The organism is Pseudomonas sp. JR33AA, from assembly GCF_021378985.1.
Lineage (GTDB): Bacteria > Pseudomonadota > Gammaproteobacteria > Pseudomonadales > Pseudomonadaceae > Aquipseudomonas > Aquipseudomonas alloputida.
Window position 1 is genome coordinate 458,358 of the sequence record NZ_JAJSAW010000001.1, and the last position, 56,321, is coordinate 514,678.

The 56,321-nt window shown below is 62.4% G+C and carries 53 protein-coding genes (2 of these 53 cut by a window edge); 13 read left to right on the top strand and 40 right to left on the bottom strand.

Features of this window, described 5'->3' with window-relative positions; all coding sequences use genetic code 11:
• A protein-coding gene (locus LVS58_RS02000) for a haloacid dehalogenase-like hydrolase (RefSeq protein WP_233689675.1) crosses the window boundary here: on the bottom strand, positions 1-176 show its 5' portion. 880 nt of this gene lie to the left of the window's left edge; only the first 176 of its 1,056 coding nucleotides appear in the window; its start codon is at positions 174-176; its stop codon lies off the left edge, out of view.
• Positions 177-422: 246 nt separating this feature from the next.
• Between LVS58_RS02000 and LVS58_RS02005 the strand changes: the two genes are divergently transcribed.
• Positions 423-1,814 (top strand): L-cystine transporter, encoded by a 1,392-nt coding sequence (locus tag LVS58_RS02005; protein ID WP_233689676.1) that lies wholly within the window; start codon positions 423-425, stop codon positions 1,812-1,814.
• Between the two features lie 220 nt (positions 1,815-2,034).
• Here LVS58_RS02005 and LVS58_RS02010 read toward each other — a convergent pair whose 3' ends face one another.
• Positions 2,035-2,550, bottom strand: coding sequence for a dihydrofolate reductase (locus tag LVS58_RS02010; protein ID WP_233689677.1), 516 nt, complete (start codon positions 2,548-2,550; stop codon positions 2,035-2,037).
• Positions 2,551-2,604: 54 nt separating this feature from the next.
• On the opposite strand from LVS58_RS02010, the gene LVS58_RS02015 reads away from it, so the two are divergent.
• Positions 2,605-3,996 carry a DUF2868 domain-containing protein gene (locus tag LVS58_RS02015; RefSeq protein WP_233689678.1) on the top strand — a complete coding sequence of 464 codons (1,392 nt, stop codon included), beginning with the start codon at positions 2,605-2,607 and terminating at the stop codon, positions 3,994-3,996.
• Positions 3,989-5,353, top strand: coding sequence for a GTPase/DUF3482 domain-containing protein (locus LVS58_RS02020; RefSeq protein WP_233689679.1), 1,365 nt, complete (start codon positions 3,989-3,991; stop codon positions 5,351-5,353). Before LVS58_RS02015 ends, LVS58_RS02020 begins: the two co-directional genes overlap by 8 nt.
• 135 nt (positions 5,354-5,488) lie before the next feature.
• Here LVS58_RS02020 and LVS58_RS02025 read toward each other — a convergent pair whose 3' ends face one another.
• The 5 genes from LVS58_RS02025 to LVS58_RS02045 all read right to left on the bottom strand — a co-directional run bounded on the left by LVS58_RS02025 (position 5,489) and on the right by LVS58_RS02045 (position 12,680).
• Positions 5,489-6,514: a putative 2-aminoethylphosphonate ABC transporter substrate-binding protein gene (locus LVS58_RS02025; protein WP_233689680.1), complete on the bottom strand. Its 1,026-nt coding sequence runs from the start codon at positions 6,512-6,514 to the stop codon at positions 5,489-5,491.
• An 18-nt stretch (positions 6,515-6,532) separates the two neighbouring features.
• Positions 6,533-8,257, bottom strand: coding sequence for a putative 2-aminoethylphosphonate ABC transporter permease subunit (locus LVS58_RS02030; RefSeq protein WP_233689681.1), 1,725 nt, complete (start codon positions 8,255-8,257; stop codon positions 6,533-6,535).
• A 1-nt stretch (position 8,258) separates the two neighbouring features.
• Positions 8,259-9,317, bottom strand: a complete 1,059-nt coding sequence (locus LVS58_RS02035; protein WP_233689682.1) for a putative 2-aminoethylphosphonate ABC transporter ATP-binding protein — start codon at positions 9,315-9,317, stop codon at positions 8,259-8,261.
• A 231-nt stretch (positions 9,318-9,548) separates the two neighbouring features.
• Positions 9,549-10,418, bottom strand: a complete 870-nt coding sequence (locus tag LVS58_RS02040; protein ID WP_233689683.1) for a LysR family transcriptional regulator — start codon at positions 10,416-10,418, stop codon at positions 9,549-9,551.
• A gap of 9 nt (positions 10,419-10,427) precedes the next feature.
• A complete protein-coding gene (locus tag LVS58_RS02045; RefSeq protein WP_233689684.1) occupies positions 10,428-12,680 on the bottom strand; it encodes a heavy metal translocating P-type ATPase in 2,253 nt (750 codons plus the stop codon).
• A gap of 83 nt (positions 12,681-12,763) precedes the next feature.
• On the opposite strand from LVS58_RS02045, the gene cadR reads away from it, so the two are divergent.
• The gene (gene cadR / locus LVS58_RS02050) at positions 12,764-13,207 is read left to right on the top strand and encodes a cadmium resistance transcriptional regulator CadR (RefSeq protein WP_233689685.1); all 444 of its coding nucleotides are present in this window, start codon (positions 12,764-12,766) and stop codon (positions 13,205-13,207) included.
• Positions 13,208-13,326: 119 nt separating this feature from the next.
• On the opposite strand, the gene LVS58_RS02055 is transcribed toward cadR, so the two are convergent.
• The 3 genes from LVS58_RS02055 to LVS58_RS02065 are packed head-to-tail and all read right to left on the bottom strand — an operon-like array spanning position 13,327 to position 15,955.
• The gene (locus LVS58_RS02055) at positions 13,327-14,298 is read right to left on the bottom strand and encodes a thymidylate synthase (protein WP_003249029.1); all 972 of its coding nucleotides are present in this window, start codon (positions 14,296-14,298) and stop codon (positions 13,327-13,329) included.
• 51 nt (positions 14,299-14,349) lie between these two features.
• Positions 14,350-15,156: a prolipoprotein diacylglyceryl transferase gene (lgt, locus tag LVS58_RS02060; RefSeq protein WP_201201272.1), complete on the bottom strand. Its 807-nt coding sequence runs from the start codon at positions 15,154-15,156 to the stop codon at positions 14,350-14,352.
• A gap of 16 nt (positions 15,157-15,172) precedes the next feature.
• Positions 15,173-15,955 (bottom strand): sulfite exporter TauE/SafE family protein, encoded by a 783-nt coding sequence (locus LVS58_RS02065; protein ID WP_233689686.1) that lies wholly within the window; start codon positions 15,953-15,955, stop codon positions 15,173-15,175.
• A gap of 130 nt (positions 15,956-16,085) precedes the next feature.
• Between LVS58_RS02065 and LVS58_RS02070 the strand changes: the two genes are divergently transcribed.
• Positions 16,086-16,832: an NRDE family protein gene (locus LVS58_RS02070; RefSeq protein ID WP_233689687.1), complete on the top strand. Its 747-nt coding sequence runs from the start codon at positions 16,086-16,088 to the stop codon at positions 16,830-16,832.
• Between the two features lie 122 nt (positions 16,833-16,954).
• Here LVS58_RS02070 and ptsP read toward each other — a convergent pair whose 3' ends face one another.
• Entirely contained in the window at positions 16,955-19,234 is a 2,280-nt protein-coding gene (gene ptsP, locus LVS58_RS02075; RefSeq protein ID WP_233689688.1) for a phosphoenolpyruvate--protein phosphotransferase, read from the bottom strand.
• 22 nt (positions 19,235-19,256) lie between these two features.
• Positions 19,257-19,736 carry an RNA pyrophosphohydrolase gene (locus LVS58_RS02080; RefSeq protein ID WP_003249017.1) on the bottom strand — a complete coding sequence of 160 codons (480 nt, stop codon included), beginning with the start codon at positions 19,734-19,736 and terminating at the stop codon, positions 19,257-19,259.
• A 141-nt stretch (positions 19,737-19,877) separates the two neighbouring features.
• On the opposite strand from LVS58_RS02080, the gene LVS58_RS02085 reads away from it, so the two are divergent.
• On the top strand, positions 19,878-20,534 hold the full coding sequence (locus LVS58_RS02085; protein WP_233689689.1) for an HAD family hydrolase: 657 nt from the start codon (positions 19,878-19,880) through the stop codon (positions 20,532-20,534).
• Between the two features lie 82 nt (positions 20,535-20,616).
• Here the strand turns inward: LVS58_RS02085 and LVS58_RS02090 are convergent, their stop codons facing one another.
• Together LVS58_RS02090 and ilvA are read right to left on the bottom strand one after the other, a co-directional pair.
• Positions 20,617-21,042: a DUF2269 domain-containing protein gene (locus LVS58_RS02090; protein ID WP_233689690.1), complete on the bottom strand. Its 426-nt coding sequence runs from the start codon at positions 21,040-21,042 to the stop codon at positions 20,617-20,619.
• 44 nt (positions 21,043-21,086) lie between these two features.
• The gene (ilvA, locus tag LVS58_RS02095) at positions 21,087-22,601 is read right to left on the bottom strand and encodes a threonine ammonia-lyase, biosynthetic (RefSeq protein WP_003249006.1); all 1,515 of its coding nucleotides are present in this window, start codon (positions 22,599-22,601) and stop codon (positions 21,087-21,089) included.
• 133 nt (positions 22,602-22,734) lie between these two features.
• On the opposite strand from ilvA, the gene rpiA reads away from it, so the two are divergent.
• A complete protein-coding gene (gene rpiA, locus LVS58_RS02100; RefSeq protein ID WP_003249004.1) occupies positions 22,735-23,409 on the top strand; it encodes a ribose-5-phosphate isomerase RpiA in 675 nt (224 codons plus the stop codon).
• Between the two features lie 104 nt (positions 23,410-23,513).
• On the opposite strand, the gene LVS58_RS02105 is transcribed toward rpiA, so the two are convergent.
• From LVS58_RS02105 to LVS58_RS02120, 4 genes are all read right to left on the bottom strand, one after another.
• Complete coding sequence (locus LVS58_RS02105; RefSeq protein ID WP_233689691.1) at positions 23,514-24,416, bottom strand: SdiA-regulated domain-containing protein; 903 nt, start codon at positions 24,414-24,416, stop codon at positions 23,514-23,516.
• Positions 24,417-24,506: 90 nt separating this feature from the next.
• The gene (locus LVS58_RS02110) at positions 24,507-25,427 is read right to left on the bottom strand and encodes an SdiA-regulated domain-containing protein (RefSeq protein WP_233689692.1); all 921 of its coding nucleotides are present in this window, start codon (positions 25,425-25,427) and stop codon (positions 24,507-24,509) included.
• A gap of 201 nt (positions 25,428-25,628) precedes the next feature.
• Positions 25,629-26,294, bottom strand: a complete 666-nt coding sequence (locus LVS58_RS02115) for a fumarylacetoacetate hydrolase family protein (protein WP_010955685.1) — start codon at positions 26,292-26,294, stop codon at positions 25,629-25,631.
• Positions 26,295-26,320: 26 nt separating this feature from the next.
• Positions 26,321-27,718, bottom strand: a complete 1,398-nt coding sequence (locus tag LVS58_RS02120; RefSeq protein WP_233689693.1) for an FAD-binding oxidoreductase — start codon at positions 27,716-27,718, stop codon at positions 26,321-26,323.
• A gap of 171 nt (positions 27,719-27,889) precedes the next feature.
• Between LVS58_RS02120 and serA the strand changes: the two genes are divergently transcribed.
• Positions 27,890-29,119 carry a phosphoglycerate dehydrogenase gene (gene serA / locus LVS58_RS02125; RefSeq protein WP_003248995.1) on the top strand — a complete coding sequence of 410 codons (1,230 nt, stop codon included), beginning with the start codon at positions 27,890-27,892 and terminating at the stop codon, positions 29,117-29,119.
• 47 nt (positions 29,120-29,166) lie between these two features.
• On the opposite strand, the gene LVS58_RS02130 is transcribed toward serA, so the two are convergent.
• Positions 29,167-29,643: a DUF4399 domain-containing protein gene (locus LVS58_RS02130; protein ID WP_233689694.1), complete on the bottom strand. Its 477-nt coding sequence runs from the start codon at positions 29,641-29,643 to the stop codon at positions 29,167-29,169.
• Positions 29,644-29,866: 223 nt separating this feature from the next.
• Between LVS58_RS02130 and LVS58_RS02135 the strand changes: the two genes are divergently transcribed.
• Positions 29,867-30,355: a transporter substrate-binding domain-containing protein gene (locus LVS58_RS02135; RefSeq protein WP_233689695.1), complete on the top strand. Its 489-nt coding sequence runs from the start codon at positions 29,867-29,869 to the stop codon at positions 30,353-30,355.
• Between the two features lie 433 nt (positions 30,356-30,788).
• Here LVS58_RS02135 and LVS58_RS02140 read toward each other — a convergent pair whose 3' ends face one another.
• Positions 30,789-31,292 carry a DUF523 domain-containing protein gene (locus LVS58_RS02140; RefSeq protein WP_233689696.1) on the bottom strand — a complete coding sequence of 168 codons (504 nt, stop codon included), beginning with the start codon at positions 31,290-31,292 and terminating at the stop codon, positions 30,789-30,791.
• Positions 31,279-31,911: a 2OG-Fe(II) oxygenase gene (locus LVS58_RS02145; RefSeq protein ID WP_233689863.1), complete on the bottom strand. Its 633-nt coding sequence runs from the start codon at positions 31,909-31,911 to the stop codon at positions 31,279-31,281. The genes LVS58_RS02140 and LVS58_RS02145 overlap by 14 nt, the downstream gene beginning before the upstream one ends.
• Positions 31,912-32,024: 113 nt before the next feature.
• Between LVS58_RS02145 and LVS58_RS02150 the strand changes: the two genes are divergently transcribed.
• A complete protein-coding gene (locus LVS58_RS02150; protein WP_019752712.1) occupies positions 32,025-32,777 on the top strand; it encodes a DUF2059 domain-containing protein in 753 nt (250 codons plus the stop codon).
• Here the strand turns inward: LVS58_RS02150 and LVS58_RS02155 are convergent, their stop codons facing one another.
• Complete coding sequence (locus LVS58_RS02155; protein ID WP_233689697.1) at positions 32,778-33,704, bottom strand: alpha/beta hydrolase; 927 nt, start codon at positions 33,702-33,704, stop codon at positions 32,778-32,780. It abuts the gene before it with no gap.
• Between the two features lie 119 nt (positions 33,705-33,823).
• Between LVS58_RS02155 and LVS58_RS02160 the strand changes: the two genes are divergently transcribed.
• Complete coding sequence (locus LVS58_RS02160; protein ID WP_233689698.1) at positions 33,824-34,393, top strand: DUF6436 domain-containing protein; 570 nt, start codon at positions 33,824-33,826, stop codon at positions 34,391-34,393.
• On the opposite strand, the gene LVS58_RS02165 is transcribed toward LVS58_RS02160, so the two are convergent.
• Positions 34,372-34,938: a sugar O-acetyltransferase gene (locus LVS58_RS02165; protein ID WP_233689699.1), complete on the bottom strand. Its 567-nt coding sequence runs from the start codon at positions 34,936-34,938 to the stop codon at positions 34,372-34,374. The genes LVS58_RS02160 and LVS58_RS02165 overlap by 22 nt on opposite strands.
• Before the next feature lie 86 nt (positions 34,939-35,024).
• Here LVS58_RS02165 and LVS58_RS02170 point away from each other — a divergent pair, with 86 nt between their 5' ends.
• Positions 35,025-37,388: a penicillin acylase family protein gene (locus tag LVS58_RS02170; protein WP_233689700.1), complete on the top strand. Its 2,364-nt coding sequence runs from the start codon at positions 35,025-35,027 to the stop codon at positions 37,386-37,388.
• Positions 37,389-37,508: 120 nt separating this feature from the next.
• Here the strand turns inward: LVS58_RS02170 and LVS58_RS02175 are convergent, their stop codons facing one another.
• The 11 genes from LVS58_RS02175 to LVS58_RS02225 form a co-directional block, all read right to left on the bottom strand.
• Positions 37,509-38,294 (bottom strand): MetQ/NlpA family ABC transporter substrate-binding protein, encoded by a 786-nt coding sequence (locus tag LVS58_RS02175; protein WP_010955695.1) that lies wholly within the window; start codon positions 38,292-38,294, stop codon positions 37,509-37,511.
• Between the two features lie 174 nt (positions 38,295-38,468).
• Positions 38,469-39,299, bottom strand: a complete 831-nt coding sequence (locus LVS58_RS02180) for a sigma 54-interacting transcriptional regulator (RefSeq protein WP_233689701.1) — start codon at positions 39,297-39,299, stop codon at positions 38,469-38,471.
• 64 nt (positions 39,300-39,363) lie between these two features.
• The gene (locus LVS58_RS02185; RefSeq protein WP_233689702.1) at positions 39,364-39,945 is read right to left on the bottom strand and encodes an alpha/beta hydrolase; all 582 of its coding nucleotides are present in this window, start codon (positions 39,943-39,945) and stop codon (positions 39,364-39,366) included.
• Between the two features lie 209 nt (positions 39,946-40,154).
• Positions 40,155-41,144 (bottom strand): sulfate/molybdate ABC transporter ATP-binding protein, encoded by a 990-nt coding sequence (locus tag LVS58_RS02190; RefSeq protein ID WP_233689703.1) that lies wholly within the window; start codon positions 41,142-41,144, stop codon positions 40,155-40,157.
• A gap of 3 nt (positions 41,145-41,147) precedes the next feature.
• A complete protein-coding gene (cysW, locus tag LVS58_RS02195) occupies positions 41,148-42,020 on the bottom strand; it encodes a sulfate ABC transporter permease subunit CysW (protein ID WP_233689704.1) in 873 nt (290 codons plus the stop codon).
• A gap of 11 nt (positions 42,021-42,031) precedes the next feature.
• Positions 42,032-42,850, bottom strand: a complete 819-nt coding sequence (gene cysT / locus LVS58_RS02200) for a sulfate ABC transporter permease subunit CysT (RefSeq protein ID WP_233689705.1) — start codon at positions 42,848-42,850, stop codon at positions 42,032-42,034.
• Positions 42,851-43,036: 186 nt separating this feature from the next.
• Positions 43,037-44,044 carry a sulfate ABC transporter substrate-binding protein gene (locus LVS58_RS02205; protein ID WP_233689706.1) on the bottom strand — a complete coding sequence of 336 codons (1,008 nt, stop codon included), beginning with the start codon at positions 44,042-44,044 and terminating at the stop codon, positions 43,037-43,039.
• Positions 44,045-44,095: 51 nt separating this feature from the next.
• Positions 44,096-44,278: a sulfur starvation response protein OscA gene (oscA, locus tag LVS58_RS02210; RefSeq protein ID WP_003248957.1), complete on the bottom strand. Its 183-nt coding sequence runs from the start codon at positions 44,276-44,278 to the stop codon at positions 44,096-44,098.
• A 229-nt stretch (positions 44,279-44,507) separates the two neighbouring features.
• Positions 44,508-47,561: an efflux RND transporter permease subunit gene (locus LVS58_RS02215; RefSeq protein WP_233689707.1), complete on the bottom strand. Its 3,054-nt coding sequence runs from the start codon at positions 47,559-47,561 to the stop codon at positions 44,508-44,510.
• Positions 47,558-48,625, bottom strand: a complete 1,068-nt coding sequence (locus tag LVS58_RS02220; RefSeq protein WP_233689708.1) for an efflux RND transporter periplasmic adaptor subunit — start codon at positions 48,623-48,625, stop codon at positions 47,558-47,560. The genes LVS58_RS02215 and LVS58_RS02220 overlap by 4 nt, the downstream gene beginning before the upstream one ends.
• A complete protein-coding gene (locus LVS58_RS02225) occupies positions 48,622-49,710 on the bottom strand; it encodes an efflux RND transporter periplasmic adaptor subunit (protein ID WP_233689709.1) in 1,089 nt (362 codons plus the stop codon). The genes LVS58_RS02220 and LVS58_RS02225 overlap by 4 nt, the downstream gene beginning before the upstream one ends.
• Positions 49,711-49,963: 253 nt before the next feature.
• Here LVS58_RS02225 and LVS58_RS02230 point away from each other — a divergent pair, with 253 nt between their 5' ends.
• A complete protein-coding gene (locus tag LVS58_RS02230) occupies positions 49,964-50,335 on the top strand; it encodes an REP-associated tyrosine transposase (protein WP_233689710.1) in 372 nt (123 codons plus the stop codon).
• A 102-nt stretch (positions 50,336-50,437) separates the two neighbouring features.
• On the opposite strand, the gene LVS58_RS02235 is transcribed toward LVS58_RS02230, so the two are convergent.
• The 6 genes from LVS58_RS02235 to LVS58_RS02260 form a co-directional block, all read right to left on the bottom strand.
• Entirely contained in the window at positions 50,438-51,331 is an 894-nt protein-coding gene (locus tag LVS58_RS02235) for an ABC transporter permease subunit (RefSeq protein WP_233689711.1), read from the bottom strand.
• Positions 51,328-52,248, bottom strand: coding sequence for an ABC transporter permease subunit (locus tag LVS58_RS02240; protein ID WP_233689712.1), 921 nt, complete (start codon positions 52,246-52,248; stop codon positions 51,328-51,330). Before LVS58_RS02240 ends, LVS58_RS02235 begins: the two co-directional genes overlap by 4 nt.
• Positions 52,245-53,387: a polyamine ABC transporter ATP-binding protein gene (gene potA, locus LVS58_RS02245; protein ID WP_010955706.1), complete on the bottom strand. Its 1,143-nt coding sequence runs from the start codon at positions 53,385-53,387 to the stop codon at positions 52,245-52,247. The genes LVS58_RS02240 and potA overlap by 4 nt, the downstream gene beginning before the upstream one ends.
• Before the next feature lie 70 nt (positions 53,388-53,457).
• Positions 53,458-54,552, bottom strand: a complete 1,095-nt coding sequence (locus LVS58_RS02250; RefSeq protein ID WP_233689713.1) for a polyamine ABC transporter substrate-binding protein — start codon at positions 54,550-54,552, stop codon at positions 53,458-53,460.
• Positions 54,553-54,708: 156 nt separating this feature from the next.
• Positions 54,709-55,806 carry a polyamine ABC transporter substrate-binding protein gene (locus LVS58_RS02255; RefSeq protein ID WP_233689714.1) on the bottom strand — a complete coding sequence of 366 codons (1,098 nt, stop codon included), beginning with the start codon at positions 55,804-55,806 and terminating at the stop codon, positions 54,709-54,711.
• Positions 55,807-55,974: 168 nt separating this feature from the next.
• A protein-coding gene (locus tag LVS58_RS02260; RefSeq protein WP_233689715.1) for an aspartate aminotransferase family protein crosses the window boundary here: on the bottom strand, positions 55,975-56,321 show its 3' portion. It continues 1,015 nt past the right edge of the window; the window shows 347 of its 1,362 coding nt (coding positions 1,016-1,362); the start codon falls outside the window, past its right edge; it ends in the stop codon at positions 55,975-55,977.

Here is a 56,321-nt window from a genome sequence, read left to right on the forward strand (position 1 = left end):
TAACTGGTGTTGTCCATGTCGAACACCGCGTAGTTACCTTTATTGGCGTTCGCGGCGATCATGCTATCGAGCTGTTTGGCCGCTTCAGCAGGCCAGTGTTTGAGCTCCGTGGCGAAGGTTTCGATACTGAACAGCAGGGACAGGCCAATGGCGGCGGCTTTCACAGCGACTTTCATGTACGAATCTCCTGAAATGACCCAGAAACGCTAGTGCAACAATCCCCACTGCAAGCCCCCGATAACGACCTCCAGGCAGCCGCAAACGCCTTGTTCATTGCAATCTGCGACATCCCGTTATTCCATAAACGACTATGCAAATTCCATTTGGGTATAAATTCGTTTGTTTTCAGGCTGTTAGCATTTCCGTTCGCAATCGCTCAAAGAGGCGATGCCACTTCTGCTTTTTTTTCTGCTGGAGCTTCAATGAATCTGCCGCTGTCACTCAACCTGCTGGCGCTCCTGGCCCTTTTGCTGGGCCTGGCACAAACCCGCCGCACCGACTGGAGCCTGGCCAAGAAGGTACTGCTCGGCCTGGTGCTGGGCGTGGTCTTTGGCCTTGTGCTGCACACGATCTATGGCGCTGGCCACCCCGTGCTCAAGGCAACCATTGCCTGGCTCGATCTGGTCGGCAACGGCTATGTCGGCCTGTTGCAGATGATCGTCATGCCGCTGATCTTCGCCTCGATACTCAGTGCCGTGGCACGTTTGCACAATGCCTCTTCGCTGGGCCGCATCAGCGTGCTGAGCATCGGCACCCTGCTGCTGACCACGGCCATTGCCGCCCTGATCGGCATTGTGTTGACCAACCTGTTCGCCCTCAGCGCCGAAGGCCTGGTGGCCGGTGCCCAGGAAAGCGCACGCATGCAGGTTATCCACAGTGACTACGCGGGCAAGGTCGCCGACCTCAACATCCCGCAACTGCTGCTGTCGTTCATCCCCAGCAACCCGGTAGGCGACCTGGCGCGGGCCAAGCCGACCTCGATCATCAGCGTGGTGATCTTCGCCGTGTTCCTCGGCCTGGCCGCGCTGCAGTTGATCAAGGACGATGCCGAGAGGGGCGAGCGCGCCCTGTCGGCCATCGACACCCTGCAGGCCTGGGTGATGCGCCTGGTGCGGGTGGTGATGAAGCTGACCCCCTACGGCGTGCTGGCGTTGATGACCAAGGTAATTGCCAGTTCCAACATGGAGGACATCCTCAAGCTGGGCAGCTTCGTGGTGGTGTCGTACCTGGGCCTGGGGTTGATGTTCGTGGTGCATGGCATCATCCTCGCCGTCACTGGCGTGAGCCCGCTGCGCTTCTTCCGCAAGGTGTGGCCGGTGCTGACCTTCGCCTTCACCAGCCGCTCCAGCGCCGCCAGCATTCCGCTGAACATCGAAGCACAAACCCGCCGTCTGGGGGTGCCGCAATCGATCGCCAGCTTCAGCGCATCGTTCGGCACCACCATTGGCCAGAACGGCTGCGCCGGGCTCTATCCTGCCATGCTGGCGGTGATGGTCGCGCCAGCGGTAGGCATCGACACCTTCGACCCGCTGTGGATCGCCACCCTGGTGGCCATCGTCACGCTGAGCTCTGCAGGGGTTGCCGGCGTGGGCGGCGGTGCCACCTTTGCCGCGCTGATCGTGCTACCCGCCATGGGCCTGCCGGTGGAACTGGTGGCGTTGCTGATTTCGGTGGAGCCGCTGATCGACATGGGCCGTACGGCATTGAACGTGAACGGTTCGATGACGGCGGGCGTTGTCACCAGCCAGCTGTTGAAAGAGACAGACAAGGAAGTGCTGGCTGGTGATGAACATGCCGAGCTGAGCCACACCTGACAGATCGCCGGGGCGCGTTGCGCCCCCCGTAGGAGCGGGTTCACCCGCGAAAGGGCCAGGCCTGCTGGCCAATTCTCACCCGCCGTTCACCGTTGCCGCCACTATCGTATTCGCGGGTAAACCCGCTCCTACAGGGTGGTGGATACTCATCGGGGGTTGGACACAGGCCGTTGTAGGAGCGGGTTCACCCGCGAAGGGCTGCAAAGCAGCCCCAACAATCTCACCCCTTATCCCAAACCTCAAAGTGATACACCGGCTTACCTTCCTCAGCCTGTGCCTCGCTGGAAGTCAGCCTCCACTGCCCTTCATCAAACGCCGGGAACCACGCATCCCCCTCTGGCGCCAACTCAACCCGCGTCAGGTACATGCGGCTGACCAGCCCCTTCTCCAGCGCCTGCCCATACAGCTGCGCCCCGCCAATCAGCATCAGCTCTCCAACGCCCTGCTGGCGCGCCCACTGCTCGGCCCGCACCAACGCTTCTTCAAGCGAGGCAAACACCTCGGCACCTGCCAGTTCAAGCCCCGGTTGGCGGCTGACCACGATGTTCAACCGCCCAGGCAGCGGCCGCCCCAGCGAGTCCCAGGTCTTGCGCCCCATGATGATCGGCTTGCCCAGGGTGGTGGCCTTGAAGTACTTGAAGTCCCCCGGCAAATGCCAGGGCATGGAATTGTCGATGCCGATCACGCGGTTCTCGGCATAAGCCGCGATCAGGCTGAGGGGGAGTGATGTATTCATGCCAGCGAGGATAGCACCGGGCGTGTGGGTTATGCTTCTGCCTTGACCTGTGCAATGGAAGACCTTGTGACTGCACCCACGCCACTGGACAAGCGCTGGCTCACCGAAGCGGTACGCCTGCGCGAAGAACATGCCGGCCCGCTGGAAGACCAGGAAGCCAACCGCCACGCCCGCCAGCTAGGTGGCGACTTGGCCACGCGCATCGAAACGCGTGCGCTGTTCCTGGCCGAGCGCGATGACATGACCGGCGCCCTGCGCCATTGGAAGCAGGGCGCGCGCCTGGCGCTGCTGGCCTTGTTGCTGATGGCCGTGCTCAGCGGCGCGGGCCTGGGGCTGGCCGCCCTCGGTGACGGGCAGCGCCCGGTGAATGTGTTCTGGGCGCTGGGCAGCCTGCTCGGGCTGAACCTGTTGATGCTGCTGGGCTGGGCCATGGGTTTTGCCCTGAGCAACGAGCAGGGCGCAGGGCTGGGCCGCTTGTGGCTGTGGCTAAGCGAACGCTTTGCCCGCGATGCCAAGGCCGCGCACCTGGCGCCAGCGCTGCTGGTGCTGCTGCAACGTCAACGCCTCAATCGGTGGCTGCTCGGCCTGTTGGTGCATGGCCTGTGGCTGTTGGCGATGCTTACCGCACTGGGCATGCTGCTGGCCTTGCTGGCGACCCGGCGCTATGGCTTTGTCTGGGAAACCACCCTGCTCGCCGCCGAGCCGTTCATTCACCTGACCCAAGCGCTGGGCGCCCTCCCCTCGTTGCTAGGCTTCGCCGTGCCCGACGAAGCCATGATCCGCGCCAGCGGCGCCAGCCTGCCGGCCCTGGACATGGCACGCCAGGCCTGGGCCAGCTGGCTGCTCGGCGTGGTGCTGGTATACGGCCTGCTGCCCCGCCTGCTGCTGGCCGGGTTATGCCTGTGGCGCTGGCGCCAGGGCCGTGAACGCCTGACGCTGGACCTGGGCCTGCCCGGCTACGCGCAACTGCGCGAGGCACTGATGCCGCGCAGCGAGCGCATTGGCGTGCAGGACGCCGCCCCGCAAGCCTTGCCACAGTTTGCCGCCGGGCAGCTGGAAAGCGGCAGCAGCGGCGCCCTGCTGGTGGGCCTGGAGCTGGACGACCAGCGCCCCTGGCCACCCGCCCTGCCGAAAAGCGTGACCGATGCCGGCGTGCTCGACAGCCGCGAATCACGCAACCGGCTGTTGGAACAGCTCAGCCGCTTCCCGCCGGCACGCCTGGCCATCGCCTGCGACCCACGCCGCTCGCCCGACCGCGGCAGTTTGGCGCTGCTCGCCGAACTGGCGCGCAATGCCGGCGCAACCCGTATCTGGCTGCTGCAGGCTGCACCAGGCCAGCCCCTCGATGCCGAGCGCCTGGGCGATTGGCACGAAGCCCTTGACCGCCTTGGCCTGCAACATGCCGACACCTCACCGCTGACCTGGCTGGAGCATGGCCATGACTGAGCCACTGAAACTGGCCGTGGTCGGCCATACCAATGTTGGTAAAACCTCGCTACTGCGCACCCTGACCCGCGACGTCGGCTTTGGCGAAGTGTCCCACCGCCCCAGCACTACCCGCCATGTGGAAGGTGCGCGACTGTCTGTGGACGGTGAACCCTTGCTGGAGCTGTACGACACGCCCGGCCTGGAAGATGCTATCGCCCTGCTCGACTACCTTGAACGTCTGGAACGCCCTGGCGAGCGCCTGGACGGCCCAGCCCGGCTGGAGCGTTTTCTGCAAGGCAGCGAAGCGCGCCAGCGTTTCGAGCAGGAGGCCAAGGTATTACGCCAGTTGCTGGCCAGTAATGCCGGCCTGTATGTGATCGATGCGCGCGAGCCGGTGCTGGCCAAGTACCGCGACGAATTGGAAGTATTGGCCAACTGCGGCAAGCCGTTGCTGCCGGTGCTCAACTTCGTCGCCAGCAGCCAGCACCGCGAGCCTGAATGGCGTGAAGCCCTTGCCCGGCTTGGGCTTCACGCATTGGTGCGGTTCGACAGCGTGGCCCCGCCAGAGGATGGCGAGCGCCGCTTGTACGAAAGCCTGGCGCTGCTGCTGGAAAACGCCCGCCCGGCGCTGCAACGGCTGATCGACGACCAGCAGGCGCAGCGCTTGGCACGCCGGCACAGCGGCAAGCGCCTGATTGCCGAACTGCTGCTCGATTGCGCTGCATGCCGACGCAGTGTCGAGGCCGAACCGGCGGCAGAAGCCCGGGCCATCGCGGCGCTGCGCCAGGACATTCGCCAACGTGAACAACGCTGCGTCGAAGCCTTGCTCAAGCTGTATGCCTTCCGCCGCGAGGATGCCCATGCCAGCGACCTGCCGTTGCTGGACGGCCGCTGGGGCGATGACCTGTTCAATCCGGAAACGTTGAAACTGCTGGGCGTGCGCTTGGGCAGCGGTGTGGCGGCGGGGGCGGCAGCGGGTGCCGGGGTCGATCTGCTGGTTGGTGGCCTTACCCTCGGCGCAGCGGCACTGGCCGGGGCGATTGCCGGTGGCGCGCTGCAGACAGCGCGCAACTATGGGTCACGGTTGATGGGCAAGCTCAAGGGCAAGCGCGAGCTGACCGTGGACGACACGGTATTGCGGTTGCTGGCCTTGCGTCAGCAGCAGTTGATGGTGGCGCTGGATAACCGCGGGCATGCGGCGCAGGACAGCATCAGGCTGGGTGAGCTGGATGAAAAGGCCTGGCGCGAGGGCAAGTTGCCGGAGGCGCTGGTCAAGGCGCGGGCGCACCCGCAGTGGTCCACCCTGAATCCCGAGGCGAAGCTGAATCAGGCTGAGCGGCAGGAACAGCTGGAGGCGCTGGTTTCACAGATTTGAGCCAGCAGGGCCGGCCCTTTCGCGGGTAAACCCGCTCCTACGACGGGCTGTGTACAGCCACAGATGTATGTCCACCACCAATCGGTGTAGGAGCGGGTTTACCCGCGAAGAGGCCAGCCCTGCAACAGTGAAGCGTTACTGCTGGGCCACCTTCTCCGACTTTCCGTCATAGCGCTTGCGCCATTCGGCCAGAATCTGATCACGGTTTTTCGAAGCCCAGGCAAAGTCGTTCTTGATCAACCGCTGCTCATAATCCGCCGGCAGCTCGGTCTGCGGCTTGGCGATGCCCGGCGCGGCCAGTACGGCGAAGTTTTCCTTGTACAGTTCCATGGCCGCCGGACTGGCCGAGAAATCGGCCAGGCGCTTGGCCGCATCTGCCTTGGGTGAGCCTTTGATCACGGCGGTTGCCTCGATCTCCCAGCCCAAACCCTCCTTTGGCAGCACGATGTCCAACGGCGCGCCTTGGCGCTTGAGCTGCACGGCCGGGTATTCGAACGAAATACCGATCGGGAACTCGCCCGCCGCCGCCAGCTTGCACGGTTTGGAGCCGGAATGAACGTACTGGCCGATGTTCTGGTGCAGCGCATCCATGTAGGCCCAGCCCTGCGGCTCGCCAAAGGTTTGCAACCAGGCACTGACATCCAGGAAGCCGGTGCCGGACGAGGCCGGATTGGGCATGACAATCTTGCCTTTGTACTCAGGCTTGGTCAGGTCCTGCCAGCTCACCGGCTTGCTCAGGCCCTGTTTCTCGGCCTCGATGGTGTTGAAGCAAAGGGTGGCGGCCCACACGTCCATGCCGACCCAGGCTGGCGGATTGGCGGCGTCACGATAATTGCCGGAGATCTTGCCCAGGTCCTTGGGTGCATAGGCTTCGAGCATGCCGTTCTGATCGAGGATGGCCAGGCTCGATGCCGCCAACCCCCACACAGCGTCGGCTTGCGGGCGCGCTTTCTCCGCCAGCAGCTTGGCAGTGATGATGCCGGTGGAATCACGCACCCACTTGATCTCGATATCCGGGTTGGCTTTCTCGAAGGCCTGCTTGTAGGTTTTCAGCTGCTCGGCTTCCAGAGCGGTGTAGACCGTCAGCTGGGTAGCAGCAGCAGAGGGCTGCAGGCTGAACACGGCAGAAACGGCAGCGGCAAGGGCAAGGTGCTTGTGCATGGGTAGGTTCCTTACAGGTCAGACGGTCGCGGCGCGTTCGCGCCAGGCTTGGGAGCGGCGCAGCAGGCCGCGCGAGGCTGCAGCCAGCAACAGTGAAGCGCCGGCACTGGTCAGCAGGATCAAGGTGGACATGGCAGCGGCGCCGCCAACGTTGCCGGCGTCGTCCATGTTCAGCACAGCAACGGCAGCCAGGATCGTGTCGGGGCTGTACAGGAAAATCGCTGCCGACACGGTGGTCATCGCCGATACGAACAGGTAACGGATGATGTCCAGCAGTGCCGGCAGGCAAATCGGCACGGTCACGCGCAGGAAGTGCCTGTACAGCGGCGCTTTCAGCGACAGCGCGGCGGCCTCGAACTCGCCGTCGAGCTGGCGCAGGGCAGTGGTCGCGGTCATCTGCGCGGTGGTCAGGTAATGGGCAATGGTGCACAGCACCAGCAACCCCATGCCGCCGTACAGCACATGCAGCGGGTTGCCGTTCAAGTTGAAGAAGAATACGTAGCCCAGGCCCAGTACCAGGCCCGGCACAGCCATGGGGATGAAGCTGAACAGGCGCAGCGCATGGTTGAGCAGGCGTTGGCCCTGGGTCTTTTCCATCAGGTAGGCGCCGGTAAAGATCACGATGCTGCCAATCAGCGCGGTGCCAATGGCCATGGTCACGCTGTTGCGGTAGGCCAGCCAGCCGCCACCAGCAGTGTCTTCGAACATGTAGTGGCGCAGCGACAACGACAGGTTGTAGGGCCAGAACGTGACCAGCGAGGAGTACACCGCCATACCGATCACCAACAGCAACGCCGCGCACACCAGCAGTACAAGGGTCAGGAAGCAGGCATCGCGGCTGCGTGATGGCTTGGGTTCGAACACCTGGGCACGGCCGCCCATGGCCGCGCCCTGGCGTCGGCGCAGCCAGGCGTCGACGGTAAAGCTGAACAGGGCCGGCAACAGCAGCACCATGCCGATCAGCGCCCCACGGCCGAACTGTTGCTGGCCCACCACCGCCTTGTAGGCTTCCAGCGCCAGCACTTGATAGTCGCCCCCTACCACGACTGGTACACCGAAGTCTGTGATCGTCAGCGTGAATACCAGGCAGAACGCCGCGAATACCGCCTGGCGCGAGGCCGGCCAGGTGATGCTGGTGAACGCCCGCCACGAGCCTGCCCCCATGCTGGAGGCTGCATCGAACAGGCGAGCATCGGCCAGTGACAGTGCCGACAGCAGAATCATCAGCGCATGCGGGAAGGTGTAGATGGCCTCGCCCAGTACGATGCCCCAGAAGCCGTAGATATTGTCGCTGAGCAACCCACGCAGCAGGCCTTGGTTGCCAAACAGGTAGACCAGGGCGATGGCCGGCAGCATCGACGGTGCCAGCAATGGCAGCAGCGAAATCCCCCGCCACAGGCCCTTGGCCGGGATCAACGTGCGTTGCAGGGCAAAGGCGAACAAATAGGCCAGCGGTACCACAATGGCCGCGACCGTGAAGGCCACCGACAGGCTGTTGCCAAGCAGCCAGTGGAAGCTGGCGCTGGCGAAAAGTTCACGGGCCGCCAGCAAGCCACCGCCCTGGTCCGCTTCACCACTGAAACCACGCCAGAAGATCGCCAGCAACGGCATCAGCACGGCCAGCACCAACAGCATCAGCAGCAGGCTCTTGCCGCCGATGACGAACAGCCGGTCGCCCAGGGCGATGCCAGCCCGCGGCGCGGCGTTGGCCTGGCGCAAAGGCAGGGACATTGGCGCGGCCATCTTAGGCGAACACCTGCAGGCTCTGCGGCGGCAACGCCACCCAGATGTCCTGCGAGCCCAGGCGCGGCATGGCCTCGGGGGCCAGCTCGGCCAGCAGCGCATGCCCTGGCAGGGCCTTGAGTTCAAAGCTCATGCGGCAGCGGTTACCGAGGAACGTGATTTCGCGGACCAGGGCCGGGAACAAGTTTTCTTCGTGCACCACCGGGTTGACCGTGATCGCTTCCGGGCGGCAGAACAGCCGGCCACGGCTGGCCTGGGCTGCCCCCGGCGCCAGGCGCATGTTCATGTCACCGACCTGGGCATGGCTGTCGCTGCTGCGCTGGAACGGCAGCCAGTTGCCCTGGCCGACAAACTCGGCAACGAACGGCGTGGCCGGGTGGTCGTAGATTTCCTGCGGGGTGGCGTACTGCTCGACCTGGCCGTTGTGCATCACCGCAATGCGGTCGGCCATCAACATGGCCTCGTCCTGGTTGTGGGTAACCATCAAGGTGGTGATACCCAGTTGGCGCTGCAGTTGACGCAGCTCGGTGCACAGATGCTCACGCACCCTGGCATCCAGCGCCGACATCGGCTCATCGAGTAGCAGCAGCGATGGCGACGGAGCCAGCGCGCGGGCCAGGGCCACACGCTGCTGCTGGCCACCGGAGAGCTGGCCTGGGTACTTCTTCTCGCTGCCAGACAGGCCAACCAGTTCGAGCATTTCGGCCACGCGCTGGCGGGCCTGCTCGCGGCCACTGCCCGTCAGGCCATAGGCGATATTGGCTTCGACGGTAAGGTTGGGGAACAGCGCATAGGACTGGAACAGGATGCCGTAGTCCCGCGCCTGGGGTGACAGCTCGGAGATATCGCGTTCGCCGATGTACAGCGTACCGCGGTCCTGGCGCTCCAGGCCGGCAATGCAGCGCAGCAGCGTGGTCTTGCCACAACCGGACGGGCCGAGCAGGCACACCAGTTCGCCCGCAGCGATGTCCAGCGAGACATCGTTGAGCGCCGTAAAGGCACCGAAGCGCTTGTGGATGTTGCACACTTTTATCTGTGCGCCGGGGGTGGTGTGGTTCATGGCATGGCCTCATCGAAGAGATGGGGCCATGCTAGGCAGGCTGTGCGAAGGTTATGTGGCTTTGAGGCAAAAGCCGGTGATAGTGGTATAGGCAGATTTAGTAGTGGCCTGTGCCGGCCTCTTCGCGGGTAAACCCGCTCCTACAACGGCATGCATGTTCGCGGAAAATGCAGGCACGCGGGTACGCTGAAATGTAGGAGCGGGTTTACCCGCGAAGAAGCCAGCAAAAATCTAGAACTGCGAACCGGCCACTTCCTGCGCCACCCCCAGGAATGCCGCTGGCAACCGGGCCTGGCGCCGCTCCTTCAGGCAATACAGGTACTCATGCATCACCGGCGCATTTTCCAGCGCCAGCACCCGGAGTTCGGGGTTGTGCGGCACCTCATGGCGGGCAATCACGCTGATGCCGATATTGCGCAGCACCGCTTCGCGGATCGACTCGCGGCTGCCAATCTCCATCAGGGCACCGGCCTTGACCCCGGCCTCCTGCATCATCTGCTCGGTCAGCTTGCGTGTGGTCGAGCCCTTCTCGCGCATCAGCAGACAATGCCCCGACACCACCTCGATCGACACCGTCTGGCGTTGGGCCAAAGGGTGGTTGCGGTGCACCGCCAGCACCAAAGGATCCGTGCCCAGTATCCGCCGCACCAACCGCGCGTCCTCCACCCATTGCGACGACGCGGCAATATCCACTCGGTAATCCTCGAGCATTTCCAGTACCTGCTGCGAGTTGCCGATCTCCACCGCCACGTCAACCTGCGGCAAGCGTTCGCGATAGATCTTTACCAGGTCGAGAATGTAGTAAGGCGCAGTGGCCGCAATGCGCAGGCTGCCCTGGGCCTGGCCACTGTTGCGCAGCTCGAACTCGATGTCGGCTTCCTGCTGCAGCAGCGCCTTGACCATCGGCAGCAGGCGTAAGCCCTCCTCGCTCAACACCAGGCGACGCCCGCCGCGGTAGAACAACTCCACTGCATACTGGCCTTCCAGGCTGCGGATCTGCGTGGTCACCGTGGGCTGGCTGAGGCCAAGCTTCTTCGCCGCTTGGGTGATGCTGCCCAGACGGGCGACCATGTAGAAGGCCTTCAGCTCGGAACTCAGCATGCACGTCCTCTATTTGCGCAAAAGGCGCAAGCCGTTGAACACCACCAGCAAGCTCACGCCCATATCAGCGAACACCGCCATCCACATCGTGGCCATGCCGGCAAAGGTGATCGCCAGAAATATCGCCTTGATGCCCAATGCCAGCACGATGTTCTGCATGAGGATCGCCGCACTTTGGCGCGACAGCCTGACGAAGGCCGGGATTTTGCGCAAGTCATCGTCCATCAGCGCCACATCGGCAGTCTCGATGGCGGTGTCGGTGCCGGCAGCAGCCATGGCAAAGCCGATTTCGGCGCGGGCCAGCGCCGGGGCGTCGTTGATGCCGTCACCGACCATGCCCACCCGGTGGCCTTGGTCGTACAACACCTCAATGGTTTTCAGCTTGTCGGCTGGCAACAGGTTGCCCTCGGCGCGGTCGATCCCCACCACGGCGGCAATGGCCTGCGCAGTATGCGGATTGTCACCGGTCAGCATGACAGTCTTGATACCCAGTTGATGCAATTCGGCGATCGCCTGACGGCTGCTGTCCTTGACCGTGTCGGCCACGGCGAACAGTGCCAGAGGGCCGGATCGGTCGAGCAGCAGGACCACGGTCTTGCCCTGGCGCTCCAGCGCATCCAGCTGGGCCTCCAGCGCTGGCGAACACAGCCCCAGCTCCTCGACCAGGCGGTGGTTGCCCAAGTGGTAGACCTCACCGGCGATGACACCACGCACGCCACGCCCGGCCAGGGCGGCGAAGTCACCGACCTCGCTCAAGGCCAGGCCTTGCTGCTTGCCGAACTCGGCTATAGCGCGGGACACCGGGTGGTCCGAACGCTCGCCCAGGCTGGCCGCCAAGGCTTGCGCACGGTCTTCGAACAGCGGCGCCAGCACCTTGGCGTCGGTCTGCACAGGCTTGCCATGGGTGATGGTGCCGGTCTTGTCCAGGGCCAGGAAATCCAGGTGGCGGCCACCCTCCAGGTACACGCCCCCCTTGATCAGGATGCCTTTGCGCGCAGCGGCGGCCAGGCCACTGACGATGGTCACCGGGGTCGAGATCACCAGCGCGCATGGGCAGGCCACCACCAGCAGCACCAAGGCGCGGTAAACCCAATCGAACCAGGCGCCAGCCATGAACACCGGCGGTATCACCGCCATGGCCAAGGCAATGGCGAACACCGCCGGAGTGTAGATGCGCGAGAAACGGTCGACGAAGCGCTGGGTAGGCGCCCGCGCGCCTTGCGCTTCCTCGACGGCCTTGATGATCCGCGCCAGGGTCGACTGCCCGGCAGCGGCGGTGACGCGGAACTCCAGCGCCCCCGCCTGGTTGATGGTGCCAGCGAACAGCTTGTCGCCCACCCCCTTCTCCACAGGCAGACTTTCGCCGGTGATCGGCGCCTGATCGACGCTGGAATGCCCGCTGGTCACTTCACCGTCCAGGCCGATGCGCTCACCGGGGCGCACCCGCACCAGTGCGCCGATGGCCACCTCACGCACGTCCAGCTCGCGCCACTGGCCATCGGCCTGCTGCACCGTAGCCATGTCCGGGGTCAGCTGCATCAACCCGCCGATGGCATTGCGCGCACGGTCCAGCGAGCGCGCTTCGATCAGTTCGGCAACGGTGAACAGCACCATCACCATAGCCGCTTCCGGCCATTGGCCGATCAACACGGCCCCCGTCACGGCGATACTCATCAGCGCATTGATGTTGAGGTTACGGTTTTTCAGGGCAATCCAGCCCTTCTTGTAGGTACCCAGGCCGCATCCGAGGATCGCGGCAAGCGCCAGCCCCGCCACCACCCACTCCGGGGCCAGTGCAGCAAAGTGCACGATTTCGGCGGCGATCGCGGCGACGCCCGACAATGCCAGTGGCCACCAGCGGGCCTTGGCCGGTTGTGGCGCGCTGACGGCGCCATCGTCCTGGGCGGCAATCGGTTCGGCCTTCATGCCCAGGCTGTCGATAGCCCGCTCGATATGGGCGGTGCCGTCCATGGTGTGGCGCACACCAAGCACGCGGTTGATCAGGTTGAATTCCAGCTGTTCGATACCGCCCAGCTTGCTCAGTTTGTCCTGAATCAGGGTCTGCTCGGTGGGGCAGTCCATGGCATCGATGCGGAAACGGCTGAGTTGAGCCTGGGCACTGGCCGTTTCGCTCAGTTGCACCAGCGGCGGCGCGGCTTTGGCGCCACAGCAGCTGTGGCCGTGGGCAGCATGGTCATGGTCGTCATCGCCATGAGCGTGATCGTGCGGATGCTTGTGTTCGTGGCTGACAGGCTGGTTCATGGGGTCATCCTTAAATTGAGCCTGTTGCCAAGTGAACACCCTGTAGCCACTATAGGGTCAAGCCACTTGCTGGAGATTTAGTGATGAAGATCGGAGAACTGGCCAAAGCCACCGACTGTGCGGTGGAAACCATCCGCTACTACGAGCGTGAAAACCTGCTGCCGGAGCCAGCCCGCAGCGACGGCAACTATCGGCTGTACACCCAGGCCCATGTTGAGCGGCTGACCTTCATCCGCAACTGTCGCACCCTCGACATGACCCTGGACGAAATCCGCAGCCTCCTGCGCCTGCGTGACAGCCCGGACGATTCGTGCGGCAGCGTCAATGCGCTGATCGACGAGCATATCGAGCATGTTCAGGCGCGGATCGATGGCTTGGCGGCATTGCAGGAGCAGCTGGTGGAGCTGCGCCGGCGCTGTAACGCGCAGGGGAGTGAATGCGCGATCTTGCAGCAACTGGAGACGAACGGGGCGGTATCGGTGCCGGATACCGAGCATTCGCATGTGGGGCGGAGTCACGGGCATTGAGCCAAAAGCATCGCGGGTGAACCCGATCCTACAGGGACTGCGCACGACTTAGCGCCTGTGCAGTACCCCGTAGGAGTGGGTTCACCCGCGAAGAGGCCAGTTCAAACAATGAAGATCTATCAGACCGCCATCGGCGCTGTCATCGGCGCATGGTGCTCATAGCCTTCCAGCCAGAAATCACTCGGCTCGATCTTCTCCAGCCACTCCGGCTCGTATTTGCCAGTCTCGGCAAACGACGGCACACGGTCGCTGATGACCAGCTTCGGCGCCTCCAGCGGCTCGCGCTTGAGCTGCTCGTTGAGCATGTCCAGGTGGTTTTCGTACACATGGGCATCGCCGATGAAGTAAGTGAACCAGCGCGGTGTATAGCCGGTCAGGCGGCCGAACAGCGACAGCAGCGCCGCGCCTTCGGTGAGGTTGAACGGCGTGCCAAGCCCCAGGTCGTTGGAGCGGATGTAGAGGGTCAGGGAAATTTCCCTGGTCTCGACATTCGGGTGGAACTGGTACAGCAAGTGACACGGTGGCAGTGCCATTTCGTCCAGTTGCGCGCAGTTCCAGCCATGGAACAGGATGCGGCGGCTACCCGGGTCGTTGGCGATGGTGTCCAGGCACTGGCGCACCTGATCGATCGCCTTGTACAGGATGACAAACGCGACGCCGTCCTCTTCGTCCTGGGCAATGCGGCGGAAACCGGCTTGCTCGGCCATTTCGATGGCCGCCGGGTTGCTCAGCGGGATGCGCTTGTAGCCCGGCCACTGGCGCCATTGCACGCCATAGATCTCGCCCAGGTCGTCATGGCCCTGACGGAACGGGTTGGCCAGCCACTGGGCGTTTTCGTTGGCGTTCTGGTCCCAGACCTTGCAGCCCAGCTCGCGGAACTCACCGGCGTTCTTCACGCCACGCAGGAAACCGACCATTTCACCGATCGCCGACTTGAACGCCAGCTTGCGCGTGGTAATGGCCGGAAAGCCCTTCTGCAGGTCGAAACGCAGCATCGCGCCCGGCAGGCTGATGGTGCGGATGCCGGTGCGGTTTCCCTGCAACGTGCCGTTATCAATGACGTCGCGGACCAGGTCCAGATACTGTTTCATGGCTTACCTGTAGCAAAAACGGCAGGGGGATCGCCCCTGCCGTGGGATTAATCAGGCGGGTTTCGCCGTGGGCTTGCGATTATAAGCCCACCAGATCAGGCCGAGGCCAGCCAGGATCATCGGCACACAGAGAATCTGACCCATGGTCAGCCAGCCCCAGGCGATGTAACCCAGCTGAGCATCCGGCACCCGCACGAATTCGACGATGAAGCGGAAGATACCGTAGAACAACGCGAACATGCCGGACACGGCCATGGTCGGTCGCGGCTTGCGCGAGAACAGCCAAAGGATGACGAACAGCGCCACGCCCTCGAGGGCGAACTGGTAGAGCTGCGACGGGTGGCGCGGCAACTGGGCCGGGTCGCTGAACGGCGGGAAGATCATCGCCCATGGCACGTCGGTAGGTTTGCCCCACAGTTCAGCGTTGATGAAGTTGCCGATACGCCCCGCACCCAGGCCAATCGGCACCAGCGGGGCGACGAAGTCCATCAGCTCGAAGAACGACTTGTTGTTGCGCTTGCCGAACCACAAGGCCGCCAGCATCACGCCGATAAAGCCGCCGTGGAACGACATACCGCCCTTCCACACCTCGAAGATCAGTGTCGGGTTGGCCAGGTAGGCGTGCAGGTCGTAGAACAGCACATAGCCCAGACGCCCGCCGACAATCACCCCCATCGACAGCCAGAACACCAGGTCGGACAGCTTCTCGCGGCTCCAGGTGGGGTCGAAGCGGTTCAGCCGGCGTGAGGCCAGCAGCCAGGCACCGCCGATGCCGATCAGGTACATCAGGCCGTACCAATGGATTTTCAGCGGCCCAATGGCCACGGCCACGGGGTCTATCTGCGGGTAAGGCAGCATGGAACTTCCTCTCGATTCAAATCAAAAAGCTGAGGCCGACACAGAACAGCAGGGCTGCGAACAGGCGTTTCAACAAACGTGGCGACAGCTTGTGCGCCAGGCGCGCGCCGAAGCGTGCGAAAAACATGCTGGTCACGGCAATGCCGACCAATGCGGGCAGGTACACGTAACCCAGGCTGTGGGGCGGCAGGTGCTCCTCGTGCCATCCCAGCAGAATGAAGCTCAGGGCACTGGCCACAGCAATCGGCAGGCCACAGGCCGATGACGTGGCCACTGCCTGCTGCATGGGCAGGCTACGCCAGGTGAGGAACGGCACCGTCAGCGAACCACCGCCAATGCCGAAAATGGCCGAGGCCCAGCCAATCACGCTGCCTGCACCGATCAGCCCAGGTTTGCCGGGGATGCCACGGCTGGCCTTGGGTTTGAGGTCAAGGGCCATCTGCGCGGCGATGACCAGGGCGAACACACCGATGATCTTTTGCAGCAGTGGGCCCTGGATCAGCGAAGCAGTCTTGGCACCGACACCGGCCCCCAGGAGGATGCCTAAGGTCATCCAGGCGAAGATCGGCCATTGCACCGCGCGCTTGCGGTGGTGTTCCCGCACGGCGTTGATCGAGGTGAAGACGATGGTGGCCAGTGACGTGCCGACGGCCAGGTGGGTCAGCACCGAAGCGTCGAAACCCTGCAGGGTAAAGCTGAATACCAGCACCGGCACGATGATGATGCCGCCGCCCACGCCGAACAGCCCGGCCAGCACACCAGCACAGGCACCCAACAACAGATAGAGCACGAATTCCATTCGGCGTCCCCCAGAAATCAATCCGGCATGGTAACGGAAGCCGGGCTCGGGGCTCTAGTGAACTCTGTGTCAGGATGGATCCGCATCGTTCCTGTGGGTACAGTGACAAGAAAACACAGAGGCCCAACCTATGTGCCTGATCGTATTTGCCTGGCGGCCGGGGCACGCCCTGCCGCTGATCGTGGCGGCCAACCGCGACGAATTCTATGCCCGCCCCACTCAGCCCCTGGCGGCCTGGGAGGATGCACCTGGGGTGCATGCCGGGCGCGACCTGGAGGCAGGCGGTACCTGGCTGGGCGTAGGCCCAAAGGGGCGCTTTTCTGCGCTGACCAACATCCGTGACCCGGGTCAGGCGCCGGGGCCCCGCTCGCGGGGTGAGCTGGTGGCGGCGTTTCTGCAGGGCGAGCTAGGGGTTGAGGCTTACCTGGACCAGGTGGCCAGCCGTAGCGGACAGTACTCGGGGTTCAACCTGCTGGTGGGTGATGGGCAGCAACTGGGTTATCTGCACGCCCGTGAGGCCACGCCGCGCCTGCTGAAAGCCGGGGTTTACGGGCTCTCGAACGCCGGGCTGGATACACCGTGGCCGAAACTGGTGAAGGCACGTAACGGCCTGGAAAACCTGCTGGACACGCCGGAGCCGCACAGCCTGCTGGCTTTACTCGCGGATAACGAGCCCGCAGCTGATGGTGACCTACCCGAGACAGGCGTGGGGTTGGCAACAGAGAAGTTGCTGTCGAGCGTCTTCATCGCCAGCCAAAATTACGGGACCCGGGCGAGTACCGTGCTGATTGTGGATGATCAGGGGCAAAGGCGGCTGATTGAGCGCAGTTTCGGGCCTTTTGGCGGGCACTTGGGGGAAATTGAGTTGTTGGTCTGAGTATTTGATGTTGTCTGTTCGGGCCTCTTCGCGGGTAAACCCGCCCCTACGCCGATACACGTACACCGATCAACGTAGGGGCGGGTTTACCCGAGAAGAGGCCGTGACAGGCAGCATCACCCTCAAAGAGTCTTGTTAGCCCCAGGCCCAATCATCCGCGCCAACCCAAGGTTCTTCAGGGCCAGCTGCAGCGAGCTGTGGATAACCTGCGGGTTGTCATGGCTCAAGGCTTCGGCCAGCAGCTCCTTGGCCTTGCCCATATTGATCTGGCGCAGCATCCACTTGACCTTCGGCAGGTTGGTGGCGTTCATCGAGAGGCTGTCGAAGCCCATGGCCATCAACAGGACCGCCGCCGCCGGGTCACCGGCCATCTCGCCGCAGATGCTCACCGGCTTGCCTTCGCCATGGGCGTCGCGCACCACCGTGTTCAGCGCCTGCAGCACCGCCGGGTGCAGGTAGTCGTACAGGTCGGCGACCCTCGGATTGTTGCGGTCCACCGCCAGCAGGTACTGGGTCAGGTCGTTGGAGCCGACCGACAGGAAGTCCACCTGGCGCGCCAGCTCCTTGGTCTGGTACACCGCCGCTGGAATTTCCACCATTACACCCACAGGCGGCATCGGTACATCGGTACCTTCGTCACGCACTTCACCCCAGGCACGGTGGATAAGGTGCAGCGCCTCTTCCAGCTCGTGAATGCCGGAAATCATCGGCAGCAGGATGCGCAGGTTGTTCAGGCCCTCGCTGGCCTTGAGCATGGCGCGGGTCTGTACCAGGAAGATTTCCGGGTGGTCGAGGGTGACGCGGATGCCACGCCAGCCGAGGAACGGGTTTTCTTCCTTGATCGGGAAGTACGACAGTGCCTTGTCACCACCGATGTCGAGGGTACGCATGGTTACCGGCAGTGGGTGGAAGGCTGCCAGCTGCTCACGGTAGATGGCCAACTGCTCTTTCTCACTGGGAAAACGCTGGTTGATCATGAACGGCACTTCGGTGCGGTACAGGCCTACCCCTTCGGCGCCGCGCTGCTGGGCACGGGCCACGTCAGCGAGCAGGCCGGTGTTGACCCACAGGGGCATGCGATGGCCGTCGGGAGTAACACACGGCAGTTCGCGCAGTGCATCCAGCCCTTGGGCCAGCTGGCGTTCCTCCTCGACCACTTCGCTGTACTGCTTGCGCAGCACCTCGCTGGGGTTGGTGAACACCTCGCCCTTGTAGCCGTCGACGATCAGTTCAATACCGTCGACTTTGGAATATGGCAGGTCGACCAGGCCCATCACCGTTGGGATGCCCATGGCCCGCGCAAGAATGGCGACGTGGGAGTTGCCCGAGCCGAGTACCGAGACCAGGCCGACCAGCTTGCCTTCCGGCACTTCACCGAGCATGGCCGGTGTCAGTTCCTCACTGACCAGGATGGTGTTGTCGGCATACACCAGCGACTGCGAGCGCGCTTCCTGCAGGTAGGCCAAAAGGCGGCGCCCCAGGTCCTTGACGTCGGAGGCACGCTCACGCAGGTAGTCGTCGTCCATCAGCTCGAAGCGGTTGACGTGCTCGCCAACCACCTGGCGCAGGGCGCCCTGGGCCCACTGGCCGGTCTTGATGACCTCGGTCACCTCACCGCCCAGGGCTGCGTCTTCAAGCATCATCAGATAAACATCGAACAGCGCACGCTCTTCCGGGCGCAGCTGGGTGGCCAGCTTGGCCGACAGCTTGCGCATGTCGTCGCGCACACCTTCCAGGGCGTTCTGGAACAGCTTGAGTTCGGCGTCGATGTCATCGACGATCTTGTCCGGGACCACTTCCAGGTCGGCCGGCGGCAACATCACCACCGCGCGCCCCACCGCGGCACCAGGCGAACCCGGCACACCCACGAAGCGCGCTTCCTGAATGCCTTTGCCCTGACGGCCCAGGCCACGGATCGAGCCCGTAGCCTCGGCGTGGGCGATAACCCCGGCAAGCTGGGCGCTCATGGTGACCAGGAAGGCTTCCTCGCCCTCGTCGAACTGGCGGCGCTCCTTTTGCTGGATGACCAGTACCCCGACCACACGGCGGTGGTGGATGATCGGCGCCCCCAGGAAGGAGGCGAATTTCTCTTCGCCGGTTTCGGCAAAGTAGCGGTAACGCGGGTGGTCGGCGGCGTTTTCCAGGTTCAGAGGCTCTTCCCGGGTACCGACCAGGCCAACCAGGCCTTCGTTGGGGGCCATGCTGACTTTGCCGATGGAGCGCTTGTTCAGGCCTTCGGTAGCCATCAGCACGAAGCGGTTGGTTTCCGGGTCGAGCAGGTAGACCGAGCAGACCTGGCTGCCCATGGCTTCCTTGACGCGCAACACAATGATCCCCAACGCCGACTTGAGATCTTTGGCGGAGTTTACTTCCTGGACGATCTTGCGCAGCGTATTGAGCATGGCTCGGGGTCGAACTCCGTCGTCAGTCGCGCGTCAACAGACGCGGTGCTAGCTCTTTCAGTGCGCGTCGGTACACCTCGCGCTTGAATGTCACAACCTGGCCCAGCGGATACCAATAGCTCACCCAGCGCCAGCCGTCGAATTCCGGCTTGCCGGTCAGGTCCATCCGCACCCGTTGTTCGTTGCTGACCAGGCGCAGCAGGAACCACTTCTGCTTCTGGCCGATGCACAGCGGCTGGCTGTGGGTACGTACCAATCGCTGGGGTAAACGATAACGCAACCAGCCACGGGTGCAGGCAAGAATTTCTACATCGTCGCGTTCTAGGCCAACTTCTTCGTTCAGCTCGCGGTACAGGGCGTCTTCCGGCGTTTCGTCAGGGTTGATACCACCCTGGGGGAATTGCCAGGCATCCTGGTTGATCCGTCGAGCCCATAGCACCTGCCCGGCATCATTCGTGAGAATGATCCCGACATTGGGGCGAAAACCATCCGGGTCGATCACGGCAGCAACCTCGCAAACGCATGTCAACGCATTGTTCCACAAAGCTTGCGAGCGCAGCAACGCGCCCGCCAAGCTTATGTGCAGCTGCGTGAAAACTCCGTATTCTGCGGGTCTACCCTGTGACTGATGCGAGTGACCGCGATGCGCCTGGCTTTATTCGACCTGGACAATACCCTCCTCGGTGGCGACAGCGACCATGCCTGGGGTGACTACCTTTGCGAGCGCGGCATTCTCGACCCGGTCGCCTACAAGCAACGCAACGACAGCTTCTACCAGGATTACCTCAATGGCACCCTGGACCTGCAGGCCTATCTGGCCTTTTCCATGGAGATCCTGGCGGCAACACCCATGGCCCAGCTCGACGAGTGGCACCGCGACTTCATGCGCGACTGTATCGAGCCAATCATCCTGCCCAAGGCCCTGGCCTTGCTGCAGCAGCACCGCGAGGCGGGCGACCAACTGGTGATCATCACCGCTACCAACCGCTTCGTCACCGCACCGATCGCCCGGCGCCTAGGGGTGCGGGTGTTGCTGGCAACCGAATGCGAAGTGCGCGACGGCCGCTACACCGGGCGTAGTACCGATATACCGTGTTTCCGTGAAGGCAAAGTGACGCGGCTGGAGCGCTGGATGCTGGAAAACGGCTTTGATCTCGAGGACAGCTACTTCTATAGCGACTCGATGAATGACCTGCCGTTGTTGCAGCGGGTGACGCATGCAGTGGCAGTGGACCCGGCCTCGGACCTGCGGGCCGAGGCGGATAAGCGGGGGTGGCCGGTGATTTCGCTGCGGGATTGAGGCTTTCCTGTGCCGGCATCACACCGCCCGTTGTAGGAGCGGGTTTACCCGCGAAGAGGCCGGCACAAACAGCACAAAGCTGTCAGACCGGCTTGGCCCCCATCAGTCCGGCAATGGACAGGAAGCAAACCCCACTGAACACCGCCAAGGCGAAGGTAAACCGCAGCCCCACCACCTCGGCCTTGCGCAGCCGGTTCAACCGCACCAGCAGCCACCACACGGCAAACGCACCGAAGGTATAGATGACACTGGATGCCAACACCCAGGTCTGCCCCAGTGGCCAGCCCACCAGGTGTATCAGCCACCAGCCGGTGAACGGCATGCTCACCAGGCATAGGCCCATCACCAGCCAGACGAACACCAATGGCCGGCGCAGCAGCTTGGCGTAGGCTTCGGCATCGCCCTGACGGCGAGCGCGCCAGGTCCAGATCGCCAGGCCCAGGGCGCCCAGAAGCAGCAGCGCGGTGGCGATGATATGCAGGGTTTTGAGCGTGGTCAGGTGTTCCATGTCTCGGTCGTCCTTATACAGGCCATCAGCCCTAGCTTAGCCGCTCAGCCCAGGAACAGTTTGTAGGCCGGGTTCTCGGTCTCGTCCCAGTACGGGTAACCAATCTTGGCCAGCGCCGCCGGCACCAGGTGACGTTCGTCCTCCGGCACTTGCAGCCCCGCCACCACGCGCCCATCCGCCGCGCCATGGTTGCGGTAGTGGAACATCGAGATGTTCCAGCGCCCGCCCAGCTTGTTGAGGAAGTTGAACAGCGCCCCTGGCCGCTCGGGGAATTCGAAGCGCAGCACCATTTCATCGCTGGCACCGGCCGAGTGGCCGCCGACCATATGACGAATATGCAGCTTGGCCAGTTCGTTGTCGGTCAGGTCAGTAACCGGGAAGCCCTGCTCGGTCAGTTGCTGCACCAGTGCCGCGCGCGGGTCGTTTTCCGGATGGGTCTGCACCCCAACGAAGATATGCGCTTCGTCAGAGGTGTGCTTGCGGTAGTTGAACTCGGTGATCTGACGCTTGCCAATCGCCTCGCAGAAGGCCTTGAAGCTACCCGGGCGCTCAGGGATGGTCACGGCGATAATCGCCTCGCGCTTCTCACCCAGCTCGGCACGTTCGGCCACATGGCGCAGGCGATCGAAATTGACGTTGGCACCGGAGTCGATGGCTACCAGGGTCTGGCCGCTGACGCCGTATAGCTCGACGTACTTCTTGATGCCCGCAACACCCAGCGCGCCAGCAGGCTCTGTGATCGAGCGGGTATCGTCGTAGATATCCTTGATTGCCGCGCAGATCTCGTCGGTACTTACGGTGACGACTTCGTCCACATGGTGGCGGCAGATATCGAAGGTGTGCTGGCCAATCTGCGCCACCGCCACGCCATCGGCGAACAGCCCGACCTGCGGCAGCACCACACGCTCACCGGCAGCCATGGCCGCCTGCAGGCAGTTGGAATCGTCCGGTTCGACACCGATTACCTTGATTTCCGGACGCAGGTACTTCACGTAGGCAGCAATGCCGGCGATCAGGCCGCCACCGCCCACCGGGACGAAGATCGCGTCCAGCTGGCCAGGGTGCTGGCGCAGGATTTCCATGGCGACGGTGCCCTGCCCGGCGATGGTGTGCGGATCGTCGTAAGGGTGAACGTAGACGAAGCCCTTTTCATCGACCAGTTTCAGCGAATAGGCCAGCGCCTCAGGGAACGAATCGCCATGCAGCACCACCTTGCCACCGCGCGAGCGCACGCCTTCGACCTTGATTTCCGGAGTTGTCTTGGGCATCACGATGGTGGCCTTGATGCCCATTTCGCGCGCGGCCAGGGCCAGGCCTTGGGCGTGGTTGCCGGCCGAGGCGGTCACCACGCCGCGGGCCAGTTCTTCCGGGCTCAGCTGGGCCAACTTGTTATAGGCGCCGCGGATCTTGAACGAGAATACGGGCTGCAGGTCTTCGCGCTTGAGCAGAATCTGGTTACCCAGGCGCTTGCTCAGCTGCCCGGCGCTCTGCAACGGGGTTTCGACGGCAACGTCATAGACGCGCGAGGTGAGGATCTTCTTGACGTACTGTTCGAGCATCGGGAATGCATCACTGGGCCGCGGGACGAGGGCTGGGAGTCTACCCCAGCGCTACGTCGGGCGACCACAGCAAAGCCGTGCGAGCCGTTATACTAGGCAACTTTGAAACCGCCCTGCCCCTTCCGGAGCCCGCATGACCCAGGACCAACTCAAACAGGCCGTCGCCCAGGCCGCTGTCGACTTCATTCTGCCCAAGCTGGATGAAAAGAGCGTCGTAGGCGTCGGTACCGGTTCGACCGCCAACTTCTTCATCGATGCCCTGGCTCAGCACAAGACCGCGTTCGACGGCGCCGTCGCCAGCTCCGAAGCCACTGCCCAGCGCCTGAAGGGCCATGGCATCCCGGTCTACGAACTGAACAGCGTCAGCGAGCTTGAGTTTTACGTGGACGGCGCTGACGAGAGCGACGCACACCTGCACCTGATCAAGGGCGGCGGCGCAGCCCTGACCCGCGAAAAGATCGTCGCGGCCGTGGCCAAGACCTTCATCTGCATCGCCGACGGCAGCAAGCTGGTGCCGGTACTGGGGGCCTTCCCGCTGCCGGTCGAAGTGATCCCCATGGCCCGCAGCCACGTGGCACGTCAGCTGGTGAAGCTGGGTGGCGACCCGGTGTACCGTGAAGGCGTGGTCACCGACAACGGCAACGTGATCCTGGATGTTTACAACCTGCAGATCACCAACCCGGTGGAACTGGAAGCGCAGATCAACGCCATCGTCGGCGTGGTCACCAACGGCCTGTTCGCGGCGCGGCCGGCGGATCTGCTTTTGCTGGGTACCGCTGAAGGCGTGAAGAGCCTGAAGGCCGAGTAAAACCCTTCGCGGGTAAACCCGCTCCTACAAGGTACCCCACAGGCCTGGAACCGTGGCCACCCCTGTAGGAGCGGGTTTACCCTCGAATAGGCCCCGACAGGCGATCAGTCAGCCGGCTGCTTGAACACATAGAACAGGTTCGGCTCACTGACCAGGTAAATGGTCCCCGCGTCATCCATCGCAATACCTTCCGCCTGCGGCACCGTCGCCTGCAACCCCTGGAAGCCTTTGCGCAACGACAAGGTACTCAGCGGCTGGCCCTGTACATCCAGCTCCAGCACCAGCCGAGACTCGTCCGACAATGCCAGCAAATGCCCGCTGCGTTCATCGAACTGCAAGCTCGACAAATCCCGCACAAACAACCGTGAATCACGCTTGCGGTCCTGCACCACATGCACGGCGTAGGGCTTTTCCGGGTTGTCATGCGGGAAGCCATGCACCTCATAGATCAGCATCGGGTCACGCTCCTTCGCCACGAACAGGCGCTTGCCCGCCGAATCGTAGGCCAGGCCCTCGAAGCCCTTGTTGCCATTGAGGCCAATGCCCAACGTCAGCTGTTCGGCATCACCGGCATCGAGAAACATCGTGTCGTCTTCCAGTCGGACGCGAATCAGCCGTTGCTGACGCTCATCGGTGATTACATAGCTGTTTGGCCCGACGTACTCCACTGCCTCCGGGTCGCCGAAACCAGTCAGCGGCACACGTCGCAGGATACGGCCGTCCAGCGACAGCTCGATCAGTTCCGAACGGGCGTTGGTGACCGTGAAGAGGGTTTTGCGGTCGGGGTCGTAGGTCAGCGCCGAAATGTCATCATCCAGCCCTTCGATCGGCTGCGCCTCCAGCACCACCCGATAGCGGTCCAGGCCAATGCCGCGCTCCACAGGCTGCCACCAGGTCTTCAGATTGAACCAGCCACGCTCGAACAGGCGGAACTCCTGCCCGGCCCAGCCCAGCAGGAGCAGACCAAGGGCAGCCAGGACAAGGAGCAGGCGAACTAAACGACGCATAGGGACAGACTCGACACAAGGATGGCGAATCTAATCATGAATGGCTGAAGCAAAGCTTAACGCAAGCGTCAGGCAAATCTGATGGGGTTGTCAGTTCTTTTTGAATCGATAGAAAAGCGCCGGCTCGCTGACCATGTACAAGTTGCCCTTGTCGTCCATGGCCACCCCTTCAGCCCGCGGAATGGTGCCCTCAAGGCCGTTGAAGCCGCCCAGCAGCGTCATGAAACTGACTTGCTCCCCCTGCTCGTCCAGCTCCAGCAGCATGTTGGAGTCGGCCGAAAGCACCAGCAAGTGGCCGGTACGCGGGTCGACACCTAGCGCAGACAGGTTGCGCAAGTCGAGTTCATCGCTAGGCAACGGTTGCTTCTCACCCTTGAGCGGGCTGCGGCCATCGGTGGTCCAGGTGTACAGCTTGGGCGGGCGCTCCTCGCCAATGATCAGGCGCTGGCGCAACGGGTCCCAGGCGATGGCCTCGAAGCCCTTGTTGCTTTTGACCGATGGGCCCAGGTCGTGGCTCTGGAAGTCATCGTGGTTCAGTGCCGTGGTCTGCGCGTCCACCTTGACCACGGTCAGGTCATGCAGGCGCTCGTCAGTGATGGCCAGGTTGCCGTCTTCGAGCACCGCGACGCCTTCGGGGTTGTTCCAGCCGTTGAGCGGAATCTTGCGCAGTACATCGCCCTCCAGGCTCAGCTCGACCAGAATCGGGTTCTTGCCCATGACCGCGAACAGGGTGCGGGTTTGCGGGTTGAAGGCCACGTCCGAAGCTTCGTCATCCTCCATGCCTGGCAACGGTTTGGCGTCGATGTCCACCTGATAATCCGGCAGCCACACGCTATCGCTGCGCTCGGCGGTGCTTTCAAAGCCTTCTTTTACCCACAGTGCACCGCGGTCATCCCAATGCATGGCCACGGCCACCCCATAGCCGATCACCGCCGCCACGGCTAGGCCGAAGGGCCAGCGCAGGTAGAAACGACGCTTGGGGGTTACCGGGGCGCTGGGGGTGGATGGCATGCGGTGATCCTGGGGAAATGGGCTTAGGTGCGCGCATTATCCGGATTGGGTGTGAAAAATCGGTAAACAGGGCCGACCTCTTCGCGGGCATGCCCGCCCCCAAGGTGCTGCAACCCTGTAGGAGCGGGTTCACCCGCGAAAAAGGCCACGCGGCCCCTGTAGGAGCGGGTTTACCCGCGAAGAAGGCCACGCGGTTTCGGGTCAAAGCACCCGGCTTTCGAAGCGGCTCACCCCCGGCAGCTCCAGCACCAGCTCGTCACCGACATTGAACGGCCCAACGCCCGCCGGGGTTCCGGTGAGGATCACATCCCCCGCCTGCAGCGAGAAATGCGCTGCCATGTACTGAATCATCGGCACGATCGGGTTCAGCATCATCGCGCTGTTACCATCCTGGCGCACTTCGCCGTTCACGGTGAGGCGCACCGGGATGTCTGTCACGTCCTCGAAGCTGGCGGCCGAGACGAACGGTGGCAGCACGCAAGCACCGTCAAAGCACTTGGCCAGCTCCCAGGGCAGGCCCTTTTCCTTCAGTTTGGCCTGCACGTCGCGCAGGGTCAGGTCCAGCGCCGGTGCGTAACCGGAAATGGCGTCCAGCACCTCTTCCTCGCTCGGGTGGGTCGACAACGGCTTGCCCAGCAACACGGCAATTTCAACCTCATAGTGCACCGACCCACGCTCGGCCGGGATCTTGAAGCCACCTTCGGCCGGCACCACGCAGCTGCCTGGCTTGATGAACAGCAGCGGCTCGGTGGGGATCGGGTTGTCCAGTTCCTTGGCATGCTCGGCATAGTTACGGCCGATGCACACCACCTTGCCCAGGGGGAAGTGAATGCGCGTGCCGTCTACGTACTGGTGCTGGTAACTCATGGCCGACTCCTTCTGGATACTGCTTTTTATTCAGGTGCGAAGATCTTACCCGGATTCATGATGCCGTTAGGGTCGAACACGGCCTTTATTGCCTTCATGCAGGCGATCTCTTCAGGCGAACGGCTGTAGCCCAGGTAATCACGCTTGGTCATGCCCACGCCATGCTCGGCAGAAATCGACCCGTTGTAACGCTCGACGATCTCGAATACCCACTTGTTGACCTTGGCACAAGAAGCGAAGAAGTCGTCCTTGCTCATAGGCTCAGGCTTGAGGATGTTCAGGTGCAGGTTGCCGTCACCAATATGGCCGTACCACACCACTTCATAGTCCGGGTAATGCTCAGAGACGATGGCGTCGATATCGCGCAGGAACGCAGGCACTTTCGAAACTGTGACGGAAATGTCGTTCTTGTACGGTGTCCAGTGCGAGATGGTTTCCGACAGGTACTCGCGCAGCTTCCACAGGTTTTTCAGCTGGGTTTCGCTCTGGCTCATCACCCCATCCAGCACCCAACCCTGCTCGACGCAGTGTTCGAAGGTAGCCAATGCTTCATTGGCAACTTCTTCCGTGCTGGCCTCGAACTCCAGCAGCGCATAGAACGGGCAATCCGTCGCGAACGGCGCGGGCACATCGCCGCGAGCGAGGATCCTGGCCAGCCCCTTGTCGGAGAAAAACTCGAAAGCGGTCAGGTCCAGCTTGCCCTGGAAGGCGTGCAGCACCGGCATGATCGCGTCGAAGTCCGGTGTGCCCAGCACCATGGCGGTGAGATTGCGCGGTGCGCGGTCCAGGCGCATGGTGGCCTCGACCACGAAGCCCAGCGTACCCTCGGCACCAATGAACAGCTGGCGCAGGTCGTAGCCGGTGGCGTTCTTGATCAGGTCTTTGTTCAGCTCCAGCAACTCACCCTTGCCGGTGACCACTTTCAGCCCGGCCACCCAATTGCGGGTCATACCGTAACGAATCACCTTGATCCCGCCGGCATTGGTGCCGATATTGCCGCCAATCTGGCTGGAACCGCTGGAAGCGAAGTCCACCGGGTAATATAAGCCCTGCTCTTGAGCGAAGGCTTGCAGCTGCCGGGTTATGACCCCTGGCTGGCAAACCACAGTACGGTCGTAAGCATTGAAGCCAAGGATCTGGTTCATGTAGTCGAAGGCGACGACAACCTCGCCATTGGCCGCCACGGCGCCGGCAGAAAGCCCGGTGCGCCCGCCAGAGGGTACCAGCGCCACCTTGTGCGCATTGGCCCAACGCACAATGGCTTGCACCTGTTCTATCGTTTTGGGGAAGACGATGGCGCTGGGCGCAGGCGGGTAATGCTTGGTCCAATCCTTGCCATACGCATCCAGGGAAACCGGGTCAGTCAGGACCTTGCCGGGGTCGACAAGGGTCATCAGTTCTTCAATAACAGCGGGGTGGGTCATCGCTGGAACTCTCGACTTATTCATGGTCACCCTGAGCACTCTTCACCTGTCGGGATAAGCTCAGATTGTGTCGCGTATGCTAGCATAGCCCTCCCGCTGTTCATGCTAAGGCTGCCCTCGCGCCTGGCATCACCCCTCGCCAATTTATCTCCGGGATACAGGTTTACGCAGATGAGCAAGACTTCTCTCGACAAGAGCAAGATCCGGTTCCTTCTTCTTGAAGGTGTGCACCAGAACGCGGTCGATACCCTCAAGGCCGCCGGCTACACCAACATCGAATACCTCACTGGTTCGTTGCCGGAAGCCGAGCTGAAGGAAAAGATCGCCGATGCCCACTTCATCGGCATCCGTTCGCGTACCCAGCTCACTGAAGAGATCTTCGACTGCGCCAAGAAACTGGTCGCTGTTGGCTGCTTCTGCATCGGTACCAACCAGGTTGACCTGGAAGCTGCCCGCGCGCGCGGTATCGCCGTGTTCAACGCGCCATACTCCAACACCCGCTCGGTGGCCGAGCTGGTGCTGGCCGAAGCCATCCTGCTGCTGCGCGGTATCCCTGAGAAGAACGCCTCCTGCCACCGTGGTGGCTGGATCAAGAGCGCGGCCAACTCGTTCGAAATCCGCGGCAAGAAACTGGGCATCGTCGGCTACGGCTCGATTGGTACCCAGCTTTCGGTACTGGCTGAGAACATGGGCATGCAGGTCTACTTCTTCGACCCGCTGACCAAGCTGCCATTGGGCAACGCCGTGCAGGTCACCAGCCTGAACGAGCTGCTGGGCCTGGCTGACATCGTCTCGCTGCACGTGCCTGAGCTGCCATCCACCCAGTGGATGATCGGCGAGAAGGAAATCCGCTCGATGAAGAAGGGCGCGATCCTGATCAACGCCGCCCGCGGCACCGTGGTCGAGCTGGACCACCTGGCCGCTGCCATCAAGGACAAGCACCTGATCGGCGCCGCCATCGACGTGTTCCCGGTCGAGCCACGCTCCAACGACGAAGAGTTCGAAAGCCCGCTGCGCGGCCTCGACAACGTGATCCTGACGCCGCACATTGGTGGTTCCACCGCCGAAGCCCAGGCCAACATCGGCCTGGAAGTGGCCGAGAAACTGGTCAAGTACAGCGACAACGGTACTTCGGTGTCCTCGGTCAACTTCCCGGAAGTGGCCCTGCCAGCGCACCCAGGCAAACACCGTCTGCTGCACATTCACGAAAACATCCCGGGCGTACTCAGCGAGATCAACAAGGTCTTCGCCGAGAACGGTATCAACATCTCCGGTCAGTTCCTGCAGACCAACGAGAAAGTCGGTTACGTGGTAATCGACGTTGACGCCGAGTATTCGGACCTCGCGCAAGAGAAACTGCAACAGGTCAAGGGCACCATCCGTTCCCGCGTCCTGTTCTAACTCTGGGTGCAGCATGAAAAAGGGAGGCCCTGAAGGCCTCCCTTTTTTTATTTCACTTCAACCGTGATCTTCTTCGACTCGACGCTAGTCTTGAACGGCACATGATACTGGTCACCCAGAATCAGTTGCAGGGTGTGCTTGCCTGGGGTCAGGGTAATGCTGGTTTCGGTCTGCGCCTTGCCGAAGTGCAACACTTGCGGCCCCGCCGGCAATGCGACGCCGGCCTCTGGCATCAGGCTGGTCGGCAGCGGCATGTCAGCCACCGGCTCTTTGTCGACATCCACCAGCAGGTGGTGGTGCCCGGTATGCGGGGTTTGGTCACCCGCAGGCTTGAGGCCCATACCTTCGATACCGAACTTGACGGTGAAGGTCTTGTCGACCGTTGCACCATCGGCGGGGGAAACGATGAAGACCTTCGCCTCCTTGGGCGGCTCCTGGCTCTTCAGGGCGTCTGCGGCACTGGCGAACACCGACGCACCCATCAGCAGACCGGCAACGGCAGCACGCGAAAATAGGCTGTTCATTCACTTCTCCTGTGATTCACTTATTGACCGCCGCCTGTAATCCAAAAGCGGCGGTAGTTCACCTTAGTTGAAATATGCGCCAAGGTGTTCACATTGCCTGACAGAAATATTTCAGTCAGGGTTAAACAATGCCGAGGCTTGAAGGTCATAGGCTGCGCTCGATCACGGCGAGGAAGAAAGCCGTGGCGATCGATTTCAAACTGCTAAAAGAAAAGGGGCATACATGCGTTCGACCATAGGGGTACTGCTGGCAGTACTGATCAGTCCATTGGCTCAGGCGGAGCTGATCGACGAAATCGCCGACCGGGGCGAACTGCGCATTGCCGTACAGGCCGAGAACTCGCCATACGCCTTCAAACAAGACGACCACCTGACAGGTTTCGACATCGAATTTGGCCAGGCCCTGGCCAACGAACTGGACTTGCGCGCCGAGTTCGTCGAAGCCCCATCTGCCGAAGTACTGACGGGCGTCGAGAGCGGCAAGTACGACATCGCACTCACCCCGTCGAGTGAATCGCTCACAGGCGACGGCCCGCTCGATGTGAGCCTGCCGATTGGCGAGAAGAAGCTGGTGATCCCGTTCCAGAAAGACAACCCGGCTTTTGAAAGCGCCGTAAACAATGCGTTGCAACGGTTGAAAGACAGTGGCCGGACTGCCGAGCTTGAGCAGAAGTGGTTCAAGGGTGTGCAGGAGACTGCAGCCGGGCAGTGAGGTCATATTTGCAACCTGTGCTGGCCTCTTCGCGGGTAAACCCGCTCCTACAGCGGCCTGGGTCCAACCACCGATGTGTGTCCACCACCGATCTACGTAGGAGCGGGTTTACCCGCGAATACGGTAGCGGCGGCGACGGTGAACGGCCAGGGATATTGGTCAGCAGGCCCGGCCTCTTCGCGGGTAAACCCGCTCCTACAGCGGCCTGGGTCCAACGCCCGATGTGTGTCCACCACCGATCTGTGTAGGAGCGGGTTTACCCGCGAATACGGTGGCGGCGGCGATAGTGAACGGCGGGGGAGATTGGCCAGCAGGGCCGGCCTCTTCGCGGGTAAACCCGCTCCTACGACAGCGGCCTGGGTCCAACGCCCGATGTGTGTCCACCACCGATCTACGTAGGAGCGGGTTCACCCGCGAAAAGGCCGGCACAGGTTCAAGCAGATCTATCAGCCAAAGCCCGCTGCGCCTGGTCCAGCTCCAGCTCGCTGAACACCTGCACGCCCGCCCGCCGCAGCAGCGCCGTGGTTACCCCTTCGCCCGCCACTTTCACACCACTGAAGGTGCCGTCATAGGTCAACCGGTTGCCACACGAAGGGCTGCCAGACTTCAGCACCGCTACGCGAATGCCATGCCGCCGCACCAGCTCCAGCGCCAACTGTGCACCGGCCAGAAACGCGGCACTGACATCTTCGCCCGTCACCGTCAGCACCTGCGTGTCGCCATCGAGCACTGCGCTGCCCTGCCCTCCCGGGATCTCCGCTGTCGGCCGCGGGGTCGGCAAGCCGCCGGCTACCTCCGGGCACAACGGCACCACCCGCCCTTCGGCCTGCCACTGCTGCAACAAATCGGGATGGCCGCTGGCCCGGCCGTCATAGCGTACTGGCTGCCCCAACAGGCAGGCGCTCACCAGCACCCTGGGCTTATCAGAACGGGTCATTGCCACGCCGCCTGAACCAGCCGGTCAACGACAGCCGCTCACGCCCGGCCGGCAGTACTTCGTGAGGCACCTCGCCCGACAGGAACACCACCAGGCAACCAGCCACTGGCTCGACATCGTGCTCGACACCGTCGGCCAGGAACATACGCAACTGGCCACCGTCATGCGGTTGCCAGCCTTCATTGAGGTAAAGCACCGCCGAGACCATGCGCCGGTCATCGTCGCGAAAGCGGTCCAGGTGCCGGCGATAGAACGCCCCCGGTGGGTACAGGGCAAAATGGCATTCAAAGTCTTCCAGGCCCAGGAACAGGCCCTGGTTGATCGCCAGGCGCAGCTGGTCCATGGCCACCAGATACTGGTCGCAAGCCTCGGCCTGCCCCGGGTCGATCCACTGAATCTGGTCACCGCGAATGGCTTCGCGCACCTCCTGGGTAGCACCGCGCCCAACCCCTGCAGGGTTGAGTTCGCCTTCGGCATCACGGCGCCGGCACTCGGCTGCCAGCGCGCGCACCAGGTCGGCAGGCAAAAAGTGCGCCTGCTGGGACCAGCCATGGGTGGCCAGATCGTCGACGACGGCCGCAAGCATCGGGTGTTCTGGGGATATGTGCATGGCGCGCATCATATCCATTCGCCCTGTCGCCGCACAGCGCCACTTGGCCGAGAAACACGCGGATATCTCGACAAACCGGCGCCGGGCCAAGGACAATAGCCACCTGCCGACAGGAGTCCTGAATGCGCCGTCTGTTTTCCCTGATTCTGCTGATGATCTGCACCATGCCTGTCTGGGCAGACAACCTGGATCAACTGTACAAGGCTGCCGGCTGGCCCGACCAGCGCGCCCACTTCAACGATGCCCTGACCGCTGCCCAGGAGCGCTACCGCAACAGTTTGCCACCCGCCGTGTACCAGGCGCTGGTCAACAACAGCAACCAGCGTTTCCAGGCTCAGGCGGTGGACCGTCGCGCCCAGGCAAAGCTGCGCGCCACCCTGGCCAACCCGGCACCGGCCCTGGCCTTCTTCCAGTCACCGCTGGGGCGCAAAGTGGTAGCGGCCGAGCTCAAGGCCACCCGCAAGGACGAACTGGCCAAGAACGCCAAAGGCCTGCCCAAGATCCAGGCCAGCGACGATCGTCTGCTGATCATCGGCCACCTGGCCCAGGCCCTGCCTGCGCGTGAAGCCGGCGCCGAAGTCAGCCTGGCCATCGCCGGTGTAGCCGCCGACAGCCTCAGCTCGATGATCCCCGGCCTGTTCGGCGGCGGCCAGGCCCAAAGCCTGCTGGATGGCCAGCGCCAGCGGCTGATGGGGCAGATTGGCGAAGACCTGAACAACACCCTGCTGTACGTCTACCGCGACCTGTCCGATGCCGAGCTGGAAGCGTTCGCCACCTTTGCCGAGTCGCCCGAGGGCAAGGCTTACTACCAGGCGGCCCTGGCCGCTGTACGCGCCGGCCTTGCGGTTGGCCAGAGCACCAACGACCTGAAGTGATCAGCCCAGGCGCTGGTCGATGAAGTCGAAGTAGCGCTGGCGGATGCCCGGCAACTCGTTGGCCAGGTGGTGACGGGCCTCGGGCAGCATCAGGATCTGCGGCTCGGCAAACTTGGCCTTGAGCACTTCAAGGTTGTGGGGCCAGTCCACGGTGCCATCCGCCTCCCCCTGCACGATCAATGGCCGTCGCGCACTGCGCGGTGCGGCCTCGATGCGTTTGACCCAGGCGATCAGTGCGCCCACCCAGGCCGTTGGCAGGCGACGCGGTTGCAGCGGGTCGGCCTCCAGGAACGGCAGGAAGGCCGGGTCGTTGGTGTTCTCACTGAAGCGCCGTTCGATGCCATTGACGAAGTGGCGCAGCACGCAATAACTGAACTTCGACCAGCGCCAGGAACATGGCCGCACCAGCGGCGCCAGCAGGATGACCTGGCCATCGACGGGGCTGCGTGCGCCCTGGTGCAGCAGGTGGTCCACGGCAATCGCCCCCCCTGTGCTCTGCCCACAAAGGTGCCACGGGTGAGGCATTTGCAGCGTTTGCGCCTGTTCGAACAAGGCCTCCAGCACCTGCTGGTACACCGAGAAGTCATTGATGCTGGCCCGCTCTCCGCTGGACAGGCCGTGGCCGGGCAGGTCACAGCTGATCACGGCGAAACCCTGCTTGAGTGCCCACTCGATCAGATGTCGGTAGAGGCCCATGTGGTCGTAATAGCCGTGCAGCAGGAACAGCGTCGCGCTTGGCTGCTCGGGCAGCCATGCCTGCCCGACCAGGTCGAACCCTGCTGCCTGAAAGCTGCCCAGCCAGCTGTGTGCCGGCAGGTTCAGGCCATAGAAGCGCTGGTAGTCCTGCGCTTGGGCCGACAGTGGCTGGCGAATGGTGAACGGCGCCAGGCTGGTGCGCAGGCAGTCGGGGTGAAAGGCAGGGGGCATCGGGTACATCCACATTGATGCAAGTATTGATCTGGAATCTTCAGCTCTGGCCGGCGCCATGGCAAGCTTGCTCACCTCGAACAACCTGCACCGCTCCCACAAAGGGCCACCGACGCTTCATGAATAGCCGAATCATCAAACCGCTGTGCACGGTAATCGCCTTGTTGGTCGCAGCCGTAATCCTCTGGCAGGCCTACACCACGTTCCAGGCCCGCTACCTGCGCCCGTTCGACAACCAGGCCACGCTGTTCGACGGCAGCCAGTTACAGCTACCTGCCGAGCTGACCGGTGCTGGCCCGATCCGCGTGGTGCATTTCTGGGACCCGGCCTGCCCATGCAACGTTGGCAACCAACAGCACCTGAGCGACCTTATCAGCCAGTTCGCAGGCCACGACGTTACCTTCCATGTGCTGCAAAAGCCCGGCAGCCACGGCCAGCTACCGGCCAATATCGGCGGCTTGCAACCCATCATCCACCTGCCCGGCAGCGAGCACCTGCCTGCCTCCCCGGCCGTGGCCATCTGGGACCGGCAAGGCCGCCTGGCCTACTTTGGCCCGTACAGCGAAGGTGCCGTGTGCAACGCCAGCAACAGCTTCATCGAGCCAATCCTCAAGGCGTTGCTCAACGGCCGCCAGGTCAACGCCTCCAATACCCTGGCGGTAGGCTGCTACTGCCCTTGGTCGGGCTGACGGACCCTCGCCGGGTTGCCCACCACCGTCGCGCCTGCGGGCACATCCCGGGTCACCACACTGCCGGCGCCGACGACGGCGTTATCACCGATGGTCACCCCCGGCAGAATGATCGCCGCACCGCCGATCCACACGTTATTGCCTATGGTCACCGGCCGCCCACTCTCCAGCCCGCTGCGTCGCACTTCAGGATCGAGCGGATGGTCGGCAGTGTAGATCTGCACGTTGGGGCCAATCTGGCAGTCGTCGCCGATACGCACCGGCACCACGTCAAGGATCACGCAGTTGAAGTTCATGAAGGTATTACGGCCAACGCTGATGTTGTAGCCATAGTCGCAATAGAACGGCGGGCGAATTACCGCGCCTTCGCCAACCTGGCCAAAGTGCTCTACAAGCAGCCCGTGGCGTGCGTCGTTGAGCAGTTCGACACTGTTGTTGTAACGGTGCATCCAGTGCTTGTTGGCGATCTGCTCGGCCTGTAGCTCGGGGCAGCCAGCGTGGTAGAGCTGGCCGGTGAGCATTTTCTGTTTTTCGCTGAGGGACATGGGATCTCCTTCCTGGGGCTATGCTCTGTTCGCGAATCCGCCGATGATCGGACCACATTTTTCGTTTGAATGCACAAGGAGTCTGAATGAAGCGCAGCCTGACCCTGCTGGCGGTGGTAGTCACCGTGGCCGCTGGCGCCGGTTACTGGTACGTGCAGGGCAAGCTGCCGCAGCGCGAGGGCGAGGTCGCCGTTGCCGGCCTGCAAGCGCCAGTCAGCGTGCGCTACGACGCCCGCGGCGTGCCACACCTGCAGGCGCAGACCGAGCCGGACCTTTACCGCGCACTGGGCTACGTGCATGCCCAGGACCGGCTGTTCCAGATGGAGATCATGCGCCGCCTGGCCCGTGGTGAGCTGGCCGAAGTGCTGGGCGACAAGCTGCTGCCCACCGACACCTTGTTCCGCAGCTTGCGCATACGCGAGCAGGCCGCGCTGATGGCCAAGCGGCAGGATCCGCAGGCGCCGGCAGGGCAGGCCCTGCAAGCCTACCTCGACGGGGTCAACAGTTGGCAGGCCAGCCACCCCAAGCCTACGGAGTTCGACCTGCTCGGCATCACCCCGCGCCCGTTTACCGCCGAGGACACGCTGAGCATCGCTGGCTACCTGGCCTACAGTTTTGCCGCCGCGTTCCGCACCGAGCCTGCTCTTACCTACATCCGCGACCAGCTGGGGCCTGACTACCTGAAAATATTCGACCTTGGCTGGCAACCCGAGGGCGCACTGGGCACGCCGCTGGCCGCTGCCGACTGGCAAAACCTGGAAGCACTTGCGCGCTTAAGCAATGAGGCGCTGGGCGACGCGGGCATCCCGCAGTTCGAAGGCAGCAACGCCTGGGCGGTCGCGGGTAGCCGCACCCGCAGTGGCAAGCCGTTGCTGGCCGGCGACCCGCACATCAGCTTCGCCGTACCTGCTGTGTGGTACGAGGCCGAGCTGTCAGCGCCCGGCTTCAACCTCTACGGCTATTTCCAGGCACTCAACCCGTTCGCTCTGCTCGGCCACAACCGTGATTTTGGCTGGAGCCTGACCATGTTCCAGAACGATGACGTCGACCTGATCGCCGAAAAGACCAACCCCGCCAACGCCGATCAGGTGATGGTCGATGGCCAGTGGCGCACATTGGAAAAGACCGAGCAGACGATTGCCATCAAAGGCAAGCAGCCGGTCACCATCAGCCTGCGCCGCTCGCCCCATGGCCCGATCGTCAACGACGCACTGGGCAGCACCACCGGCTCCACGCCAATCGCCATGTGGTGGGCATTCCTGGAAACCGAAAACCCGATCCTCGACGGCTTCTATCAGCTCAACCGCGCCGACACCCTGGGCAAGATGCGCGAGGCCGCCGCCAAGGTTCACGCGCCCGGGCTCAACTTTGTCTGGGCCAATGCCCGTGGCGACATCGGCTGGTGGGCCGCGGCAAAGCTGCCAATCCGGCCCGACGGCGTCGACCCGGCGTTCATCCTCGACGGCACCAGCGCGCAGGCCGACAAGCTCGGTTTCTACCCCTTCAGCGTCAACCCACAGCAGGAGAACCCGGCCCGCGGCTATATCGTCTCGGCGAACTACCAGCCACCGGCGGCGGTGCCGATACCGGGTTACTACAACCTGCCCGACCGTGGCCGTCAGCTCGATCACCACCTGGCCAACCCAGAAGTGAAATGGGACACCCAAAACAGCCAGGCACTGCAGTTGGACACCGCCAGTGACTATGGCCAGCGCACCCTTGCCCCGCTTCTGGCAACCCTGCGTGCAGTGGCAGAAGGTGATGAAGAGCAAGAGCTGGTCGAGCAACTGGCGGCTTGGGCTGGGGACTACCCGCTCGACTCGACCAGCGCCACGCTGTTCAACCAATTCCTTTATGAACTGGCATTCGCGGCTCTGCATGACGAGCTGGGCGACACCTGGTTCCCGGTGCTGATCAGCACCCGCGCCATCGACGCCGCCCTGCCACGCCTGGCAGCGCAAGCCGATTCACCCTGGTGGAACACCCGGGGTGGCAGCCAGCAAACCGACCGTACCGCCGTCGTGCGCACAGCTTGGCAAAGCAGCTTGAAGCACCTGCGCGACACCCTGGGCAGTGATCCGGCCAGCTGGCAATGGGGCAAGGCCCATACCCTGACCCACAATCATCCGCTTGGGGTGAAAAAGCCGCTGAACCTGCTGTTCAACGTTGGGCCGTTCGCCGCACCTGGTACCCATGAAGTGCCGAACAACCTCTCGGCGAAGATCAGCGCTGCGCCCTGGCCGGTGACCTATGGGCCGTCGACGCGGCGGCTGATCGACTTTGCCGATGCCGGACAGGCCCTGACCATAAACCCGGTCGGGCAGAGTGGCGTGCCGTTCGACCGGCATTTTGCGGACCAGGCTGAGGGGTATGTGCAGGGGCAGTATCAGCGGGCGCAGATGGGTGTGATCCCGGCGCAGAGTACCTTACGGCTGGTACCTACGAGGTAAGGGGCTGCTTTGCAGCCGCTTCGCAGCAAAAGGGCTTCTACGGTGCTGTGCAGACAGAGCTGAAGAAAAACGCCGACACAAGGTGTCGGCGTTGGCACATATCAGGCGTTACTAGCGAAATCAGAACGCGGGCAGTACGGCACCTTGGTACTTCTTGGCAATGAATGCCTTGACTTCCGGGCTGGTCAGGGCCTTGGCCAGTTTCTGGATGGCCTCACTGTCCTTGTTGTCCGGGCGGGCCACCAGGAAGTTCACGTAGGGCGAGTCGGCACCTTCGATCACCAGTGCATCTTTGGCCGGGTTCAGGCCCGCTTCCAGGGCGTAGTTGGTGTTGATCATGTCCAGGTCGACCTGGTCCAGCACACGGGGCAGCATCGCCGACTCAAGCTCGCGGAACTTCAGCTTCTTCGGGTTCTCGGCGATATCCTTGGGGGTGGCCAGGGCATTCTTCGGGTCTTTCAGGGTAATCAGGCCGGCCTTCTGCAGCAGCAGCAGCGCGCGGCCGCTGTTGCTGCCCTCGTTAGGGATGGCAACGGTTGCGCCTTCTTTCAGCTCGCTCAGGGCCTTGACCTTCTTCGAGTAGCCACCGAAGGGCTCTACGTGTACACCCACCACGGTTTCCAGGTGGGTGCCCTTACCTTCGTTGAAGTTCTGCAGGTACGGCAGGGTTTGGAAGTAGTTGGCGTCCAGACGCTTCTGGTCCACCTGCACGTTGGGCTGCACGTAATCGGTGAAGACCTTGATCTGAAGGTCCACGCCTTCTTTTGCCAGGGTCGGCTTGATCAACTCGAGAATTTCGGCGTGCGGTACCGGGGTAGCGGCAACCACCAGTTTCTCGGCAGCAGCGGCCAGGCCGGAGAACGACAGGGCAGCAGCCAGGGCAGTGGTCAGCAGGGTCTTCTTCATGGTAGTCCTTGTTCTGAAATCTGGGCCATCGACGATGGCGAATCGGGTGCCCAACCGGTTCACCTGTGGGCGTGAGGCGGACGATACCCAGTTTTTTTATTCCGTAACAATATCTTTTACTTAGTTGCTTATTCCAGAAGCAATGACATGAGCCTCTTTACCCAGGCGCGATGTCTAACGCGCGGGGCCAGGCAAGTCGAGGTCTTCTGGCAGGATCTCTTCGCCGTCATTGACCAGCAAGGCAAAGTGGATGACGTTCTCCAGTTCGCGGGTATTGCCCGGCCATAAATGCGCCTCCAGAACCCGCTGCGCCGCCTCGCTCACCAAGGGTACAGGCCGTTGCTGGCGCACGCTGTAGATGCCCACGAAGTATTCGGCCAGCGGCAGGATATCGCCCGGCCGCTCGCGCAGCGGCGGCAGTTCCAGCGCGCCCTCGCGCAGATACTGATACAGGCGCTCGTTGAAGCGCCCTGCGCGTACTACACGGGCCAGGTCGATGCTGGTGGCGGCTACCAGGCGAACATCCACCGGCTGTGGCTGCTGCGCCCCCACCCGAGTGACCTCGCGGTTTTCCAGAGCTGCCAGCAGCTTGCCCTGGATGGCCAACGGCAAGTCGGCAATCTCGTCCAGGTACAAGGTGCCGCCATTGGCCGAACCGAACCAGCCGGCGCGGCTGCTGGCCGTACCGCCATGGCTGCCGGCGCTATAGCCAAACAGCTCGGCATCGGCGTAGGTGGGGCTGATGGCCGCGCAGTTGACCGACACGAACAACCCTCCACGGTCGCTGGTACGGTGAATCTGCCGGGCCAGCAGCTCCTTGCCGGTGCCGGTCTCGCCACGGATCAGCACCGGCAAAGGTTGTGGCGCCAGGCGCTCAAGGTCCTCGCGCAACTGCTGCGAGCGCGGGTCGATGAACACCAGCGCCTTGGCACGAATACTCAGCGGGCTCTTGTCCAGCTCGGGGAAGGTCAAAAGCGGCTGGCCGAACGGGTTTTGAAACGTCATGACGAACTCCCGCCCCAGGCCCGTAATGGCCAGGCGTCAGACAAAGGGTAAACAGTAAGGGCGATCAGGCGCGGCGCAGTGCGCGCTGCTCGATCCGGCTCTGCAAGCGATACAGGTAGGCGAAGCCTTGTTCCCAGCGCTCATGACCGGACTTGACGTTGATGTGCCCGGCATTGCTCAGCAAACCCGCTTCGGCGCCCCATGCCTGGGCCAGGTACAGCGCCCGTGGCACGTTCACGGCCGGGTCGTTGTCCGAACTGACGACCTGGCTAGGGAACGGCAGCACCTCGGTAGGGATCGGTGCAAAGTTGCGCAGCACAGACGCGCAAGTGGGCCGCTCGACATCTGCCGGCGCCACCAGCAGTGCACCACGCACCTGCCGCAGCAAGGCCGGGCTTGCCTGCGCGGCCCAATGGGCGACAGTGATGCAACCAAGGCTGTGGGCAATCAGGATCACCGGCGAGCGCTCGGCGGCAATCGCCTGCTCCAGCGCGTGCACCCAGTCCTGCCGCTGCGGGGTGAGCCAGTCTTCCTGTTCAACCCGTGCACTGTTGGGCAGGGTGCGCTGCCAGTGACTCTGCCAATGGTTGTCTGGCGATCCTTGCCAACCCGGCACAATCAGGTAGCGAATCGACTCATTGCGCATGGGGACGCCTCCAGTAAGTTTGCGTGCTTGGAGACAAGTATAGGGAGGGCGAGATATTCGTAAAGGAATAAGAAGATATTTATTAATACCTATAAGGCATAACAGCATGCTTTCGCAGCTCGCCTGCGAAAGGCTGCAAAGCTGCCCTGTCAAACGGTCAGGCAAGAAAAACCCGGGACCATGCCCGGGCTCTCTTTTCCTTGTGCGACTCAGATATCGGCCACCTTCTGCCACACCTTCGGCCGGAAGAACAACGTCTCTCCCCGCGCCAATCCGGACAGGCTGTCATGGTCTTTCACCACCTCGGCCTCGATCAGCTCGCTCTGCCCTTCCACCTTCAAGGTCACCCGCGTGGTCGCGCCCAACGGCCGAATGTCGCGCACCTCCGCCGCATGGTGCCCTTCGGTCTCATGCCGCGACAGCGACACCTCGTGCGGGCGAAACAGCACGTGATGCCCTTCGCTCAAGGCCAGGCGGTTGGAGTCACCGAGGAAGTGGTAGACGAAATCGTTGGCCGGCTTATCGTACACCTCACCCGGCGAGCCGATCTGCTCGATCACCCCCTTGTTCATCACCACGATGCGGTCGGCCACTTCCATGGCTTCTTCCTGGTCGTGGGTAACGAACACCGACGTCAGGTTGATATCCTCGTGCAGCCGCGCCAGCCAGCGACGCAGCTCCTTTCGCACCTTGGCATCCAGCGCACCGAATGGTTCGTCCAGCAACAGCACCTTCGGCTCCACCGCCAGGGCGCGGGCCAGGGCGATACGCTGACGCTGGCCACCGGAAAGCTGCTCGGGGTAGCGGTCGGACAACCAGTCCAGTTGCACCATGTTCAGCAACTCATGCACCTTCTCGGCAATCTTGCTCTCGCTCGGGCGCTCGCCCTTGGGCTTCATGCGCAGGCCGAAGGCAACGTTGTCGAACACGCTCATGTGGCGGAACAGCGCGTAGTGCTGGAACACGAACCCGACATTACGGTCACGCACATCATGGCCGGACACGTCCTCGCCATGGAACACGATGTTGCCCTGGTCCGGGGTTTCCAGGCCGGCAATGATGCGCAGCAGGGTGGTCTTGCCACAGCCGGACGGGCCGAGCAAAGCCACCAGCTCGCCGCTGTTGATGTCCAGGTTGATGTTGTCCAGGGCCTGGAAGCTGTTGAAGCGCTTGCTGACGTTACGAACTTCGATCGACATGAATCATTCCTCCGCGGCGCTGTGGCGCAGGCGGTTAATACGGTTCTCGCTCCACTGCTTGAGCAGCAGGATGAAGAGCGCCAGGATCAGCAACAGGCTGGCCACGCTGAAGGCCGCGACGTGGTTGTACTCGTTGTAGAGAATCTCGACATGCAGCGGCAAGGTGTTGGTCACGCCACGGATGTGGCCCGACACCACCGACACCGCGCCGAACTCGCCCATGGCCCGCGCGGTACACAGCACCACGCCGTAGATCAGCCCCCATTTGATGTTCGGCAGGGTCACGTGCCAGAACATCTGCCAGCCGTTGGCACCGAGCAGCCGTGCAGCCTCCTCCTCTTGCGTGCCTTGCTCCTGCATCAGCGGGATCAGCTCACGGGCCACGAACGGCACGGTAACGAAAATGGTCGCCAGGACAATGCCCGGCAGGGCGAACACGATCTGGATATCGTGGTCCTGCAGCCACGGGCCGAGCAGGCCTTGCGCGCCGAACATCAGCACGTAGACCAAGCCGGCGATCACGGGCGACACCGAGAACGGCAGGTCGATCAGGGTGACCAAGATGCTCTTGCCGCGGAAGGTGTACTTGCTCACGCACCAGGCAGCGCTTACGCCAAATACCAGGTTCAGCGGCACCGAGATAACCACGGCGAGCAGGGTTAGCTTCAGCGCCGACAACGCATCGGGTTCGAATATCGCCTCGAAGAAGGTGCCAAAACCGCTCTTCAGCGCCTGCGATACCACGATCACCAGCGGCAACAGCAGGAACAGGGCGAACACCAGCCAGCCAAGGCCGATCAGGATGCGCCGTGATGTGGCGCTGCTACGGCGGGCGGCGTTGGCTGCGGCACTTGCACTCAGGGATGAACTGGACATGCCGGCCTCCTTCAAGGGGTTTCGATGCGGCGCTGCAGCAGGTTGATCAGCAGCAGCAGGATGAAGGAAACCACCAGCATCAACACGCCGATGGCGGTCGCGCCGGTGTAGTCGTACTGGTCGAGCTTGACCATGATCAGCAGCGGCAGGATCTCGGTCTTCATCGGCATGTTGCCGGCAATGAAGATCACCGACCCATACTCGCCCACGCCACGGGCGAAGGCCAGGGCAAAGCCGGTGAGCCATGCCGGCAGCAGGGCCGGTGCCAGGATGTGGCGGAACACCTGCAATGGCTTGGCGCCCAGGCAGGCTGCGGCCTCTTCCACTTCACGCGGGATGTCGGCCAGTACTGGCTGCACCGTGCGCACCACGAACGGCAGAGTCACGAAGGTCAGTGCCAGGGTGATGCCCAGCGGGGTGTAGGCAATCTTGAAGCCCAGGTCGGTGGCGAACTGGCCGACCCAGCCCTGCGGCGCGTACAGGGCAGTCAGGGCGATACCGGCCACAGCGGTGGGCAAGGCGAACGGCAGGTCGATCATCGCATCGATGATCTTGCGCCCGGGGAAGGTGTAACGCACCAGCACCCATGCCAGCAGGGTACCGATCAGCCCGTTGATGATGGCGGCGAACAGGGCGGTGCCGAAGCTCAGCTTGAGCGCAGCGATCACTCGCGGCGCACTGATGATGTTCCAGAACTGCTCGAAGGTCAGCTGCGAGGCATGGATGAACATGGCCGCCAGCGGTATCAGCACGATCAGGCTGAGGTACACCAAGGTGTAGCCCAGCGTCAGCCCGAAGCCGGGTATGACGGGGGAAATACGACGTGACATAAGTATCCCTGGTTGAACGCACTTGGCCCGGGAACGATCCCGGGCCGGTGCTAGCTTCTGAAATCCTGGGGCTGCTTTGCAGCCCATCGCGACACAAGGCCGCTCCTACAAATAGAACGCGTATCCCCTGTAGGAGCGGCCTTGTGTCGCGATGGGTCGCAAAGCGGCCCCGCTTTTCCTTGGCGATTACTGTGCCTGATAGATCTGGTCGAACACACCGCCATCATTGAAGAATTTCGGTTGTGCAGTTTTCCAGCCACCGAAGTCCTTGTCGATGGTTACCAGGTCCAGTTTCGGGAATTGCTTGCCGAATTCGGCAGCGACTTTCTCATCACGCGGGCGGTAGAAGTTCTCTGCAGCAATCTTCTGCCCGGCCGGGCTGTACAGGTGCTTCAGGTATTCGGTGGCAATGTCGGTATTGCCCTTTTTCTCGGCGTTCTTGTCCACCACGGCCACTGGCGGTTCGGCCAGGATCGACAGCGACGGCACGACGATGTCGAACTTGTCGGCACCACCGTCTTCCTTCAGCGCCAGGAAGGCTTCGTTTTCCCAGGCCAGCAACACGTCGCCCTGGCCGTTGTTGACGAAGGTGATGGTCGAGCCACGGGCGCCGGTATCCAGCACCGGTACATGCTTGAACAGCTCCTGCACATAGGCCTTGGCCTTCTCTTCGCTACCGCCGGCCTTCAGGCCGTACGCCCACGCCGCGAGGAAGTTCCAGCGCGCACCGCCGGAGGTTTTCGGGTTCGGGGTGATGACCGACACGTCCTTCTTGATCAGGTCGCCCCAGTCCTTGATGCCTTTCGGGTTGCCCTTGCGCACCAGGAACACGATGGTCGAGGTGTACGGAGTGCTGGCGTCAGGCAGGCGGGTCTGCCAGTTCTCGGGCAGGGTCTTGCCAAGCTTGGCCACTTCGTCGATGTCGCCGGCCAGGGCCAGGGTCACCACGTCGGCGCGCAGGCCGTCGATCACCGCACGGGCCTGCTTGCCCGAACCCCCATGGGATTGCTGGATTTTCACCTTGTCGCCCGGATGGGCCTGTTGCCAGTGTTTGATGAACTCGGCGTTGTACTGCTGGTACAGCTCACGGGTCGGGTCGTAGGACACGTTGAGCAGTTCGTAGTCCTTGGCGATGGCGGAACCGGCAAAAACAGCACTGGCCAGGGCGGCGAGCGCATAACGGCGGATGGACATGGTGAAGCTCCCGATTGGCATTTTTCTAGTTTTTGGATGTTGTGGCGCCGATCAGCCGGGCTTGTTGCCGGGCTGTTGCAGGCGGAACTTCTCCTTGCGCTCGATCTGTACGACCTGAGCGTTGTGCACGGTGATCTCCACCGCACCGAAACGCAGGTCGCGCAAGGCGCTCTGGATTTCACGCAAGATGGTGGCTTCGTCCTGACCGTCGATGCTACGCAGAGATGCACTCATGCTCGTTCTCCTTGGGGTGAAGGCGCCGGGCAGAGATTTGAAGGGGTTTGCGCCTGGCTTGAGGGCAATAGTAGTGAGGCGGGATTATTCTTAAAAATACTGTTTAAGAATTTTTATATAACCATTTAAAAGTACACGCCCTTGGCAGGAGCGGGTTTACCCGCGAATACGGTGGTCGATGCACCAGCGCATTCGCGGGTAAACCCGCTCCTACCAGGGGCCAGGGCCTTCAGGCGTGGTTCTGCGGCTCGCGGATCTTGTACCAGGCCACGTACAGCGCCGGCAGGAAGAGCAGCGTCAGCAAGGTCGCCACGATGATCCCGCCAATCATGGCGTAGGCCATGGGGCCCCAGAACACCTCGCGTGCAATCGGGATCATGCCCAGGCTCGCCGCCGCCGCCGTCAGCAGGATCGGCCGACGCCGGTGGTTGGTGGCCTCCACCACCGCATCCCACGGCGACAAGCCCTGGGCTTCGAACTCGTCTATCTGGGTCACCAGAATCACCGAGTTACGAATGATGATGCCCGCCAGCGCGAGGATACCGAGGATCGCCACGAAGCCCATCGGCGTACCCGTAGGCACCAGCGCCAGCACCACCCCGATCAGCCCCAGCGGCGCCACGCTGACCACCAGAAACAGCTTCTGCACGCTGTGCAGCTGGATCATCAGGAAGGTCGCCATCAGGAACAGCATCAGCGGGATAACCTTGCGGATTGGCCCTTGTGCCTTGGCACTCTCCTCCACCGTACCGCCGGTAGCCACTTCGAAGCCCACCGGCAGCTTGCTGGCGAATTCGTCGATCTTCGGCTTCAGCTGAGCCACCAGGTCCGTGGGCTGGATCTCGCCATTGACCGAGGCCTTGATGGTGATGGTCGGCTTGCGGTCGCGGCGCCACACCAGTGGCTGTTCCAGTTCGTAGCGCACGGTGGCGAACGACAGCAGCGGGATCGATGTGCCGTTAGGGGTAAGAATTTGCAGGTTCTGCAGGGTATCAGGCGAGCCACGCTCGCTGTCTTCGGCACGCGCGACCACATCGACCAGGTAGATGTTGTCGTTGACCTGGGTGATCTGCACGCCACTGACGATGCTATTCATCACATTGGCAACATCTTCGGACGACAGCCCCAGCTGGCGTGCCTTGTCCTGGGCAATTTCCACGCGCAGCACCTTACCCGGCTCGTTCCAGTCGTAGATCATCTCGCCGATGTGCTCGTTCTGGTCGAGCAAGGTGGCTAGCTCGATGGCATGTTCGCGCACCTGGTCGATGTTGGCACCGCTGACCCGGTACTGGATCGGCCGGCCCACCGGCGGGCCCATCTCCAGCGATTGCACGTTGGTGCCGACGCCGACGAACTCTTCGCGCAGGATTTTCTGCAGGCGGTCCATCATGGCCTGACGCTCTTCGAAGCCCTTGCTGACAATCACCAGCTGCGCGTAGTAAGGGTTCTGCAACTGCTGGTCGAGGGGCAGGTAGAAGCGGATCGCGCCCTGGCCGATGTAGGTACTCCAGTGCACCAGGTCCGGGTCGTCCTTGATCCGTGCCTCGAAGCGGTCGACCACCTTGCGCGTTTCCTCGATCGAGGCGTTCTGCGGCAGGTTGAGGTCGACGAGAATTTCAGGGCGGTCCGAGGACGGGAAAAACTGGTTCTGCACAAAACGCATGCAGAAGATCGAAACGGCGAATAGCACCACGGTGCCGATGATGGTCAACCAGCGGTGGCGCATGCACCACAGCAATCCCCCTTCAAAAGCCCGCCCGACGCGCCCAGGCTCAGCCTCGTGGGCCTTGAGCTTGTCGCCTTTGAGGATATGCACGCCAAGCACCGGCGCGAAAAACACCGCCACCACCCACGACACAATCAGGGCCACGGCAATCACCGCGAACAGGGTGAAGGTGTATTCACCTGCAGAGCTGGCGTTGAGGCCGATAGGCACGAACCCTGCCACGGTCACCAAGGTACCGGTAAGCATGGGGAAGGCTGTGGAGGTGTAGGCGAACGTCGCCGCCTGCTCCTTGCTTTCACCCATTTCCAGCCGCGTGACCATCACCTCCACGGTAATCATCGCATCGTCCACCAGCAGGCCAAGCGCAATGATCAGCGCACCCAGCGAAATACGCTGCATGGTGATGCCGCTGTACTCCATGAACACGAACACCATGGCCAGCACCAACGGGATCGAGCAGGCCACCACCAACCCGGCGCGCACGCCAAGGCTGACAAAGCTCACGGCCAGCACGATCACCACCGCCTCGAACAGCGCGCTGGTGAAACCGCCGACCGCCTGCTTGACCACCACGGCCTGGTCAGAAACGGTGTGTACACCGACACCCACCGGCAGGTCCTGGACCACCTGGTCCATGCGCTTTTTCAGCGCCGCACCGAACACCTGGATGTTACCGCCGGCCTTCATGCCGATGGCCAGGCCAAGGGCTGTCTGGCCGTTGTAACGGAACATGGGCGAAGGCGGGTCGACGTAGCCGCGCTCGATGTCGGCGATATCGGCCAGGCGGAAGAAGCGGTCGCTGATCCTCAAGTTGACGGTTTGCAGGTCCTTTTCCGAGGCAAACTGCCCGGACGTACGCACCGAGATGCGCTCCGGGCCGGCCTCGATCATGCCGGCCGGCGTCACCGCATTTTGCGCTTGAAGTGCCTGCATCACCTGGCGCTGGTCAATGCCCAGGGCAGCCAGCTTGCGGGTGGAGAAGTTCAGGTACAGCACTTCGTCCTGGGTGCCGACCAGCTCGATCTTGCCGATGTTGGGTACATCGCGGACCTCGGCCCTTGCCTGTTCCACATAGTCCCGCAGTTGGCGCAGGGTCAGGCCGTCGGCGGTAAAGGCATAGATCGAACCGAAGACATCACCGAATTCGTCGTTGAAGCCCGGCCCCTGGATACCGGCGGGAAATTCGCCACGAATGTCCTGGATCTTCTTGCGCACCTGGTACCAGATTTCCGGGATGTCCTTGGCCTTGGTGGTGTCGCGAAGGTACACGTAGACCGTGGATTCGCCGGGGCGGGTGTAGCTTTTGGTGTAGTCGAGCGAATCGAGTTCCTCGAGCTTCTTCTCGATACGGTCGGTAACCTGGTACAGGGTTTCGTCCTGGGTCGCACCGGGCCAGCGGGTCTGGATGACCATGGTTTTGATGGTGAACGACGGGTCTTCCTCACGGCCCAGGTTGAAGTAGGAGAAAATCCCCATCAACAGGCCAACGAACATCAGGTACCAGACGAACGATTGATGCTTGAGCGCCCAGTCGGACAGGTTGAAGCTTCCTTTCATTGCGCATCCTCGTCGAAGGTGACCTTCTGGCCAGGCTTGAGGCTGTTGACGCCGGCGGTGACCACGCGCTCTCCGGGCTGCAGGCCGGTGCTCAGTACGATGCTGTCCGCGGTGCGGTCGATCAGCGCCACGTCACGGGTGGCCACGGTCTTGTGCTGCGTATCGATCACCCACACCTGGGTCTTGCCGTCGCGCTCGAGCAAGGCACTCAAGGGCAGTTCGCTGCGCGGGGACACTTCCGAGCTAAGGGTCACACTGATGGCGGTGCCGAGGTGAAAGGCCGCCGGTGTGCTGGCCAGGGTCAGGCGGGCACGGCGGGTACGGGTAGTGGCATCGGCCTGAGGCTCCAGTTCACGCAGACTGGCCGTGGTGTTGATGGTCGGGTCCAGTTGCGAGGCAACGGTGAAGGTCAGGCCTTTGCTCAACTGCTCGGCCAGGCCGATCGGCAGGTCGATTACCGCTTCCTTCACGTCCGGCCGGGCCAGGGTCACCACGGCTTGCCCGGCGGTAACGGTTTGCCCGGCTTCGGCCTGCCACGCGGTAATCACGGCAGCGTGGTCGGTACGCAGGGTGCTGTAGTCGAGCTGGTCACGGGCCTGGCTGACGGCGGAGCGCGCCTGCTCCAACGACGCGCTGGTGGTTTTCAGGTTGGTCTGGGCAATATCCAGCTGTGCCTGGGCGCCTACCCCACGGTCATACAGCTGCTGCTGGCGACGGGCATCGGCCTGGGCGTTGATCCACTGTGCCTGCACCTTGGCCAGATCGCCTTCGGCGGCGCGCAGCTGGTTCTGCTGGTCGGTCGGGTCCAGGGTGGCCAAGGTGTCGCCTGGTTTCACCTGGGCGCCCACGTCCAGCCAGCGCCGGGCAATGCGCCCGGAAACCCGGAAGCCCAAGGTGCTTTCGAAGCGCGCCTGGATAGTGCCGGCAAAGCGGCCCAGCTGCGACTGCACCTGAGGTTCGACCTTGACCGACAGCACTGGCCGGATCACCTCTGGTGCCTCTTCTTCACCAGTGCAACCGACCAGCAGCACACCGGCCGACAGCATCAGCAGCAGACGCTTCATAGCTCACCCCCTGGGCCCTTGGCGTCGACTTTCTGTACCTGCATGCCGGGGTGCAGCAACTGGCCGCCGTTGACCACTACGGTCTCGCCGCCTTTCAGGCCGCTGGCGACCACAATCTTGCCGGTGAGGTAACGGCGGATTTCGACTTTGCGCAGTTCCACCTTGTCGCCCTCGCCCACTACCCACACGGCAGGCTCATGCAAGGCCTTGGTCAGCGCCGACCATGGCAGCTCGATGCTGGGCCGGCCCTGGGCGTTGGTGGTGGCGGTAACCGGTGCCCCCAATTGCATCCCGGGCGGCACCTCCCTGAGCCCCACCTTGACCTGCACGGTGCCGCTTTGCGCCGACACGGTGGGGGTGATTTCGCGCACGAAGCCACGGGCCTGGACCTTGGGATCGTCCAGCAGGCTCACGACTACCCCGGCATCGCTGGGCGGCGCCACCAGTAGCGACTCGTAGACGTTGAACACCGCATCGCGGTCGCCATCGACGGCCAGGCTGAAGATCGGCATGGTCGCCTGCACCACTTGGCCAACCTCGGCCTGGCGCTCGGTGATGACCCCGGCGGCCTCGGAGACCAGTGCGGTGTAGCTCAGTTGCTCGTTGGCATTGGCCAGTTGCGCCTGGGCCGCCTTGAGTGCGCTCTGGTTGCTGCGCAGCGCGGCTTCGGCAGCATCGTATTCGCTCTGGCTGGTGTAGCCCTTGGGCAGCAGTTTTTGCTGGCGCACGAAGGCCGCGTTGGTCTGGGTAACTCGCGCCTGCGCGGCGAATACTTCCGCCTTGGCCGAGTCGACATTGTTCTGCAGGTCTTTCGGGTCCAACCGGGCCAGCACCTGGTTGGCCTTGACGTGGTCGCCCACGTCGACGCTACGCGAAATGATCTTGCCGCCGACGCGGAAGGACAAATCGGTCTGAACGCGCGCCTGTACGTCGCCGGTCAGGGTGACTCTGGCTGCGAAATCGGTAGGTTGTACCTGCTGCACACCCACCCGAGGCAGCGTCTCGGGAACCTCTTCCTTGCTACAGCCGGTGAGCATGTACAACAACCCCAGACAAACGACCGAAAGCGGACGCATCAACGCCATGCTGGCTCCTTGCTTGCGCACAAATGATTTGTGGGATGCGACTGTGAGCGTAGTTCAGGGTTCGATAAACATCACTGGCGGGGGCCATGCTGGCGTTTTTGGTGCCTGTGGGGGCCTCTTCGCGGGCACGCCCGCGAAAAGGCCTCCACAGCCAGGTATCAGTATCAGCCATATCCAGAAACCATCAGTCATCTGCCATCCCTGCTCCAACCGCTACCTTTCACGGGGAGGTTCACATTCAAGGAAGATCAAAATGCCGTTAGCCGAATCCCACCGACTGCGCCGTGGGCGCTTCTCCGAGCCTGGAAGGCTCTACATGCTGACCACCATCACGCACCAACGCAAACCACTGTTCCACGACTTGGCCCCTCTTCATTGGCTGATCGAGCTGAAAGAAGTGACATTAAGAACGCTGATGCGCAGGTTCAAATCACGCACAGCAATTGCCTTGCGCAAGGCCGGTATCGGGCACAAGCCGATATGGCAATCGGGTTACCAGGACCATGCGCTGCGGCGGGAAGAGTGTGTGGTTCATGTAGCCCGGTACATTGTTGCCAATCCCTTGAGGGCTGGATTGGTCAGAAGTATCAGGGACTATCCACATTGGGATGCGGTATGGCTTTGAATCGGTGCTGGAGCCTTCGCGGGCATGCCCGCTCCCACAGGGCTCAGCACAACCCTGAAGGCTGTGAGGTCCCTGTGGGAGCGGGCCCGCGAAAGGGTCAGGTCAGGCCGATGCAGCCACCTGCACCGAGCGCTTGACCTGCGGCTGCGAAGCGTTGGCTGCAGCACCCTCTTCGATCGCCTGCTGAATCGCCTTGCGACGACGCTCTTCGGCCTGGCGGCTGAAGTACCAGACGAAGAAGGTCACCAGTGATACCGACAGCAAAATCAGGCTGGCCACCGCGTTGATCTCAGGCTTCACGCCCAGGCGCACCGCCGAGAACACTTCCATCGGCAAGGTGGTCGAGCCAGGCCCGGAGACGAAGCTGGCCAGTACCAGGTCGTCCAGCGACAGGGCGAACGACATCATGCCGCCCGCCGCCAGCGATGGCGCGATCATCGGGATGGTGATCAGGAAGAACACCTTCCACGGCTTGGCACCCAGGTCCATTGCCGCTTCCTCGATCGACAGGTCCAGCTCACGCAGGCGCGCCGACACCACCACCGCCACATACGCCGCACAGAACGTTGTATGGGCGATCCAGATGGTGACGATACCCCGTTCCTGCGGCCAGCCGATCATCTGCGCCATGGCCACGAACAGCAGCAACAGCGACAGACCGGTGATCACTTCGGGCATTACCAGCGGCGCAGTGACCAGGCCACCGAACAGCGTGCGGCCCTTGAAGCGGGTGACGCGGGTCAGCACGAAGGCCGCCAGGGTACCCAGCGCCACCGCGGCCACGGCCGTGTAGCAGGCGATTTCCAGCGAGCGCATCACCGAACCCATCAGCTGGGTGTTGTCGAGCAGGCCGACGTACCATTTGATCGACCAGCCGCCCCACACTGTCACCAGTTTGGAAGCGTTGAACGAGTAGATCACCAGGATCAACATCGGCAGGTAGATGAACAGCAAGCCGAGCACCAGCATCAGCTTGGAGAAACTGAAGCGTTTCATGCGCGGCCCTCCATCTCTTTGGCCTGGCTACGGTTGAACAGCAGGATTGGCACGATCAGGATCGCCAGCATCACCACTGCCAGGGCGGACGCCACCGGCCAGTCACGGTTGTTGAAGAACTCCTGCCACAGCACTTTACCGATCATCAGGGTTTCCGGGCCGCCCAGCAGTTCCGGGATCACAAACTCGCCCACCACCGGGATGAACACCAGCATGCAGCCGGCGATGATGCCGTTTTTCGACAGCGGTACCGTGATCTTCCAGAAGCTGTTGAAGGTGCTGGAACCCAGGTCGGATGCAGCTTCGAGCAGGCTCGGATCATGCTTAACCAGGTTGGCGAACAGCGGCAGGATCATGAACGGCAGGTACGAATAGACCACGCCGATGTATACCGCCAGGTTGGTGTTGAGGATCTGCAACGGCTGGTCGATCAACCCGGTCCACAGGAGGAAACCGTTGAGCAGGCCGTTGTTGCTGAGGATACCCATCCAGGCATAGACGCGGATCAGGATCGCGGTCCAGGTTGGCATCATGATCAGCAACAGCAGGACCGTCTGGGTCTCCTTCTTGGCATTGGCAATGGCGTAGGCCATCGGGAAGCCGATCAGCAGGCACAGCAGGGTGCTGAAGAACGCCATCTTCAACGAACCCAGGTAGGCCGAGAGGTACAGCTCATCCTCGGTCAACAGCCCGTAGTTGGCCAGGTTGAGGACCACCTGGATCTTGTCTTCAACGTAGGTGTAGATCTCGGTATACGGCGGGATTGCCACGTCAGCTTCGGCAAAACTGATCTTCAGGACGATGAAGAACGGCAGCATGAAGAACAGGAACAGCCAGATGAACGGCACGCCGATCACCAGATGCCGCCCCTCCGGGACCAGACGCTGGAAGGCTCGCTTGAGCTTGCGCAGTTTCATGACCGCAGTACCACGCCGCTGTCGTCTTCCCACCATACGTACACTTCATCGCCCCAGGTAGGACGGGTACCTTGGCGCTCGGCGTTGGCGACGAAGGACTGGACGACCTTGCCGCTGGGCAGCTCCACATAGAACACCGAGTGGCCGCCCAGGTAGGCGATGTCGTGGATCTTGCCGCGCGACCAGTTGTGCTCGCAGGTTGGCTGCTGGGTGGTAACCAGCATCTTTTCCGGGCGCAGGGCGTAGGTGATGTGCTTGTCTTCCACCGAGGTGGTGATGCCGTGGCCCACGTAGATCTTGCGCTCCAGCTCCGGGCTGGCAATGATCGCGTAGCCTTCGGCGTCGTCGACCACGTCACCTTCGAACAGGTTGACGTTACCGATGAACTCGCACACCAGGCGGCTGGTAGGCGTCTCGTAGATGTCCACTGGCGAGCCGATCTGGGCGATCCAGCCCAGGTGCATGATGGCGATGCGCTGGGCCATGGTCATGGCCTCTTCCTGGTCGTGGGTCACCATCACGCAGGTTACACCCACGCGCTCGATGATCTCGACCAGCTCCAGCTGCATCTGCGAACGCAGTTTCTTGTCCAGTGCCCCCATCGGCTCGTCGAGCAGCAGCAGTTTGGGGCGTTTGGCCAGCGAGCGGGCCAACGCCACACGCTGACGCTGGCCGCCCGACAACTGGTGCGGCTTGCGCTTGGCGTACTGGGTCATGTGCACCAGCTTGAGCATCTCGGCCACGCGGGCATCGATCTCGGCCTTGGGCATCTTGTCCTGCTGCAAGCCGAACGCGATGTTCTGCGCCACGGTCATGTGCGGGAACAGCGCGTAGGACTGGAACATCATGTTGATCGGCCGCTCGTAAGGCGGCATGTCGGTGATGTCGACGCCATCGAGGAAGATCCGTCCTTCGGACGGGCGCTCGAAGCCGGCCAGCATGCGCAGCAGGGTGGACTTGCCAGAGCCGGAACCACCCAGCAGGGCGAAGATCTCGCCCTTGCGGATTTCCAGGGACACATCGTCCACGGCTACCGTTTCGTCGAACTTTTTCGTGACCCGGTCGATCTTGACCAGCACCTGCTTGGGTTGCTGGCCACCCTCGAGGGCTTTTTTATAGGCACCGGAGGCAACTGCCATGAGTGAAACTCCCAACAAGATTTTTGTGCCCGCGTGGCCTGTTCTACGGTGCCGTCGCGGGTCTGGATTTTTACTTGCCCGACTTGACCTTGGTCCAGCTGCGGGTCATCAGCCGTTGCACCTTGGGTGGCAACTCTGAGTTCACGAACATCTTGTTCAGCACTTCCTGCGGTGGGTAAACCGCGGCGTCAGTCCTTACGGCCTGGTCCATCAGGGCGCCAGCCTTGGGGTTCGGGTTGGCGTAACCGACGTAATCACTGACCTGGGCGATAACCTCAGGTTTCAGCAAATAGTTGATGAAGGCATGCGCCTCTTTGACGTTCTTGGCGTCCTTGGGGATCGCCAGCACGTCGAACCAGAGGTTGCCGCCTTCCTTGGGAATGGCGTAGGCCAGGTTCACGCCCTTCTTCGCTTCTTCAGCGCGGGCCTTGGCCTGGAACACATCACCCGAGAAACCTGCCGCGACGCAGATGTCGCCGTTGGCCAGGTCGGTGATGTACTTGGACGAGTGGAAATAGGTCACATACGGGCGCACCGCCAGCAGCTTCTGCTCGGCCTTGGCGTAATCCTTGGGGTCGGTACTGTTCGGGTTGAGGCCCATGTAGTTGAGCACCGCTGGCAGCATTTCGTCCGCCGAGTCGAGGAAGGCCACACCGCACTTGGAGAGCTTCTTCATGTTCTCGGGTTCGAACAGCACGGCCCAGGAATCGATGGTATCCACGCCCAGCGCGGCCTTGACCTTGTCGACGTTGTAACCGATGCCGTTGGTACCCCACAGGTAAGGCACCGCGTACTGGTTGCCCGGGTCGTTCTTTTCCAGGCGCTTCATCAGCGCCGGGTCGAGGTTGGAATAGTTGGGCAGAAGGTGCTTGTCGAGCTTCTGGAAGGCGCCCGCCTTGATCTGCTTGCCCAGGAAATGGTTGGACGGCACCACCACGTCATAGCCGGTGTTACCGGCCAGCAGCTTGCCTTCCAGGGTTTCGTTGGAGTCGAACACGTCTTGCACAGGCTTGATGCCCGTGGCTTTCTCGAAGTCCGCAAGTGTGGTCGGGCCGATGTAGTCGGACCAGTTATAGAAGTGCACCGTCGGCGCCGCTTGGACGCTGCATGCCAGCGTCAGGCCCGCGCCGGCCATCAAGGCCTTGCGGAATACAGAAATAGACAAGTGGGGGTCCTCACAATCAGTGCCTGGGTAGCGACAATGCTGCCGCACACGCAAAACCGGCGCGCAACTTAACTTCGCAGCTTCGATGCCGCAATCATCAATTACCTTTCAGTGGCTCTGGGCCGGAAAACCCGGCCCAGAGGTGTCGCATCGGGCTTACTTGCCTGACTTGATCTTCGTCCAGCTGCGGGTGATCACGCGCTGCACAGAAGCGTCAGGCGCAGCGATCGCGTACAGCTGCTTCTTCACTTCGGCAGGCGGGTAGATGCTTGGGTCGCTGGTGATGTCTTTGTCCACGAACGGGGTGGCAGCAGCGTTACCGTTCGGGAAGCGCACGGCGTTGGTGATTTCAGCCATGATTTCCGGCTGCAGCAGGAAGTTCATGAACGCGTAGGCAGCGTCTTTATGTTCGGCATCTTTCGGGATGGCGACCATGTCGTAGAAAGTACCGGCACCTTCCTTCGGAATGACGTAGTCCACTTTGACCTTGTCGCCCGCTTCATGGGCACGGGCCTTGGACTGCTCCAGGTCACCCGAGTAACCGACGGCTACACAGATGTTGCCGTTGGCCATGTCGCCGATGTACTTGGACGAGTGGAAGTAGGTAATCGAAGGACGGATCTTGAGGAACAGGTCCTCGGCGGCCTTCAGGTCTTCTTTCTTGGTGCTGTCGGTCGGCTTGCCGAGGTAGTGCAGCGCAGCCGGGAGCATTTCGGTCGGGGCGTCGAGGAAACTCACGCCGCAGCTCTTGAGCTTGGCGATGTTCTCAGGCTTGAACACCACGTCCCACGAATCGATCTTGTCCACGCCCAGCGCAGCCTTGACCTTCTCCGGGTTGTAGCCGATGCCGATCGAGCCCCACATATAAGGGAAGGCATGCTTGTTGTCCTTGTCGCTGGCATCGCCAACGGCCTTGAGCAGGTCGGGGTCGAGGTTCTTCCAGTTCGGCAGCTTGGACCGGTCCAGCTCCTCGTACACGCCCGCCTTGATCTGCTTGGCCAGGAAATTGTTCGAAGGCACGACGATGTCATAGCCCGACTTGCCTGCCAGCAGCTTGGCTTCCAGGGTTTCGTTGCTGTCGAAGACGTCGTACTTGACCTTGATCCCGGTCTGCTTTTCGAACTTGGCGATGGTGTCCGGAGCGATGTAGTCCGACCAGTTATAGACGTTCAACACTTTGTCTTCAGCCTGAACAGCGGAGGCCATGGCACCCATCAGGGCGGCGGCCAGCAACGTCTTGCCCATTTTATTCATGCGTAATGCTCCAGAATTTTTATTTAGCAACTGTCCAGCAGCCAGAACCCACGGTGCAGAGCGCGCGGCGACTGAAACAGCCGCTAGTCTGGCAAGTTACAAGGCCCTGTATCAAGGAAAGCAGGGCCCTGTAACGACTTAATGTCACAACGCTAGCCTAGCAAACGCTTATCGAATCGCCTCAAGGGTCAGGTCCAGGCACTTGCGCGCCTTTTCCACCAGTTCGTCGATCTCCGCATGGCTGATTACCAGCGGCGGCGCGATGATCATGGTGTCACCCACCGCACGCATGATCAGGCCGTTCTCAAAGCAGAAGGTGCGACAGATCATGCCCACGCCCTTGCCCTCGTAACGGCTGCGGGTGGCCTTGTCCTTGACCAGCTCGATCGCACCCAGCATGCCCAGGCCGCGCACCTCACCCACCAGTGGATGGTCCTGCAGCTCACGCAAACGCTTTTGCAAATACGGTGCCGCTTCCGTGCGCGCCTTCTCGACAATTTTCTCGTCACGCAGGA

Coding starts and splice junctions, on each gene's coding strand:
- LVS58_RS02005 (WP_233689676.1), top strand. CDS start 423: ATGAATCTGCCGCTGTCACTCAACCTGCTGGCGCTCCTGGCCCTTTTG.
- LVS58_RS02010 (WP_233689677.1), bottom strand. CDS start 2,550: ATGAATACATCACTCCCCCTCAGCCTGATCGCGGCTTATGCCGAGAAC.
- LVS58_RS02015 (WP_233689678.1), top strand. CDS start 2,605: ATGGAAGACCTTGTGACTGCACCCACGCCACTGGACAAGCGCTGGCTC.
- LVS58_RS02020 (WP_233689679.1), top strand. CDS start 3,989: ATGACTGAGCCACTGAAACTGGCCGTGGTCGGCCATACCAATGTTGGT.
- LVS58_RS02025 (WP_233689680.1), bottom strand. CDS start 6,514: ATGCACAAGCACCTTGCCCTTGCCGCTGCCGTTTCTGCCGTGTTCAGC.
- LVS58_RS02030 (WP_233689681.1), bottom strand. CDS start 8,257: ATGGCCGCGCCAATGTCCCTGCCTTTGCGCCAGGCCAACGCCGCGCCG.
- LVS58_RS02035 (WP_233689682.1), bottom strand. CDS start 9,317: ATGAACCACACCACCCCCGGCGCACAGATAAAAGTGTGCAACATCCAC.
- LVS58_RS02040 (WP_233689683.1), bottom strand. CDS start 10,418: ATGCTGAGTTCCGAGCTGAAGGCCTTCTACATGGTCGCCCGTCTGGGC.
- LVS58_RS02045 (WP_233689684.1), bottom strand. CDS start 12,680: ATGAACCAGCCTGTCAGCCACGAACACAAGCATCCGCACGATCACGCT.
- cadR (WP_233689685.1), top strand. CDS start 12,764: ATGAAGATCGGAGAACTGGCCAAAGCCACCGACTGTGCGGTGGAAACC.
- LVS58_RS02055 (WP_003249029.1), bottom strand. CDS start 14,298: ATGAAACAGTATCTGGACCTGGTCCGCGACGTCATTGATAACGGCACG.
- lgt (WP_201201272.1), bottom strand. CDS start 15,156: ATGCTGCCTTACCCGCAGATAGACCCCGTGGCCGTGGCCATTGGGCCG.
- LVS58_RS02065 (WP_233689686.1), bottom strand. CDS start 15,955: ATGGAATTCGTGCTCTATCTGTTGTTGGGTGCCTGTGCTGGTGTGCTG.
- LVS58_RS02070 (WP_233689687.1), top strand. CDS start 16,086: ATGTGCCTGATCGTATTTGCCTGGCGGCCGGGGCACGCCCTGCCGCTG.
- ptsP (WP_233689688.1), bottom strand. CDS start 19,234: ATGCTCAATACGCTGCGCAAGATCGTCCAGGAAGTAAACTCCGCCAAA.
- LVS58_RS02085 (WP_233689689.1), top strand. CDS start 19,878: ATGCGCCTGGCTTTATTCGACCTGGACAATACCCTCCTCGGTGGCGAC.
- LVS58_RS02090 (WP_233689690.1), bottom strand. CDS start 21,042: ATGGAACACCTGACCACGCTCAAAACCCTGCATATCATCGCCACCGCG.
- ilvA (WP_003249006.1), bottom strand. CDS start 22,601: ATGCTCGAACAGTACGTCAAGAAGATCCTCACCTCGCGCGTCTATGAC.
- rpiA (WP_003249004.1), top strand. CDS start 22,735: ATGACCCAGGACCAACTCAAACAGGCCGTCGCCCAGGCCGCTGTCGAC.
- LVS58_RS02105 (WP_233689691.1), bottom strand. CDS start 24,416: ATGCGTCGTTTAGTTCGCCTGCTCCTTGTCCTGGCTGCCCTTGGTCTG.
- LVS58_RS02110 (WP_233689692.1), bottom strand. CDS start 25,427: ATGCCATCCACCCCCAGCGCCCCGGTAACCCCCAAGCGTCGTTTCTAC.
- LVS58_RS02115 (WP_010955685.1), bottom strand. CDS start 26,294: ATGAGTTACCAGCACCAGTACGTAGACGGCACGCGCATTCACTTCCCC.
- LVS58_RS02120 (WP_233689693.1), bottom strand. CDS start 27,718: ATGACCCACCCCGCTGTTATTGAAGAACTGATGACCCTTGTCGACCCC.
- serA (WP_003248995.1), top strand. CDS start 27,890: ATGAGCAAGACTTCTCTCGACAAGAGCAAGATCCGGTTCCTTCTTCTT.
- LVS58_RS02130 (WP_233689694.1), bottom strand. CDS start 29,643: ATGAACAGCCTATTTTCGCGTGCTGCCGTTGCCGGTCTGCTGATGGGT.
- LVS58_RS02135 (WP_233689695.1), top strand. CDS start 29,867: ATGCGTTCGACCATAGGGGTACTGCTGGCAGTACTGATCAGTCCATTG.
- LVS58_RS02140 (WP_233689696.1), bottom strand. CDS start 31,292: ATGACCCGTTCTGATAAGCCCAGGGTGCTGGTGAGCGCCTGCCTGTTG.
- LVS58_RS02145 (WP_233689863.1), bottom strand. CDS start 31,911: ATGCGCGCCATGCACATATCCCCAGAACACCCGATGCTTGCGGCCGTC.
- LVS58_RS02150 (WP_019752712.1), top strand. CDS start 32,025: ATGCGCCGTCTGTTTTCCCTGATTCTGCTGATGATCTGCACCATGCCT.
- LVS58_RS02155 (WP_233689697.1), bottom strand. CDS start 33,704: ATGCCCCCTGCCTTTCACCCCGACTGCCTGCGCACCAGCCTGGCGCCG.
- LVS58_RS02160 (WP_233689698.1), top strand. CDS start 33,824: ATGAATAGCCGAATCATCAAACCGCTGTGCACGGTAATCGCCTTGTTG.
- LVS58_RS02165 (WP_233689699.1), bottom strand. CDS start 34,938: ATGTCCCTCAGCGAAAAACAGAAAATGCTCACCGGCCAGCTCTACCAC.
- LVS58_RS02170 (WP_233689700.1), top strand. CDS start 35,025: ATGAAGCGCAGCCTGACCCTGCTGGCGGTGGTAGTCACCGTGGCCGCT.
- LVS58_RS02175 (WP_010955695.1), bottom strand. CDS start 38,294: ATGAAGAAGACCCTGCTGACCACTGCCCTGGCTGCTGCCCTGTCGTTC.
- LVS58_RS02180 (WP_233689701.1), bottom strand. CDS start 39,299: ATGACGTTTCAAAACCCGTTCGGCCAGCCGCTTTTGACCTTCCCCGAG.
- LVS58_RS02185 (WP_233689702.1), bottom strand. CDS start 39,945: ATGCGCAATGAGTCGATTCGCTACCTGATTGTGCCGGGTTGGCAAGGA.
- LVS58_RS02190 (WP_233689703.1), bottom strand. CDS start 41,144: ATGTCGATCGAAGTTCGTAACGTCAGCAAGCGCTTCAACAGCTTCCAG.
- cysW (WP_233689704.1), bottom strand. CDS start 42,020: ATGTCCAGTTCATCCCTGAGTGCAAGTGCCGCAGCCAACGCCGCCCGC.
- cysT (WP_233689705.1), bottom strand. CDS start 42,850: ATGTCACGTCGTATTTCCCCCGTCATACCCGGCTTCGGGCTGACGCTG.
- LVS58_RS02205 (WP_233689706.1), bottom strand. CDS start 44,044: ATGTCCATCCGCCGTTATGCGCTCGCCGCCCTGGCCAGTGCTGTTTTT.
- oscA (WP_003248957.1), bottom strand. CDS start 44,278: ATGAGTGCATCTCTGCGTAGCATCGACGGTCAGGACGAAGCCACCATC.
- LVS58_RS02215 (WP_233689707.1), bottom strand. CDS start 47,561: ATGAAAGGAAGCTTCAACCTGTCCGACTGGGCGCTCAAGCATCAATCG.
- LVS58_RS02220 (WP_233689708.1), bottom strand. CDS start 48,625: ATGAAGCGTCTGCTGCTGATGCTGTCGGCCGGTGTGCTGCTGGTCGGT.
- LVS58_RS02225 (WP_233689709.1), bottom strand. CDS start 49,710: ATGGCGTTGATGCGTCCGCTTTCGGTCGTTTGTCTGGGGTTGTTGTAC.
- LVS58_RS02230 (WP_233689710.1), top strand. CDS start 49,964: ATGCCGTTAGCCGAATCCCACCGACTGCGCCGTGGGCGCTTCTCCGAG.
- LVS58_RS02235 (WP_233689711.1), bottom strand. CDS start 51,331: ATGAAACGCTTCAGTTTCTCCAAGCTGATGCTGGTGCTCGGCTTGCTG.
- LVS58_RS02240 (WP_233689712.1), bottom strand. CDS start 52,248: ATGAAACTGCGCAAGCTCAAGCGAGCCTTCCAGCGTCTGGTCCCGGAG.
- potA (WP_010955706.1), bottom strand. CDS start 53,387: ATGGCAGTTGCCTCCGGTGCCTATAAAAAAGCCCTCGAGGGTGGCCAG.
- LVS58_RS02255 (WP_233689714.1), bottom strand. CDS start 55,806: ATGAATAAAATGGGCAAGACGTTGCTGGCCGCCGCCCTGATGGGTGCC.